Source organism: Vibrio alfacsensis, assembly GCF_019670485.1.
GTDB lineage: Bacteria > Pseudomonadota > Gammaproteobacteria > Enterobacterales > Vibrionaceae > Vibrio > Vibrio alfacsensis.
In genome coordinates this window covers 57,672-115,342 of record NZ_AP024165.1, presented here as the reverse complement: position 1 = coordinate 115,342, position 57,671 = coordinate 57,672, and the positions used below count along the sequence as shown (strand labels likewise).

General features: G+C 45.3%; 52 protein-coding genes (1 of these 52 only partly in view). 19 read left to right on the top strand and 33 right to left on the bottom strand.

Features of this window, described 5'->3' with window-relative positions:
* The 5 genes from hemN to VA249_RS00525 all read right to left on the bottom strand — a co-directional run.
* A protein-coding gene (gene hemN / locus VA249_RS00545) for an oxygen-independent coproporphyrinogen III oxidase (RefSeq protein ID WP_221068466.1) crosses the window boundary here: on the bottom strand, positions 1 to 569 show its beginning. It extends 823 nt beyond the left edge of the window; 569 of the gene's 1,392 nt are visible here — the first part of the coding sequence; its start codon is at positions 567 to 569; the stop codon falls past the left edge of the window.
* Between the two features lie 184 nt (positions 570 to 753).
* Positions 754 to 1,242: a DUF2489 domain-containing protein gene (locus VA249_RS00540; protein WP_211915615.1), complete on the bottom strand. Its 489-nt coding sequence runs from the start codon at positions 1,240 to 1,242 to the stop codon at positions 754 to 756.
* 7 nt (positions 1,243 to 1,249) lie between these two features.
* Positions 1,250 to 1,789, bottom strand: coding sequence for a Der GTPase-activating protein YihI (gene yihI / locus VA249_RS00535; protein WP_221068465.1), 540 nt, complete (start codon positions 1,787 to 1,789; stop codon positions 1,250 to 1,252).
* Positions 1,789 to 2,427 (bottom strand): class I SAM-dependent methyltransferase, encoded by a 639-nt coding sequence (locus VA249_RS00530; protein WP_221068464.1) that lies wholly within the window; start codon positions 2,425 to 2,427, stop codon positions 1,789 to 1,791. Before VA249_RS00530 ends, yihI begins: the two co-directional genes overlap by 1 nt.
* 840 nt (positions 2,428 to 3,267) lie before the next feature.
* The gene (locus tag VA249_RS00525; RefSeq protein ID WP_128812067.1) at positions 3,268 to 3,885 is read right to left on the bottom strand and encodes a c-type cytochrome; all 618 of its coding nucleotides are present in this window, start codon (positions 3,883 to 3,885) and stop codon (positions 3,268 to 3,270) included.
* 159 nt (positions 3,886 to 4,044) lie between these two features.
* On the opposite strand from VA249_RS00525, the gene yihA reads away from it, so the two are divergent.
* Complete coding sequence (yihA, locus tag VA249_RS00520) at positions 4,045 to 4,704, top strand: ribosome biogenesis GTP-binding protein YihA/YsxC (protein ID WP_128812069.1); 660 nt, start codon at positions 4,045 to 4,047, stop codon at positions 4,702 to 4,704.
* 514 nt (positions 4,705 to 5,218) lie between these two features.
* On the opposite strand, the gene spfP is transcribed toward yihA, so the two are convergent.
* From spfP to hemB, 4 genes are all read right to left on the bottom strand, one after another.
* Positions 5,219 to 5,266, bottom strand: coding sequence for a small protein SpfP (spfP, locus tag VA249_RS24370; protein ID WP_438356636.1), 48 nt, complete (start codon positions 5,264 to 5,266; stop codon positions 5,219 to 5,221).
* Between the two features lie 193 nt (positions 5,267 to 5,459).
* Positions 5,460 to 8,249: a DNA polymerase I gene (polA, locus tag VA249_RS00515; RefSeq protein ID WP_221068463.1), complete on the bottom strand. Its 2,790-nt coding sequence runs from the start codon at positions 8,247 to 8,249 to the stop codon at positions 5,460 to 5,462.
* 603 nt (positions 8,250 to 8,852) lie between these two features.
* Complete coding sequence (locus VA249_RS00510) at positions 8,853 to 9,287, bottom strand: GNAT family N-acetyltransferase (protein WP_221068462.1); 435 nt, start codon at positions 9,285 to 9,287, stop codon at positions 8,853 to 8,855.
* A gap of 124 nt (positions 9,288 to 9,411) precedes the next feature.
* Positions 9,412 to 10,473, bottom strand: a complete 1,062-nt coding sequence (hemB, locus tag VA249_RS00505; RefSeq protein ID WP_221069759.1) for a porphobilinogen synthase — start codon at positions 10,471 to 10,473, stop codon at positions 9,412 to 9,414.
* Between the two features lie 186 nt (positions 10,474 to 10,659).
* On the opposite strand from hemB, the gene VA249_RS00500 reads away from it, so the two are divergent.
* Positions 10,660 to 11,421, top strand: coding sequence for a TatD family hydrolase (locus VA249_RS00500; protein WP_221068461.1), 762 nt, complete (start codon positions 10,660 to 10,662; stop codon positions 11,419 to 11,421).
* A gap of 68 nt (positions 11,422 to 11,489) precedes the next feature.
* On the opposite strand, the gene tatC is transcribed toward VA249_RS00500, so the two are convergent.
* From tatC to rmuC, 7 genes are all read right to left on the bottom strand, one after another.
* Positions 11,490 to 12,236: a Sec-independent protein translocase subunit TatC gene (gene tatC, locus VA249_RS00495; protein WP_128812075.1), complete on the bottom strand. Its 747-nt coding sequence runs from the start codon at positions 12,234 to 12,236 to the stop codon at positions 11,490 to 11,492.
* A gap of 66 nt (positions 12,237 to 12,302) precedes the next feature.
* Positions 12,303 to 12,704, bottom strand: a complete 402-nt coding sequence (tatB, locus tag VA249_RS00490; protein ID WP_221068460.1) for a Sec-independent protein translocase protein TatB — start codon at positions 12,702 to 12,704, stop codon at positions 12,303 to 12,305.
* A gap of 3 nt (positions 12,705 to 12,707) precedes the next feature.
* On the bottom strand, positions 12,708 to 12,956 hold the full coding sequence (gene tatA, locus VA249_RS00485; RefSeq protein WP_099079135.1) for a Sec-independent protein translocase subunit TatA: 249 nt from the start codon (positions 12,954 to 12,956) through the stop codon (positions 12,708 to 12,710).
* A 48-nt stretch (positions 12,957 to 13,004) separates the two neighbouring features.
* Positions 13,005 to 14,639, bottom strand: coding sequence for a ubiquinone biosynthesis regulatory protein kinase UbiB (gene ubiB / locus VA249_RS00480; RefSeq protein ID WP_221068459.1), 1,635 nt, complete (start codon positions 14,637 to 14,639; stop codon positions 13,005 to 13,007).
* A complete protein-coding gene (locus tag VA249_RS00475; protein ID WP_221068458.1) occupies positions 14,636 to 15,271 on the bottom strand; it encodes a ubiquinone biosynthesis accessory factor UbiJ in 636 nt (211 codons plus the stop codon). Before VA249_RS00475 ends, ubiB begins: the two co-directional genes overlap by 4 nt.
* Before the next feature lie 11 nt (positions 15,272 to 15,282).
* Complete coding sequence (gene ubiE / locus VA249_RS00470) at positions 15,283 to 16,062, bottom strand: bifunctional demethylmenaquinone methyltransferase/2-methoxy-6-polyprenyl-1,4-benzoquinol methylase UbiE (protein ID WP_221068457.1); 780 nt, start codon at positions 16,060 to 16,062, stop codon at positions 15,283 to 15,285.
* A gap of 78 nt (positions 16,063 to 16,140) precedes the next feature.
* A complete protein-coding gene (gene rmuC / locus VA249_RS00465; RefSeq protein ID WP_221068456.1) occupies positions 16,141 to 17,673 on the bottom strand; it encodes a DNA recombination protein RmuC in 1,533 nt (510 codons plus the stop codon).
* Between the two features lie 226 nt (positions 17,674 to 17,899).
* On the opposite strand from rmuC, the gene VA249_RS00460 reads away from it, so the two are divergent.
* On the top strand, positions 17,900 to 18,808 hold the full coding sequence (locus VA249_RS00460; protein ID WP_221068455.1) for a DMT family transporter: 909 nt from the start codon (positions 17,900 to 17,902) through the stop codon (positions 18,806 to 18,808).
* A 188-nt stretch (positions 18,809 to 18,996) separates the two neighbouring features.
* On the top strand, positions 18,997 to 21,444 hold the full coding sequence (locus VA249_RS00455) for a sensor domain-containing protein (RefSeq protein ID WP_221068454.1): 2,448 nt from the start codon (positions 18,997 to 18,999) through the stop codon (positions 21,442 to 21,444).
* 83 nt (positions 21,445 to 21,527) lie between these two features.
* Here VA249_RS00455 and VA249_RS00450 read toward each other — a convergent pair whose 3' ends face one another.
* From VA249_RS00450 to ftnA, 3 genes are all read right to left on the bottom strand, one after another.
* Positions 21,528 to 22,721 carry a BaiN/RdsA family NAD(P)/FAD-dependent oxidoreductase gene (locus VA249_RS00450; protein WP_221068453.1) on the bottom strand — a complete coding sequence of 398 codons (1,194 nt, stop codon included), beginning with the start codon at positions 22,719 to 22,721 and terminating at the stop codon, positions 21,528 to 21,530.
* A 175-nt stretch (positions 22,722 to 22,896) separates the two neighbouring features.
* Positions 22,897 to 23,220 carry a universal stress protein UspB gene (uspB, locus tag VA249_RS00445; RefSeq protein ID WP_128812092.1) on the bottom strand — a complete coding sequence of 108 codons (324 nt, stop codon included), beginning with the start codon at positions 23,218 to 23,220 and terminating at the stop codon, positions 22,897 to 22,899.
* Positions 23,221 to 23,308: 88 nt separating this feature from the next.
* On the bottom strand, positions 23,309 to 23,836 hold the full coding sequence (gene ftnA, locus VA249_RS00440; protein ID WP_128812094.1) for a non-heme ferritin: 528 nt from the start codon (positions 23,834 to 23,836) through the stop codon (positions 23,309 to 23,311).
* A gap of 209 nt (positions 23,837 to 24,045) precedes the next feature.
* Here ftnA and uspA point away from each other — a divergent pair, with 209 nt between their 5' ends.
* A complete protein-coding gene (gene uspA, locus VA249_RS00435; protein WP_211915629.1) occupies positions 24,046 to 24,471 on the top strand; it encodes a universal stress protein UspA in 426 nt (141 codons plus the stop codon).
* A gap of 70 nt (positions 24,472 to 24,541) precedes the next feature.
* Positions 24,542 to 25,420 (top strand): carboxylate/amino acid/amine transporter, encoded by an 879-nt coding sequence (locus tag VA249_RS00430; protein WP_221068452.1) that lies wholly within the window; start codon positions 24,542 to 24,544, stop codon positions 25,418 to 25,420.
* Positions 25,421 to 25,491: 71 nt separating this feature from the next.
* On the opposite strand, the gene VA249_RS00425 is transcribed toward VA249_RS00430, so the two are convergent.
* Positions 25,492 to 26,091, bottom strand: a complete 600-nt coding sequence (locus VA249_RS00425; RefSeq protein WP_221068451.1) for a hypothetical protein — start codon at positions 26,089 to 26,091, stop codon at positions 25,492 to 25,494.
* 241 nt (positions 26,092 to 26,332) lie between these two features.
* On the bottom strand, positions 26,333 to 27,112 hold the full coding sequence (locus VA249_RS00420; protein WP_221068450.1) for a class I SAM-dependent methyltransferase: 780 nt from the start codon (positions 27,110 to 27,112) through the stop codon (positions 26,333 to 26,335).
* 182 nt (positions 27,113 to 27,294) lie between these two features.
* Here VA249_RS00420 and asnC point away from each other — a divergent pair, with 182 nt between their 5' ends.
* Positions 27,295 to 27,759 (top strand): transcriptional regulator AsnC, encoded by a 465-nt coding sequence (asnC, locus tag VA249_RS00415; RefSeq protein ID WP_128812348.1) that lies wholly within the window; start codon positions 27,295 to 27,297, stop codon positions 27,757 to 27,759.
* 93 nt (positions 27,760 to 27,852) lie between these two features.
* Here the strand turns inward: asnC and prlC are convergent, their stop codons facing one another.
* Positions 27,853 to 29,895 (bottom strand): oligopeptidase A, encoded by a 2,043-nt coding sequence (prlC, locus tag VA249_RS00410; protein WP_221068449.1) that lies wholly within the window; start codon positions 29,893 to 29,895, stop codon positions 27,853 to 27,855.
* A gap of 406 nt (positions 29,896 to 30,301) precedes the next feature.
* Here prlC and VA249_RS00405 point away from each other — a divergent pair, with 406 nt between their 5' ends.
* Both VA249_RS00405 and gorA read left to right on the top strand, forming a co-directional pair.
* Positions 30,302 to 31,141 (top strand): 23S rRNA (adenine(2030)-N(6))-methyltransferase RlmJ, encoded by an 840-nt coding sequence (locus tag VA249_RS00405; protein ID WP_221068448.1) that lies wholly within the window; start codon positions 30,302 to 30,304, stop codon positions 31,139 to 31,141.
* A gap of 320 nt (positions 31,142 to 31,461) precedes the next feature.
* Entirely contained in the window at positions 31,462 to 32,817 is a 1,356-nt protein-coding gene (gene gorA, locus VA249_RS00400; protein ID WP_005429991.1) for a glutathione-disulfide reductase, read from the top strand.
* Positions 32,818 to 32,941: 124 nt separating this feature from the next.
* On the opposite strand, the gene VA249_RS00395 is transcribed toward gorA, so the two are convergent.
* Positions 32,942 to 33,571 (bottom strand): helix-turn-helix transcriptional regulator, encoded by a 630-nt coding sequence (locus VA249_RS00395; protein WP_080535477.1) that lies wholly within the window; start codon positions 33,569 to 33,571, stop codon positions 32,942 to 32,944.
* A 202-nt stretch (positions 33,572 to 33,773) separates the two neighbouring features.
* On the opposite strand from VA249_RS00395, the gene VA249_RS00390 reads away from it, so the two are divergent.
* The 3 genes from VA249_RS00390 to VA249_RS00380 are packed head-to-tail and all read left to right on the top strand — an operon-like array spanning position 33,774 to position 36,633.
* On the top strand, positions 33,774 to 35,009 hold the full coding sequence (locus tag VA249_RS00390; RefSeq protein ID WP_211915633.1) for a dicarboxylate/amino acid:cation symporter: 1,236 nt from the start codon (positions 33,774 to 33,776) through the stop codon (positions 35,007 to 35,009).
* Positions 35,010 to 35,020: 11 nt separating this feature from the next.
* Positions 35,021 to 36,211 carry a cystathionine beta-lyase gene (gene metC, locus VA249_RS00385; RefSeq protein WP_221068447.1) on the top strand — a complete coding sequence of 397 codons (1,191 nt, stop codon included), beginning with the start codon at positions 35,021 to 35,023 and terminating at the stop codon, positions 36,209 to 36,211.
* Between the two features lie 47 nt (positions 36,212 to 36,258).
* Complete coding sequence (locus VA249_RS00380; RefSeq protein WP_072610207.1) at positions 36,259 to 36,633, top strand: RidA family protein; 375 nt, start codon at positions 36,259 to 36,261, stop codon at positions 36,631 to 36,633.
* 489 nt (positions 36,634 to 37,122) lie between these two features.
* Here the strand turns inward: VA249_RS00380 and VA249_RS00375 are convergent, their stop codons facing one another.
* Positions 37,123 to 37,734, bottom strand: coding sequence for a bifunctional 4-hydroxy-2-oxoglutarate aldolase/2-dehydro-3-deoxy-phosphogluconate aldolase (locus VA249_RS00375; RefSeq protein WP_128812108.1), 612 nt, complete (start codon positions 37,732 to 37,734; stop codon positions 37,123 to 37,125).
* A 9-nt stretch (positions 37,735 to 37,743) separates the two neighbouring features.
* Complete coding sequence (locus VA249_RS00370; RefSeq protein WP_221068446.1) at positions 37,744 to 39,120, bottom strand: GntP family permease; 1,377 nt, start codon at positions 39,118 to 39,120, stop codon at positions 37,744 to 37,746.
* 152 nt (positions 39,121 to 39,272) lie between these two features.
* On the opposite strand from VA249_RS00370, the gene VA249_RS00365 reads away from it, so the two are divergent.
* Complete coding sequence (locus tag VA249_RS00365; RefSeq protein ID WP_221068445.1) at positions 39,273 to 39,794, top strand: gluconokinase; 522 nt, start codon at positions 39,273 to 39,275, stop codon at positions 39,792 to 39,794.
* Positions 39,791 to 41,587, top strand: coding sequence for a phosphogluconate dehydratase (gene edd / locus VA249_RS00360; RefSeq protein WP_221068444.1), 1,797 nt, complete (start codon positions 39,791 to 39,793; stop codon positions 41,585 to 41,587). The genes VA249_RS00365 and edd overlap by 4 nt, the downstream gene beginning before the upstream one ends.
* A gap of 177 nt (positions 41,588 to 41,764) precedes the next feature.
* Here the strand turns inward: edd and VA249_RS00355 are convergent, their stop codons facing one another.
* From VA249_RS00355 to VA249_RS00340, 4 genes are all read right to left on the bottom strand, one after another.
* Positions 41,765 to 42,094, bottom strand: coding sequence for an SMR family transporter (locus tag VA249_RS00355; RefSeq protein WP_221068443.1), 330 nt, complete (start codon positions 42,092 to 42,094; stop codon positions 41,765 to 41,767).
* 2 nt (positions 42,095 to 42,096) lie between these two features.
* Positions 42,097 to 42,474 (bottom strand): SMR family transporter, encoded by a 378-nt coding sequence (locus tag VA249_RS00350; RefSeq protein WP_221068442.1) that lies wholly within the window; start codon positions 42,472 to 42,474, stop codon positions 42,097 to 42,099.
* Between the two features lie 202 nt (positions 42,475 to 42,676).
* Entirely contained in the window at positions 42,677 to 43,603 is a 927-nt protein-coding gene (locus VA249_RS00345; protein WP_221068441.1) for a LysR family transcriptional regulator, read from the bottom strand.
* 58 nt (positions 43,604 to 43,661) lie between these two features.
* Positions 43,662 to 44,669, bottom strand: a complete 1,008-nt coding sequence (locus tag VA249_RS00340) for a substrate-binding domain-containing protein (protein WP_221068440.1) — start codon at positions 44,667 to 44,669, stop codon at positions 43,662 to 43,664.
* Positions 44,670 to 44,875: 206 nt separating this feature from the next.
* Here VA249_RS00340 and VA249_RS00335 point away from each other — a divergent pair, with 206 nt between their 5' ends.
* From VA249_RS00335 to VA249_RS00315, 5 genes are all read left to right on the top strand, one after another.
* A complete protein-coding gene (locus tag VA249_RS00335; protein ID WP_221068439.1) occupies positions 44,876 to 46,228 on the top strand; it encodes a serine/threonine-protein kinase in 1,353 nt (450 codons plus the stop codon).
* 14 nt (positions 46,229 to 46,242) lie between these two features.
* The gene (locus VA249_RS00330; RefSeq protein WP_221068438.1) at positions 46,243 to 47,709 is read left to right on the top strand and encodes a chromosome partitioning protein ParA; all 1,467 of its coding nucleotides are present in this window, start codon (positions 46,243 to 46,245) and stop codon (positions 47,707 to 47,709) included.
* A gap of 2 nt (positions 47,710 to 47,711) precedes the next feature.
* On the top strand, positions 47,712 to 48,284 hold the full coding sequence (locus tag VA249_RS00325; RefSeq protein ID WP_128812128.1) for a sigma-70 family RNA polymerase sigma factor: 573 nt from the start codon (positions 47,712 to 47,714) through the stop codon (positions 48,282 to 48,284).
* Positions 48,285 to 48,287: 3 nt separating this feature from the next.
* Positions 48,288 to 49,835, top strand: coding sequence for a hypothetical protein (locus VA249_RS00320; RefSeq protein WP_221068437.1), 1,548 nt, complete (start codon positions 48,288 to 48,290; stop codon positions 49,833 to 49,835).
* 256 nt (positions 49,836 to 50,091) lie between these two features.
* Positions 50,092 to 52,791, top strand: a complete 2,700-nt coding sequence (locus VA249_RS00315) for a hypothetical protein (protein WP_225927092.1) — start codon at positions 50,092 to 50,094, stop codon at positions 52,789 to 52,791.
* An 88-nt stretch (positions 52,792 to 52,879) separates the two neighbouring features.
* Here the strand turns inward: VA249_RS00315 and VA249_RS00310 are convergent, their stop codons facing one another.
* The 4 genes from VA249_RS00310 to VA249_RS00295 all read right to left on the bottom strand — a co-directional run bounded on the left by VA249_RS00310 (position 52,880) and on the right by VA249_RS00295 (position 57,621).
* Positions 52,880 to 53,827: an SPOR domain-containing protein gene (locus tag VA249_RS00310; RefSeq protein ID WP_221068436.1), complete on the bottom strand. Its 948-nt coding sequence runs from the start codon at positions 53,825 to 53,827 to the stop codon at positions 52,880 to 52,882.
* A 157-nt stretch (positions 53,828 to 53,984) separates the two neighbouring features.
* Entirely contained in the window at positions 53,985 to 54,941 is a 957-nt protein-coding gene (locus VA249_RS00305) for an ABC transporter permease (RefSeq protein WP_128812136.1), read from the bottom strand.
* Positions 54,942 to 54,943: 2 nt separating this feature from the next.
* Positions 54,944 to 55,921 (bottom strand): ABC transporter permease, encoded by a 978-nt coding sequence (locus VA249_RS00300; RefSeq protein WP_128812138.1) that lies wholly within the window; start codon positions 55,919 to 55,921, stop codon positions 54,944 to 54,946.
* Positions 55,922 to 56,067: 146 nt separating this feature from the next.
* Positions 56,068 to 57,621, bottom strand: a complete 1,554-nt coding sequence (locus VA249_RS00295) for an ABC transporter substrate-binding protein (RefSeq protein ID WP_221068435.1) — start codon at positions 57,619 to 57,621, stop codon at positions 56,068 to 56,070.
* Positions 57,622 to 57,671 lie beyond the last annotated feature (50 nt).

Genomic DNA, 57,671 nt, shown 5'->3' with positions numbered 1-57,671 from the left:
CGGTTTACAAGCTGCTGAACTTCTTTATTGAAATCCTGAACCCCGATACTCAAACGGTTAAAGCCCTCACTGCGCAAGTGATCAAGCATCGTCAGCTCGATTTCACGTGGGTCGACTTCAATACTGATTTCTGCATCCGCGCTGAATGTGAATTCTTGGCGCAGCAAATCCATTACGCGAGTGATTTGCTTTTCAGATAGGAATGTTGGTGTACCACCACCAAAATGCAATTGCGTTACTGTACGTCCAACAAGCAATGATGCGCGCTGACGAATCTCATGTTCCAATACATCAAGATATTCATCCGCTTTGTGTGAGTGGCGAGTAATGACTTTATTACAGCCGCAGTAGTAGCAAAGCTTATGACAGAACGGAATATGAACGTACAGCGACAGCGGACGATTTGAGTATTGAGTGCATGCCATATCGTAATCCGAGATGGTAAACGCTTCATGAAACTCCAGTGCTGTTGGGTACGACGTGTAGCGAGGACCGGAATAGTTGTACTTATCCAATACCGCTTGATCCCAGACAATTTGCTGTTTCGATTCAGTATGTTGATTCGACATGGTGGTACTTTCCGTAAATGCTAGGGTGAAATATCTCATCACCCGATACTCAGAGGCCGTTATTCTGCCATACCAAGACGACAACGACGGTAACCGCTCACCGCTTTTTAAGTATAAAACTAAAGAAGTGCTAGCGTGATCACGATCCCCCTATGGCTGTTAGATAAGCCACGGGAGAAAGTAATTAAATCATCTGAATATTGATTTGGTTATTCAGTGGCTGGACGTTTTTCTGCAACACTTTGAGTTCTTCAACAATCGCATCAGTCAGACGGTTTTCGGCTTTATGACGCGCTAAGTTTTGTTGCATACGCTCTTTCTTGGTCAGCTTTTGGCGATCTTCGCCACGCGCCATATCTTTTACAACATGGTAAAGCTCTGAAATCGCAGGGTAGGTGGTATCGAAATCAACACGGTCTTCACCCTGGACGTAATCCATAATGTTATAGACACGAATGCTGATTTCAGACAAATCACACTGACCTTGAATACCCGCTAGACACAAGGTATGCACATTCTCAAAAATATTGGCATTCCGTTTATCAATCGCCAATTTTTTGTGCTTCAGCTGCAATTCCTTTTGCTTTTTTAATTGAAGCAGAAGGTAACCTGCATAAGAAGCCAGCGCGATAATAATCACTGCACCTGCAATCGCTAATAAGGTTACGTTCATGGATTACTTATCCTTTGTAGTCATCGAAGTTAATACCGTCGAAATCAGCAAGTAGATCATCGTCATTACGCGTGCCTTTTGCTGCTGGAGCGGTGAAGTCTTCTTCTTCTGGCTCTAGTAGACCCAATTGGTCCATTAATCTTTCGATACGATCAAGCTTCTCATCAACATATTGTTGCAAGCCTTTACCTAGGTTTTCACCGGCTTCAATGCGATCCAACAACACGTTCAATTGCGCATCATTTTCTAGCATCTCTAGCTCTTGCGCAGCAGATAGACGACGCTCTTGTTTCGTCATCTTCTTCGCTGGCTCAACAATTAGAGGAATCTTCTTCTTGCTGCCTAGGCGTGGATCACGATTTTGCGCAGCCGATTGCTTCTTCTGCTCGTTCACTTCAGAGTTGCGACTACCTTTCTTCAAGCCCTTACGTTTTTTCGCACGCTTGCGTAGACGACCTTCAACGTCAGATTCTGTACGGTTACGAGTGACAACAAACTCAGGTGCGCCTGCTGCACCTGGCTTTCTAGATTTTTTACTACGGCTCATTACTGGGTTTTCCTCAGTAAAATTACATCATTACCAATAAATTCGAGTTCGAGCTTATCCCGCTCAGCTAGGAACTGGAACGTCTCATGGCTAAAGAACACCACATGGGTAGGATCGTTCTTATAATGCCATGATTGAAAGGCTTCTACATCAATGACCATTTTCGTCATCAGGCCTATCCAGCCACCTGGCTTAACTAAATTCAACCATTGTTTCCACACCAGATCGGGGTGGTAGAGGTGTTCGATCACCTCTGTTGCTGTCATGAAGTCATACTGCTTTTCTAGCACCGAGGTATCTGGGTGGTAATAAAGATCATATAACACCATGTTGTGCCCTGCTTCTTCTAACATCAAGGAAAGCGTTGGGCCAGGACCACAACCAAAGTCGATTCCATTCGATTGTGGCAAAATTCGCTCTGCAATTGGATCAGCAATCCGCGCTAAAAAACGTCGGTATCCCATATCTTCTGGGTTGTTCTCATGCAAATCATAGTGAGCTTTTTCGGTTTCTGCATCCAAACGTTGGTCTGGCTTAACGAACACCAAATTGCACTGTTCACATTGAAGATACTCGCGTCGCTTGTCTTCAAAATAGTGATGAGTGCGCTGATTCTGGCATAAAGGACAAGTATGCATGCTGGCTTCCTCAAACAGGGATGCGAAACATACCAGAAAGTAGACCTAGATTGGAGTGTTGCTGGATATTTTTTCAGCAATTTTTGTTAAAAAAGTTTGATTGTGCTTATTCGTCGCCAAACAGATATAAAAAAAGCGACAGTTAAACTGTCGCTTTCTAAATACCGCCTTAAATGGCGAAACTGTGTTGCACACATCTGGTGCACCAAGAATCCTTTTGTTTTTCGTGCTTTCCTTGCCAAAAAGTGTTGTTTTCCATCTTCCTGATGAATTTTGGCTATCCTTTCACTTCCTGTTTGCTGAGCTACTTCCTGAGCTTGATCCTTTTCACTGTCTTAACCGTCAGACGAGATGACCATCCATATCCGGTAGACTCCTTGCCTACCTACGTCCCTTTTCCGACTACCAAGCATCCCTCGCTTGCGTCCTTGGAGACCTAAAATCCATGGTCTGAAATCCTGAGTGCCACTCCTTGTGAACAGTTGCTACTTTACGGATTCTCCAAAAACCAACAACCCACTAAACGAAATAATTCGAGACAATTTTTCACTCACAACAAATGGCATTTATTATCATACACTTAAAGCTGCGCATGAGAAATCGTACAGCATACGCATGGCAAATGTCTCACAAAGACCCGAGCGATCTATCTCTTTACTACGCAAAACAGAACGTGATCTACATCACTCAAATAATGCCTACCCTCATCCAATTTATTTGCAACGGCGAGTAAGGTATTGAGGCTCCGAAACAAAAATGCCCTGACAATCCTGTCAGGGCATTTTTGTTTAACTTTGCTCGAACTATGTAGGGGACATATACTCAAGTAACTTCAATATATTAGTGTAGACCGCCAACGTATTTTGACAGCGTTTCAATATCTTCATCTGTCATCTTCTTCGCGATATCACGCATCATCGCGTTCATATCATTATTACGGTTACCATCACGGAATTTCTCTAACTGAGCTTTAATGTAGTCCGCTTGCTGTCCAGATATTTTAGGAAAACCTGACAGTTCAGTACCGTTACCGCGAGGACCATGACATGCGATACATGCGGTAAGACCACGCTCTGCATCACCAGCGGTGTAAAGTACTTTGCCTTGTTCGACCACATTCTCTGGGGTTGAGCTTTCTGCAATAGGTAAAGAGGCATAGTAAGCGGACAGGTCGGCGATGTCTTCATCGCTCAGTGGCATAGCCATACCACTCATAACAGGGTCGTAACGACCTTGTTTACCACCACTCGTCATACCGAGTTTTAGATCTTTTAACTGCTTTTCAAGATACTTAGCGTGTTGGCCTGCAAGATTCGGGTACATTGCAAGTGCACTGTTACCATCTGCTCCATGACAGGCGACACAAGTTTGTGATTTTGCTTTACCAGCTTCAATATTACCTTGGGCCCATACTGAGCAACTGGCTAAAAGACTCAAAATTAGCGCTAATTTCTTCATGACATTCCATTATAATTATCAAGCTTCCAGTACCACGGAATGTGAACATACCGCGTACACTCATGGTACAATAGGCGACCTTATGCCGAGCACGGTTATTTTACACAATTTCACAAAAAAGTAATCAATCGACTACACAAAGTCGAGATGGAGTTAACAGTGAGCGTAAAAATTCATTACCAAAACACGCATTTCATCACCAGCGCACCCGATATTCGCCACCTACCGGAGGACGAAGGTGTCGAGATTGCGTTTGCAGGACGCTCAAACGCTGGTAAATCGAGTGCACTTAACCGTCTAACTAACCAAAAAAGTTTAGCTAAGACATCAAAGACCCCAGGCCGTACTCAATTGATCAACCTTTTCAAGGTAGAAGAAGGTTGTCATATCGTCGATTTGCCAGGATACGGCTTCGCTCAAGTACCGATTGAGATGAAGAACAAATGGCAAAAATCATTGGGTGAATACCTACAGAAACGCGAGTGTCTAAAAGGCTTGGTGGTTCTGATGGACATTCGTCATCCAATGAAAGATCTCGACCAACAAATGATTTTCTGGGCAATTGACAGTCGCATCCCTGTTCAAGTTCTTCTAACTAAAGCAGATAAACTGAAAAGCGGTGCTCGCAAACAAACGCTACTAAAAATTCGCAAACAAGTAGAAACTTTTGGTGGTGACGTATCGGTTGATGTGTTCTCTTCACTGAAAGGTCTCGGTGTCGATCAGTTACGTGCCAAACTGGATACATGGTTTGCACCAGCGTTCGCACATCTGATTGAAGAAGAAGAGCAAGATTCTCAAGAGAGCGGCGAAGAATAATTAACAAATTTTGTTAAAATTTTTCGATATAGCCCTGCCTTTTGGTGGGGCTTTTGTTTATCTGCTGTCCATAAACGTGAATTTTAGACAATAAAAATCCCCACCTTCCTGGCAGGGATAATGGGAGAGAAAACTGGTAATAATTATTATGCCGCAAGCATTACTGAACTGAATTTGTTTTTCAATAGGTCAAAAAGCAATCAAAACCGAATAACATTACATTTCACACTTTTCATAACTCATTATTACTCAACAAATCAATAACTTAATTGGATTTTTAGGCAAAGATTGTGTCTACTTACTTTCTTTCAAGAAAAAATGATAGTGTGATTGGAATAAATTTACAGGACAAATATCGGATCGAGTTGATATAAAAAATCTATGTATTGCAGTGACTTAGCCGCTTGAACAAGCGAGAATTGAACGGATTATTATTAAACTATTGAGTCAAAAAGAAAATTTTCTTTCGCCCAATAAAAAACGCCCCAGTCAAAAACTGACTGGGGCGGCTGAATCAGCCTAATCCAATAACGTGAAACAAAAGGTCTGAAAGATAGAACATCTTACCTCTGTACCCTACGAGAGATAATGTACAACAATTGGTCAGATTTGCAAAGAACTTTTGTAGTTAATTTTCATTAAAGTTTCATTAAGCAACAACAATTCAAAATTTCGAATTGCTTTTTTTATTGACAAAAAAAGCCAGCGTTTGTGCGCTACCTCATATAAATTAGCGTAAATTGCGTTAAAAATGACTAGTGTGCCTGATCCCAGTTATCACCATGACCCGCATCCGCAACAAGAGGCACTTCCAAATCTGCTGCAGATTCCATCAATTCTTGTACTTTACTTTCAATTTCGACTAAAGAAGACTCTTCGACTTCAAACACCAATTCATCGTGTACTTGCATCAGAAGTTTCACTCGGCCATTACCCTCTTCTTGAATCCACTGATCAACAAGCAACATTGCTTTTTTAATGATATCCGCTGCTGTACCCTGCATCGGTGCGTTGATCGCTGCGCGCTCTGCCGCTTTACGGCGCATACCGTTACGCGATTGAATTTCTGGCAAATGCAAACGACGTCCAAAGATGGTCTCGACATAGCCCTGTGCAGAAGCAGCACTACGAGTATCTTCCATGTACTGCATGACACCTGGGTAACGTTCGAAATATTTATCCATATAAGCTTGCGCTTCACCTCGAGGGATACCAAGCTGCTTCGCAAGGCCAAATGCACTCATACCGTAGATAAGGCCGAAGTTAACCGCTTTAGCACGACGTCGCTGCTCACTTGATACTTGATCAATAGACACGCCCATGATTTCTGCAGCAGTTGCTGCATGGATATCTTTGCCATGACGGAATGCATCAAGCAGGGCTTGATCTCCTGATAGATGCGCCATGATGCGTAATTCAATCTGAGAGTAATCGACCGCCAAGATCTTGTAGCCAGCTGCCGCAATAAATGCCTGACGGATTCGACGTCCCTCTTCATTACGGATTGGAATATTTTGCAAGTTTGGATCCGTCGACGATAGACGACCCGTTGCGGTTACGGCTTGGTGGTAAGAAGTGTGTACACGACCTGTTGATGGGTTAATCATCTTTGGTAGCTTGTCTGTGTACGTCGATTTTAACTTCGCTAAACCACGATATTCCAAGATCAGTTTTGGTAGTGGATAATCCAAAGCCAGCTCTTGCAACACTTCTTCATTCGTCGACGGTGTGCCCGATGGGGTCTTTTTGATCACCGGCAAGCCCATTTTTTCAAATAGAATCGCTTGAAGCTGTTTCGGCGAGTTCATGTTGAACTCTTGTTCAGCAATTTCATAAGCTTTCTGCTCTAACTCGTCTAAGCGAGCAGCAATTTCTACTGACTGTGTACTGAGCTTCATGTCATCGATCAATACGCCAGTGCGCTCAATGCGAGAAAGCACAGGGACCAACGGCATTTCGATTTCTTCATAAACCGCTTTTAGCTTGTCATCTTGCTCAAGATTAGCAACTAAACGGTTGTGCAGACGAAGTGTTACATCAGCGTCTTCTGCTGCGTATGGCGATGCTTCATCCAATTCGATTTGATTGAAAGTCAGTTGGTTCTTGCCTTTGCCTGCAATCTGTTCAAACGAAATACAACTGTGTTGTAGGAAACGCAGCGCAAGGCTATCCATATCGTGCTTGCCACCAACGCTGTTATAAACGTAGGACGCTAACATGGTATCGTGCTTGATACCTTTCATCTCGATACCATAGCGAGCCAATACTGAGGCGTCGTATTTCAGGTTCTGACCCACTTTCGCTTGAGTTTCATCCTCAAGAATCGGTTTAAGTTGTGCAAGCACCCACTCACGATCGAGTTGCTGCGGTGCATCTAGGTAATCGTGCGCGACAGGAACGTAAGCCGCAATGCCCTCATCAATAGCGAATGACAGACCAACAAGGTTTGCCACCATGTAATCTAGGCTGTCGGTTTCTGTATCAAACGCAAACAGGTCAGACGCTTTTAGCTTGTCTAGCCAAGCCATGAATGAGGCTTCATCCAAAATAGTTTCGTATTGGCTACGATCAATCTTCACCGCTGAGGTGTCCATATCCGCTTTAGATGCTGAACTACCGCGCACTGCACCAGTTGACTCATCCGCTTCAACAACACCCGAACCGCCATCTAAAAGCTCATTCAGCCAAGATTTGAACGTCAATTGACCGTACAATTTGATCAGCTCATCTTTGCTTGGTTCTGCTTTTAGTAATGATTCTGGCGTTTCTTCCAGTTCTACATCTAGCTTGATGGTGGCTAGCTCATAAGACAGCATGGCATTGTCTTTATTATCAACGAGCTTCTTCGCCATGGTCTTTGAGCCACGAAAACCAAGCGCTGCAATATCATCAAGGTTTTCGTACAGCTTAGTTAAACCGCCAATACCTTGCAGCAGTGCAGTCGCCGTTTTATCACCTACACCTGGAACGCCAGGGATGTTATCCACTTTATCGCCCATCAAAGCAAGGTAGTCGATAATCAACTCTGGTGGAATCCCAAACTTTTCAATCACACCCTCACGATCCATCACAACATTCGTCATGGTATTGATCAGAATAATGTTGTCATCCACAAGTTGCGCCATATCTTTGTCGCCAGTACTGATCAATACAGGCATGCCTTGTTGAGATGCTTGATACGCCAGTGTGCCAATAACGTCATCAGCTTCAACACCGGGTATGCAAATAAGTGGGAGACCCATTGCCCGTATAACATTATGTAACGGTTCAATTTGGCAGCGGAGATCATCCGGCATGGGCGGACGATTCGCTTTGTATTCTGGGTACATATCGTCACGGAAAGTTTTACCTTTCGCATCGAAAACCACGGCGATGCGATCAGAAGCAAACTGGCGCATCATGCTACGTAGCATATTCACTACGCCATACACCGCGTTAGTTGGGATTTCACCGTTACTCATCGTGCCAGGGTAAGCGTGAAAAGCGCGATATAGATAAGAAGAACCATCGATAAGAATCAACGGGTTTTCAGGAATACTTGCCATAATTGTCTGTATCCAAATCAGTACTTAAGAGATCTGCTTAGAATGCCATGACTACTGATCTGAATCTATCTTGTTCGCGCGATCAAGTTCGCGGAAATTTTCCGAGTTTGTTCACGGAAAACACGCCACGCTGTGGATAACTCTGTTTATATAAATTATCCACCGGTTATCAACTTAAAAGAAAACATAAAAAACCAAAGCATAAGCCACTGTTTATAAAGAGCTTACTGAAAACAGATCTACAAGATCAAGGATCTAGAAATGATCGTTACATGTGGAAAAGTTTTGGTGAATGCCGTCAATAAAAAATTTTCGGAAAGAAAAAAGCGACCCCGATGGGTCGCCTAGCAGAAGTGGTAAAGTTAGTTCTATTAATGAGGTAACTTTGCCAAGAAGCTATAAATTACACTGGAAGCAATGTGAGCAATGTCGTGTCAAAAAGAATTCGTTTACGTTCAATTGTCGATGTCATTACTTTCTCAACCACTGGTGAATCAGTAACGCTCTCTCCTTATGAACTTCTCTCGTTCCCTAAGACGTCTTTAATAATAATGATTCTCATTTAATAATCAATAATTAAATGAGAAAAAATCTCATTTATTTTCACACAGCTTTAATAAAGTGAACACGAGACTCGCGAAGATTTGGTTTTTCTTCAAACTTTTCAATGATGTAGTCATTTCTTAGTAGTAAACGTAGCATTGCTGGAAATTGATTACGTGATTTCACTTTTAGCATCTTATAACCCTGTTCCGAGACCCAATCTTCTTGAGCCTCTAACAGCATTTGCGCTACGCCTTCATTGCGCACCTCTGGAGCTACTCCACCAAACCAGCTATAAAACGTGTAATCATCAAGTTCATAGCCGATTTTAAAACCAAGGATCGTACCCGCTTTCTCAGCGACTAAGATTAAACTCTTTTTATCTCCAAGGCGTGCTGCCATGGATTCAACCGTTTCACCACGTGCAAACTCCGTTACGCGTGCTACTACTTGGATCGCCTCTTCCAGCGTGCCTTCACGAATCAGCATTGTCATTGTTCTACTCTCCAGAGATAAAAATACCCAAGTAACATTAGGTCATATGCATTATGACTGAGGTTACTTGGGTACAAGAAGACCGACAACAATTGTCGGTCTGGTTTTTCTCATTGAGCGATAATTACTCTTCTGCTGCTTGCTGAGCTTTCACTAGATGCTGAGCCGCCTGCGCATTTTCTTCTGCCAACCACTCTGCAACATCTTTCGCGAAGTAGGTCAGAATACCGTCTGCACCAGCACGTTTGAAGCAAAGCAGTGATTCCAACACGGTTTCACGCTCTTTTAACCAACCATTCATGATGGCAGCTTTGTGCATCGCATATTCGCCTGAAACTTGATAAGCAAACGTCGGTACTTGTAATTCTGTCTTCACTCGACGAACCACATCAAGGTAAGGCATACCTGGTTTTACCATGACCATGTCAGCACCTTCATTGATATCAAGTGCCACTTCGTGCAGCGCTTCATCACTGTTTGCCGGATCCATTTGGTAGTTTTTCTTGTTACCGCCTTTTAGGTTCGATGCTGAACCGACGGCATCACGAAATGGGCCGTAATAGTTTGATGCATACTTAGCGGAGTAAGCCATAATTTGTGTATGAATATGGCCCGCTTCTTCTAATGCTTCACGGATCTTACCAATGCGACCATCCATCATATCTGATGGTGCCACGACATCCGCGCCCGCTTCCGCATGAGACAAGGCTTGTTTGATAAGCACTTCTGTCGTCTCATCATTCATCACATAGCCATTTTCATCGATAATGCCGTCTTGGCCATGGGTCGTAAATGGATCCAGTGCTACATCCGTAATGACACCCATTTGCGGCACATGCTCTTTTAATTCACGAACAGCACGTTGAACTAAGCCCTCTGGGTTGTATGCTTCTGCAGCACATAGGCTCTTTGCGTCTTGGTTTACGACAGGAAACAATGCAATCGCTGGCACACCTAAACTTGCTAAGTAATGCGCTTCTTCTAGCATTAAATCAATCGACAAACGCTCTACACCCGGCATCGATTCAACACTTTCACGGCGGTCTTTACCCATTAGAACAAACATTGGGTAAATCAGATCATTAACAGAAAGTTGGTTTTCAGCCATCAGACGACGACTAAAATCGTGCTTACGCATGCGACGCATACGGCGTGCAGGGAATGGACCTTGAATTGATACAGACACCATTTTCTCCTTGTCTGGACGGTTATGATGATCAAAATCATCTGGTGGCAAAATCATATCACTCTTGCAGCACCTTGCGAGTGACAATATGAAAAAAGGTCACTAAAAACGCGAAAATGACCCCGCACTCACACTCGAGTATACTGTTGAATCAATCAATTTAAAGACGAACCATAGAGACAAACGATGATCGATACGCATGCTCATATTTACGCCAGCGAATTTGATAATGACCGCGATGAGGTGGTTACGCGCGCTTTAGCTCAAGGGATTAGTAAGATACTGCTGCCCAACATCGATCTTGACTCTATTGAGCCAATGCTAAAAACCGAAGCCACGTATCCAGAAATATGCCGCTCAATGATGGGCTTACACCCTTGCTACGTCGATGGTAATGTTGAGCAAACATTAGCAATCATTCGATCTTGGTTCGAAAAGCACAAATTTATCGCGGTCGGTGAAATTGGTATCGACTTATACTGGGATAAAACGTTCCGCGCGGAGCAAGAAATGGCATTTATCACTCAGTTAAACTGGGCAAAAGAGATGGATTTACCTGTCGTTATCCACACTCGTGATTCGATTGAAGAAACACTGGCCTTACTTCGTCAGGAGCAAGATGGCCGCTTGCGTGGTGTATTTCACTGTTTTGGTGGCAGCGTAGAAGAAGCACAAGCCATCAATGAACTTGGCTTTCATTTAGGTATCGGCGGCGTCTCAACGTTTAAAAATGGTGGGATGGATAAAGTCATTCCGCATCTTGATATGGACTGGGTGATCCTAGAAACCGACTGCCCATACCTAGCGCCAGTCCCACATCGTGGAAAACGCAATGAGCCCGCATACACATCATTAGTGGCCGCTCGAGTGGCTGAGTTGACCAACTCAAACATAGAAGAGCTCGATCGTATCACGACTCAAAATGCGACCGCGCTCTTTCGCTTATAACGGTATAAGAACACCTAGCGATCAAAAAAGCGACTTAGATAAGCCGCTTTTTTACAGTCTGGAATGGATTACTCTTCCACTTCTGCCTCTTCGTCTTTGCGTGTATAAAAACGGGCAAAGAACAAACCCACTTCAAACAGCAAACACATCGGAATAGCTAACAGAGTTTGAGAAATAATATCTGGTGGCGTCAGCAACATGCCAACAACAAAAGCACCAACAATAATATATGGGCGCTTTTCTCTTAGATCTTGTGGCGTCGTTGCACCAGTCCAACACAGCAAGATAATCGCGACAGGCACTTCAAACGCAATACCAAATGCCATGAACAGCGCAAGTACAAAATCAAGATAGCTCGAGATGTCGGTTGCGAACTCTACCCCGCCTAGCGAGATAGCCGTAAAGAAGCCAAATACCAGTGGGAACACCACGAAGTAAGCAAATGCCACACCACAGTAGAACAACAATGAGCTAGAAAATAACAGTGGCATGATCAATCGACGCTCATGCTTGTACAAACCTGGCGCAACAAAGGCCCAGACTTGGTACAAGATAAACGGCACCGCAATAAACACCGAAGCAATTAACGTCAGCTTCAATGGTGTAAAAAATGGCGAAGCCACATCTGTTGCAATCATAGTTGCCCCCTCTGGCAGTCGTTCTACCAATGGGGCTGAGACAAACTCATAGATGTGGTTAGAAAAATAAATTAGCCCGACAAACACCACCAACACTGCCAAGATGGCACGCAATAGTCGGTTACGGAGTTCTAGCAAATGGCTAATTAAAGGTTGTGTCTGCTCGACGGTAGACATGGCAAACCTCTTTTATAAAGCTGATCAAAAAGGAGCTACCATCTTGTGTAGCTCCTCCTACTGAGACTATTCGGCTTTTTTATCTGCCGCTGTAACCTTGATCTCTTCCGCTTTCTCAACACCTTCAGTCGCACTAGCCTCGTGTTTCGTTGGCTCTGCGTCTGATTTGGTTGGCTCCGCGTAAGGGCGGTTTACAGATTGCGCCGCTTTCTTCAGTTCATCGACCGAAGATTTAAGCTCCGGAGACAGATCTTCCATCCCCATTTGCTCTGCTTTGCGCAAGTTTTCTTGCAGCTCTTGGACTTTCAGCTCATGTGACAATTCGTCTTTCACGCTGTTTGCCATGCTCTTTGCAGCACCGACAAAACGAGAAACACTACGAATAGCATGAGGCAAACGTTCCGGTCCAAGAACGACCAGACCAACAACAGATATTAATACCAGTTCCCAAAAACCGATATCGAACACTTATTACGCCTGCTCTTTGTCTTTTTTCGTTTCAGGAGCCGCTTCTTTTTGCTGCTGTTTTTCTAAACTTTTTGGCTCAAAGTCTGCGTCTTTTTCTTCTTTCTTCGCAGAATCATCTTCGCTCATTGCTTTCTTGAAGCCCTTAACGGCACCACCTAGATCGCCACCGATACCACGTAGTTTCTTAGTTCCGAATAGCAATACAACAATTACAGCAATGATTAGAAGTTGCCAAACACTGATACCACCCATTCTTTTTACCTCGGGTCTTTAAACAAATTTATTTCAAGAGTTTAACGTCTAACGACGATAAGCTCGCCAACTAAGCAGCCAAAATGTGACACCAGCGATGCCGCTAGCGACCGATAACTGCTCATAAGCGTGATCCACTAATATTGCCGAGCATACGACTAAAGTGGCTCCAACACCAAATAAAAACTTTCCTGTCGCCTGCTGACGCTTACTCTGACGGTAACCTTGGTAAAGCTGATCCATGCGTTGATTCATGGCTTTACCTTGTTTAAGGCTATCGTAAAGCAGCTCCGGCAGTTCCGGTAACTTTTCTGCCCAAAACGGTGCGCGGTCTTTAATGGCATTCACTAAAGCTTGCGGGCCGACTTGGTTCATCATCCATTCTTCAAGGAAAGGCTTCGCCGTTTCCCACAAATCAAGTTGCGGGTACAACTGGCGACCCAGTCCTTCGACGTACAACAGCGTTTTTTGTAGCAATACAAGCTGCGGTTGGACTTCCATATTGAATCGACGCGCAGTGTTGAACAGGTTCAACAGTACGTGACCGAAAGAGATTTCACACAGTGGTTTAGCGAAAATTGGCTCACACACAATGCGAATCGCAAATTCAAATTCGTCGACATTGGTATCAGCAGGAACCCACCCCGAATCAACGTGCAATTCCGCTACACGGCGGTAGTCACGATTGAAGAAAGCGAGGAAGTTTTCCGCCAGATAGCGTTTGTCTTCACTATTAAGTGTACCAACGATCCCACAATCCAGCCCAATCCACATCGGATTCTCTGGATGCTCCGGTTTAACGAACACGTTGCCCGGGTGCATGTCGGCATGGAAAAAGCTGTCTCGGAACACCTGAGTGAAGAACACACTCACGCCGCGCTCTGCAAGCAACTTCATATTAGTGCCATTTGCTTCCAAGCCCTCAATATCAGAGACTTGAATGCCATATATTCGCTCAGAAACCATGACAGTTTCATTACTAAAGTCAGGAAAAACTTCAGGAACGTACAGCTCTTCACTGCCCTCAAAGTTGCGACGCAGTTGAATCGCATTGGCGGCTTCACGACGTAAGTCGAGTTCATCCAAAAGTGTTTTTTCGTATTCACGAACCACTTCAACAGGCTTTAAGCGACGAGCCTCAGGCATTGCACGGGCGACTATACGCGCCATGCGGTGCATCAGTTTTAGATCTGAATCAATGACCGGACGAATATCTGGACGGATGACTTTTAATACCACTTCTTGGCCAGTGCCTTTTAGACGCGCAGTGTGTACTTGCGCAATCGATGCTGACGCTAGCGGCTTGATATCAAATTCCGTGAACCAGTTCTCTAATGGGCCGCCCAGAGCCAACTCCATCTGCTCTTTTGCCAATTGCCCATCAAATGAAGCAACTCGGTCTTGTAAAAGCGCAAGAGGGTCAGCAATGTGTGGCGGAAAGAGGTCACGGCGAGTCGACATCATCTGGCCAAATTTAATCCAAACAGGACCAAGCTCTTGTAAGGCAAGACGAAGACGTTCGCCCAATGGTTTTTCTGGGTGTTGGTTCTTAATCCAGAATAAGCTTTTGCGCATTAATAGCGGTGCTTTGGTTAGCTGATGCTCTGGCAACAACTCATCCAAGCCATATTCCAGCTGAACTTTAATGATGTGGTATAAGCGCTTTATTTCTGTTGGCGTCATGGTTGCTCCAACGCCGGCTTATCTGTATCAAGTTTGTTTAGTAGTGCATTGAGTCGAGCTTCCACACGGGAGGCTTGGCTACGTACATCATCCACTTGGTCACAGAAGTAGGCGACTTCCAATGGTGCTGGTGCCAATTTCCACTCTTCCGTCACCACTTGAGCAAGATGTCGTTGGTGCTTATCTGCTTGAGAAGCAAAAAAACGCCCGACATTCTTAGTGCCTTGGACAACAGTATGTGCGACAACATCGCCTGTCACGCGAGATAACCACTCTTCGATGTCTGGCTTGCAATCCACCATCAATTGAGAGAATTTTTGTGCTAACTGAATATCACCCTCAAGCTCCAGCTTATCTTGTTTGATAAGACGAGTGATGTTGGCTTGATCGCGCAGTTCAGGCAGCACGCTTAGATTCAGTGACAGATAACAATCTGGCTGACCTTCATAATGGCCCAATACATCAATTTGCTGGCTGAAAATGAACGTCAGCGTCTTATTGATTTCTTTTAGGTGAATTTGAATCACCTGACCTTTTAGGCGTGACAAACGACGCCCCAATTCAGGGTCGTCTTTGATCAAGGTATTCAGCGTTGTTTCAATAACCGCTGTGATAAGAGGTTCAAATGGCATGCCGCTTATCCTTAGAATTTGTAGCCACGGTGCAACGCCACAATACCACCAGTAAGGTTGTAGTATTTGGTGTTTTCAAAGCCGGCTTCAATCATCATGCTTTCCAGCGTATCTTGATCTGGGTGCATGCGGATCGATTCTGCTAAGTAACGGTAACTGTCAGCATCGTTCGCCACCAACTCACCCATTTTTGGTAATAGGTGGAAAGAGTACGCATCGTACACTTTTGACAGTGGGTCTAAGATTGGCTTCGAGAACTCAAGAACCAATAGACGACCGCCCGGCTTTAATACGCGGAACATTGAGCGAAGTGCTTTGTCTTTGTCTGTTACGTTACGCAGACAGAAACTGATAGTAATCACATCAAAGTAATCGTCTGGGAACGGCAATTCTTCCGCGTTTGCTTGTACGTAATGCACATTGCCAACGATGCCATTGTCGCGCAGCTTGTCACGGCCGACGTTAAGCATCGAGTTGTTGATGTCCGCTAGGATCACATGGCCTTGGTCGCCAACAATACGCGAGAATTTCGCCGTCAGGTCACCAGTACCACCACCTAGGTCAAGAACACGTTGACCCGGACGAGCGCCACTGCAATCAATAGTAAAACGCTTCCAAAGGCGGTGAATACCACCCGACATCAAATCATTCATGATGTCGTATTTTGCTGCCACTGAGTGGAAAACTTCGGCAACTTTGGTCACTTTTTCATCTTTTGCCACAGTGGTAAAACCAAAGTGGGTCGTTTCATTCTCTAACGCTGTATTTGATTGCACGCTTGTGTCCGTCATTCTGATTCCTCTTCGGCAGCACTTTTTCACATCAGGGCGATGGCTGACAAATATGCTCGCCCACTGTACTGCGGTCGATTAGTTTACTTTATCCTCAGCCGGATGTCTTTCTACTAAAGAAGCATTTTCAGAAAATGACTCGCTCTGTGCTAACTGAGACAGTTCAGGAGAAATAGGGCGTTTTACTTCAACCCCAAGCTGCTTAAAGCTCTCAGCCTGACGAATCACATTGCCCCGCCCTGTTGCAAGCTTATTCATTGCCCCTTGATACGTTTGATTGGCTTTGTCTAAAGCGCCTCCTAGCCCTTCCATATCATCAATAAACAATCGCAGCTTGTCGTACAACTTTGCGGCACGCTCCGCAATTAATTGGGCATTTTCATTCTGACGTTCATTGCGCCATAGGTTGTCAATCGTGCGCAGTGCCACCAGCAAGGTGGTTGGGCTCACTAAGATAATGTTTTGTTCCATCGCGTCTTTCACCAAGCTCGGATCCGCTTGAATCGCGACTTGGAATGCAGGCTCCACCGGAATAAACATCAACACGTAGTCGAGGCTCTGAATGCCTTTCAACTGATGGTAATCCTTAAGGCTCAACCCTCTAATGTGTGCACGCAGGGCGGAAAGGTGATCGCTCAGCGCCTGATCACGTTGAGTGTCGGTTTCAGCGTTAAAGTAGCGCTCGTATGCCACCAAAGCCATCTTCGAATCGACCACCACTTGTTTGTTTTGCGGTAAGTGAACAATCACATCAGGTTGATAGCGCTTGCCCGCTTCGTTTTGCAAGCTCACCTGAGTTTGGTATTCGTGCCCTTCACGCAAGCCAGATTCTGCCAATACGCGAGCCAGAACCACTTCCCCCCAGTTACCTTGTTGTTTGTTATCGCCTTTTAGTGCCTGGGTTAGGTTAACCGCCTCTCGAGTCATGTGTTCATTAAGGCGTTGCAGGTTTTTCAACTCGTGCACCAACGTATGACGCTCTTTGGCTTCTTGGCTAAAGCTGTCGTTAACCTGCTTTTTGAACCCTTCCAACTGCTCTTTGAGCGGAGAAAGCAAGCCCTCCAAACTCTGACGGTTTTGAATGTCGACTTTAGCGGTTTTCTCTTCGAACAACTGATTCGCTAAGTGCTCGAATTGCTGCTTTAAACGCGCTTCTGCTTGTTCAAGGATTTGCAGCTTTTCAGCATTGGCTTGATTGATCTGTTCGTGACGCGCTTGCTGCTCACCAAGCTGGGTTTCAAGGCGTGATTTATGTTCTCGCATCTGCCCTAGCTCATCAAAATACTGCTGACGCTCTTGTTTCACTGCTTCAAAATAGCGCAGCTTTTCCATCGCAGCCATCAGCTTACCGTGTGTTTGACGCACCTCAAATGCGGCTTTATCACGCTCATCATCAAGCTCATCCAACTCTTGCTGCGCATCTGCAAGGCTCTGCTTTGCCTGTTCAAGCTGTTGTTGATGAAACTGTTTTTCGGAATGTAATTGCTGCTCAAGCAACTGAGTTTGCATCGCAAAACGTTGTTTGACCCACCAACCTACTGCGATGCCGCTCGTGGTCGCGGCAAAAAGTGAAGACAGAATGAGAGATTGATGCTCAAGAATCCATTGCATAATAGCGAGTTAGCCTGTGTTTTTTATCTTTAATAATGGTATTTATATACTGGATAAATGTCCAGTTTGTTGGATGAAAAGTCCTCGCATACACTAGAGGATATTAACCTCTAAACGGTTATATTTCGCCCGAGAGGTCATCATGCCCTCGAGTTTCCGTACAACATACTCACTCCTGTTCATATTTTCGACAAAGAGCAGTACGTCATCATTACATAGAGGCATCATGAACGAGCGTCGCGCCCTAGGATTTGGGCTTTCAGCGGTATTACTTTGGTCAACAGTGGCAACCGCATTTAAATTGACTTTGGCGGAGTTCTCTCCTATTCAGATGCTCACCATGGCAAGCATTGTGTCTGCGATCGCACTGACCATTGTGTGTGGCGTGCAAGGTAAGTTAAACCAACTTAGTGCGACTTTTCTGTCTAACCCTTGGTACTACTTGCTACTGGGCTTAATTAACCCTCTCGCTTACTACCTGATTTTATTCAAAGCATACGATTTGTTACCGGCCTCTCAAGCGCAAGCCATTAACTACAGCTGGGCCATCACTCTAACCTTGATGGCGGCGATGTTCTTAGGTCAGAAAATTCGTGGCAAAGATTGGATCGCGTGTTGCTTTAGTTATGCCGGAGTCATTGTGATTGCCACTAAAGGTAACGTATTGGGAATGGATTTTGAAAGTCCACTTGGCGTCTGTTTGGCGCTGCTTTCCACACTACTTTGGGCGAGTTACTGGATCCTGAATACAAAAAACAAAGCAGACCCTGTCATTGGCGTATTACTGGGTTTCTTAGTGGCGATCCCTTTTGCTGTTGGTCTGAGTCTCTATGAGGGGGCAAGCTGGGGCCAGATTTCTACCAAAGGTTGGGCTGCGGTGACTTATGTCGGCCTATTTGAGATGGGAGTGACATTTGTACTGTGGCTTACGGCGCTCAAACTGACTGAGAATACGGCGCGTATCAGCAACCTGATTTTTGCATCACCGTTTATCTCTCTTGCACTCCTTGCGACAATCATAGGAGAAGAGATTCATCCATCAACATTGATGGGATTGGTCATGATCATCAGCGGTTTGGTTATCCAACAAGTTCGCTTCGGAAAATCACGTCAAGTCACGGAAACGGCCCAGTAAGTTATTTAAAAACCGACAAGATTACCTCAAAAGGAGAGGTGGTTAACAAATCAATCATTAACCACCTCTCTCCTGATATAGAAAACACCTTGCTTCAGATACGATAGCGCATTCGCTACACATCCAGAATTATCATTTAAGCGCTTTGCAGACCTCCTGCAACAAACCGCTAAGGTCATCTAGTAATTATGTTTCGCTTTGCAGTATCTTCCGATCTTCTCTCTACATGGAAACATGCGCTGCACCACTTTTGTGGTCGTTTCCAAGCTCAAGGGCTACTCTTTGCCCACGACTACACGCATCAATGGCAGTTCAGTGAAATCAGCACAACGGATATCCATCAAGAAGATATTGTGGCCTTACTTCAATCGATGACCAAACAGTTCAAGGCACCAAGCCTCGCGGTGGAGCGCATCAACTTTTCAGGCCAGACCTTAAGCTTTTGTCCGATATGGCAACCTAACGGTACACTTTTTGCGGCGATTGCCTTAGTCCACAACAATGAACATTCAACAGAAGTCACCATCGATTTGAGCGCTCTATGTGGACGCATTGGTTTTGACATTGGCGTGATTTTTCATCAAGAGCAATTGCGAAACCAACAGCCTGTTAATACCACATTACCGAGCTTACAAGAATTTGTTGATGGGCTAGATGACCACACATGGATAAAAAGTATTAATGGTGAATATGTCCTAACCAGCCGAACTGTTGAAGAGGCTTGGAATATGAAAAGTACGGACATTATTGGCAAAAAAGATCGCGAATTGTTTACTCCTGCACGCGCTCAACAATTTATGGATGCAGACCAAGAAGTCATCGCGACGGGTAGGCAACACACCGTCGAAGAGTGCTCGCAAGTTGATGGTAGCAACAAGCCTATTTGGTTAGAGACCATAAAATCGCCCATTCGCAACCAAGCTGGTGAGCTCATTGGAATTTTGGGTATGACACGCAATGTGACCCGTCGTAAAACCGTTGAAAACCAGCTCTCATTGGCATCGACCATTTTTAATCATTCTCATGAGGGCATGATGATCACCGATCGTACGGCCAATATTCTTGAGATTAACAGTGCCTTTACTCGCATCACTGGCTTCACCGCAGAAGAGGCCATTGGACAAAAGCCGAATATCATCCGCTCTGGCCACCATGATCCGGACTTCTACACAGAGCTATGGCGTCAGCTTAAAACAACAGGCCAATGGAAAGGTGAGTTTGTAAACCGAAGAAAGGACGGCAGCGTTTATCCCCAACTGGCGACCATCAGCACCGTCGTGGATGAAAGCAGTCATTTGGTGAATTACATCTGTGTATTTGAAGATATATCTGTACGTAAGGCGCACGAAGAAAAGCTGCAGAGAATGGCGTTTTATGATCCGCTTACCAGCTTGCCCAATCGCACTCAGCTTTTGTCATTGCTGGAACAACACATTGAAAGCGGCCGTAAACATCATCACTCTTTTGCGACCCTATTCCTCGACATTGATCACTTCAAACACATCAATGATAGCTTAGGGCACTTCTATGGTGATCAACTCCTCACTAAATTAGCGGAACGATTACAAGACGTCTTGCACCGACAAGCGCATGTGGCTCGGATCGGTGGGGATGAGTTTGTGATCATTTTGCCAAACATCCAATCAAAATCGCGACTTATCGATGCCGTTGAGGAAGTACTAAACCTATTCAACCGACCATTTAAAGTAGGTCAAAATGAATCGCTTCGCGTCTCGACGAGTATTGGCATTGCTTGCTATCCACAAGATGGTCAAGACAGTGAAACACTATTGAAAAATGCCGATACGGCAATGTACTTAGCCAAGAAAAATGGGCGCAATGGCTATGCATTTTATTCTCCAGATTTAACCGACAAGTCAATTTCTCACGTTCGTCTACAATCTGCGCTGCATGAAGCGATTGAAAAAAATGAGCTTTATCTGGTTTATCAGCCTCAATACCAAATCCAAAACCACAAGGTCGTCGGTGTTGAAGCATTGTTGCGCTGGGATCACCCAGAACTCGGTAGCGTTTCTCCGGCAGAGTTCATTCCTATTGCAGAAAAAACCGGACTGATCCAAGTAATTGGTCCATGGGTAATGAAAGAGGCGTGCCGACAAGGAAAAGATTGGTTAGACCAAGGCATTGATTTTGGCAAAATGGCCATCAATGTTTCAGCGCTTCAACTGCAAAAGCCGGGGTTTATTCAACGCTTAAAAGACATTTTGCAGCAAACTCAATTTCCAGCAGATCGCATCGATTTAGAAATTACTGAAAGCTATCTACTGAATGACCCATTGCATGCGATTGAGTCTCTCAACCAGTTAAGGCAATTGGGAGTAGAAATATCATTGGATGATTTTGGAACGGGCTATTCTTCGCTATCGTATCTAAAAGGTCTACCAATCAATAAACTCAAAGTCGACCGCTCATTTGTCAGCGATGTCCCAAGCAACAACGACAGTAACGCGATCGTAAATGCGATCATTGCGATGGGTAAAACATTATCCTTAACCGTCATTGCAGAGGGGATAGAGACCGCGCAGCAAGCGCAGTACTTGCATGAGCGAGGCTGTCTATATGGTCAAGGTTATCGCTTTAGCGCGCCCGTCAGTCCTGAAGCGTTATTCAAATAATCAAAGCAAAAAGACCAAGCTTGCGCTTGGTCTTTTTCAATGTCATTGAGTTCGGCGAACTGCGCTCATATTTAGCTAAGGCACTACGCCCACTGTCCCGCAACAAAGCCACTCGACCAACACCATTGGAAGTTATAGCCGCCCAACCAACCCGTTACATCTATAACCTCACCAATGAAGTACAAGCCTTTGATGTTCTTACATTCCATGGTTTTTGAAGATAGGTGATCGGTATCTACCCCGCCTAAAGTCACTTCCGCTGTGCGGTAACCTTCTGTGCCGTTAGGTGCCACAGCCCAGTTCTCTAAACGTTCAACGATAGCTGCCATCTCTTTCGGGTTGAACTGCTTAAGCGGTTTGTCTGCCAGCTCTTTACGCTCAATCAGCACTTCAACTAAGCGCTTTGGTAGCACTTTTGCCAACGTATTCTTTAGAGATTGGTTCGGATGTTTCTCGCGACTGCACTCTAGCAATTCGGCGATATCGTCATTTGGCACGAGATTAATCGTCACCTTCTGACCCGCTTTCCAGAATGACGAGATTTGCAGTACCGATGGACCAGACAAGCCCCGGTGAGTAAACAACAGCGCTTCTTTGAACATGGTGCCATCTTGCGCCGTGATTTCTGCTGGGATAGCAATACCCGAAAGCTCAGCAAAATCTTCTTTGTCTTCCTTGTGCAAAGTAAATGGCACCAGACCTGCCGTTGTGGTGATCACTGGGATCTCGAACTGCTCAGCAATCTTATAGCCAAATGGCGTCGCACCCAGTTTTGGCATCGACAAACCACCCGTTGCGACCACCAAGGATTCACATTCAATGCTTTCCGTTCCTGCATGCAGACGAAAACCATCGTCAGTTTTTTCAATCGAATGCACATCACACTGGTAACGCTGCTGAATGTTTGGCATGTCACATTCTGCTAGCAGCATCTTAACGATGTCTTTGGCGGTAAACGCATCAACACAGAATAACTGTCCATGATCGCGCTCTTCAAACTCGATGCCGTGCTTGCTGACCATCGAGATAAAGTCCCAGTTGGTGTACTGCGACAGCGCTGATTTCACGAAGTGTGGGTTTTGGCATAAATAATTGTTTGAAGAGACATCGTAGTTAGTAAAGTTACAACGACCACCGCCTGAGATAAGGATTTTACGCCCTGGTTTTTTGGCATTATCTAGCACAAGCACATGGCGTCCACGCTTACCTGCCTCTGCCGCGCACATCAAACCCGCTGCACCCGCGCCAATTACAACAACATCAAATTTCTTACTCATCGATAACGCTCAATTACTTACTCAGGTTGGTACCGTCTAAAAAATAAAAAAGGATGTGCGTAATGCACATCCTTGCTTTGTATACAGCTATTCTACCGACAAATATCGAGCGGGAAAAGCGCTTAAATTCCAAGCACCGTATAACGATGTTCTTACTAAAGAATAAAAACCGCGACTAAAGAATAAAAGCGGCGAGCAGAGTAACGCCAAGCAGTGCCGTAGAGAGAATAAATAACTCACGTACTCGTTCACACTTATCGGTAAACAGTCCATCGTGATGATGGTGATACTCTTTACTCTTAATGTAGTGAAACAGCCTCACTTGTTTGGTGACATTACCATGCGTAGTAAAAAAGCCATTGCCATCCACTTGCTGGTAAAGCAAAGGATGCGCTTCACGCATGATATATATCAGAGAACGAAGAGCGGTAAAGTACCTGACCATGTTCACGGCGGTTACTACCATTAGCGCAAATAAGATTGTGTCTCCACTGATCATCTTTCCTCCCTACATCTTCACTGATGCTCAAGAGAAAAAGGCAAACAATGCTTCGCCCTTTACCCGCTGCTATTGCGATCTAAGCGCGTTATACAGCTGGAGCACCCATAATTGAAGATGAACCTTCTTTTGCCATTTGAGCTAGATCTTTGTCGATGAAGAACAAGGCTTTACCATCTTCACCAACCAATTCGATCTTATCTAAAATCCCTTTAAACAACTTCTCTTCTTCGTGCTGTTCTGCCACGTACCACTGTAGGAAGTTAAACGTTGAGTAGTCTTGGCTTGTAAAAGCAACATGCGCCAATTTGTTGATCTTTTCCGTGATCATTTGCTCATGTTCATAAGTTTCACGGAAAACATCGCCTAGGCTCGCAAAATCATGCTTCGGTGCTTCAATTGCACCTAGAATTGGCATTGAGCCCGTTTCGCTCACATAAGTGAAAAGACGTTGCATGTGCTCCATTTCTTCTACGGCGTGAGCGCGTAAAAATTCAGCCGCACCTTCAAAACCTTTGTCTTCACACCAAGCACTCATTTGTAAGTATAGATTGGATGAGAAAAATTCTAGATTAATTTGCTCATTCAATTGTTCAACCATAGTTTGAGACAGCATGTTAACTCCTATTTATGTCCATGCAATATACCCAAGTAACCTCAATACTGGCGGATTGGCGACAATAAAGTCACTTGGGTATAACGCCACTATAACATGATTACTATGGCAAAAGTTTGTACCATTAATATTGATATGAGATCACTTCAGCAAAAATATCTGGGACTTAGTGCTAATCTGAATCTATACCCTCTTAAGGAGATAGCAATATGAGTTACAAACATATTCTTGTGGCCGTCGACCTATCAGATGACAGTAAAGTGTTGATCAAAAAAGCGGTGTCATTGGCTAAGCCTCTAGAAGCCAAAGTCTCTTTCATTCATATCGATGTGAATTATGCCGAGCTCTACACTGGTCTTATCGATATCAATATGGCTGAGGCCCAGCACCAAGCAATGGAAGCGTCACGCACCCAATTGGCAAACTTTGAAGAGTACGCTGAGTACCCAATTACCCATACACTAGTGGGTAGCGGTGATTTGAGTAATGAACTGTGCGACACCATCCAGGAATATAACTTTGACATGGTGGTCTGCGGCCACCACCAAGATTTCTGGAGCAAGATATTGTCTTCGACGCGTCAGCTTATTAACTGCTCACCTGTCGATATGCTGGTCGTACCGCTAAAAGACTGATTTGCATTGGCGTGACCTTAAAACTTGGTTAGACTGCGGGCACATTTGTTGTTGATAAAGATTCTCATCCATGGCTTATCTATCCGCAGTTACCCTACTTTGGGCATTCTCATTTAGCCTGATCGGCGTTTATCTTGCTGGTCAGGTTGATTCTTGGTTCTCCGTTTTCATGCGCATTGCGCTGGCGAGCGTGGTGTTCATCCCTTTCTTAAAATTCCGTGGCGTTAGCAAGTCTCTGATCGTAAAACTGATGATCGTGGGCGGCTTCCAGCTCGGCTTAATGTATTGCTTCTACTACCAGTCTTTCCTGCTCCTTTCAGTACCAGAAGTATTGCTGTTCACCGTATTTACCCCGATTTACGTCACCTTGATTTATGACTTCTTGAAAGGTCGATTCTCGCCTTGGTATTTGGTCACGGCGGCTATTGCGGTACTAGGCGCGGCATGGATTAAGTTTGCGGGCATCAATGAAAACTTCTTGATGGGATTCTTAGTCGTACAGGGTGCTAACTTGTGCTTTGCCATCGGTCAGGTCGGCTATAAGTACATTATGGAAACCGAATCGGTTGAGTTGCCACAGCACACGGTATTTGGTTACTTCTATTTAGGCGCATTGTGCGTGGCGACCATCGCTTTTGCTCTGATGGGGAACTTAGACAAGATGCCAACCACAGCAACACAATGGGGCATTCTGACTTACCTTGGTTTAATTGCATCCGGCTTTGGTTACTTTGCGTGGAACAAAGGTGCGACTATGGTCAATGCTGGCGCACTCGCGGTAATGAACAATGCACTCGTCCCTGCAGGCTTAATTGTAAATATCGTAATTTGGAACCGTGACGTCGACGTAATGCGCCTGGCTGTTGGCGGCGCAATCATCATGCTATCGCTGTGGATTAACGAAACTTGGGTGAAAAAACGCGTAGAGATGAGTTACGCCAGCAAGTAACACAGCTAATCCTACAAACATTTCGACAATAAAAAACGCTCTCCAACTGGAGAGCGTTTTTTTTGATTCGATTAATGCACTTTGGCTTGCGAGCTTGTGCTCATCAAGGTGTTTGGTGGCGTTGGCAGCAACACCTCTAGTTTGGCATTTCGCGCTTCAAGCTTGCGCTGGCGTTTGAGCAATTTTTGCTGCTTTTTGGCTAACTTAAGCAACTTCTTCTGCTGCTTGTAGTGTTTCTTAACCGCTTTTTTCGCCTTCTTCAGCGCTTTCTTATCTGATAAGTCAAACATAGCTGGCGCCTCTAGCTTAGTGGTCGAGGTTACGGCTGCGACTTTCGCTGCCAGTTTTTTCTCTTTTACTCGTTCCACTACACGCTTCACAATCGCCGCTTTCTCTGCACTTTGATCAGAAGTCATAATGATTGATGTGTCTTGAGTGAGTGATGAGGTTGGCAGTGCTTCCGCCAACAAACCACAAGCCTGTTGCTCGGACAGCAACTTGTCTTGGCATTTCTGAGGTGGAATTGCAGCCGGTTTACACAAAGTATCTTTCGAAGCAGAAGATCGCGCACAAGAACGACAAACGAATTTAGGTGCAACCACCAAACGATGAATATCACCCAAGTTATCGGCGATCTGTTTGCGATTCATCTTACATAAACGTTTAGCCATGCTACTACTCCAGCGATTCCGCTATTGACAGTTTTACTCTCATACTGCCTTACAGTCTGCGACTGCATTACATTAAGTGAAATAATAATAATTCTTAATTAGATATACAATCAGAGTGCTGAATAAGCAAGCGAAAAGTGTCAGTAGACATGACGGAAAGTAGAAACGATCACAGCGCCAAATTGAGCGCTGTGAGGAGAAGTGTCGCAGAGTCAGGCAGTTAAAAAATCTTACGCTATGTTTACGCCATTGACGCTTTTACATACACATCGAAACGGTTCTTTTTCGTTTCGATTGCCATGCTTGGTTTTTGCTCATCAAGCCAATTGGCGTAATCAGGGCGCTTTACCACCACACGCTTAGTAGCTAATGACATTGCTGGCGCCAACAAGCCATCCGCATCAAGATCTGCACCGACCAAAGATTGGAAGACGCGCATCTCTTTTTTCACTAATGCCGATTTCTTTTTGTTTTCAGGATGTGGGTACATTGGATCAAGGTAAACAACATCTGGCTGCACGAAATCTTTGTCTTGCGCCAATTGTTCTAACGCATCGTGACTAGAAGCATGAATGAGCGACATGCGCTCTGATACCCAAGTACCAATTTCTGGATCGTGCTTTGCGCGAGCCAAGCCGTCATCCAACAATGCAGCGACCACTGGATGACGCTCAACCATCTGCACTTTACAACCTAACGACGCCAATACGAACGCATCGCGCCCTAAGCCTGCGGTGCCATCAAGTACGGTTGGCGTCGCGCCTTTGTTCAAGCCTGCGGCTTTGGCGATGGCCTGTCCTTTACCGCCACCGAACTTACGGCGATGCCCCACTGCGCCACCAATCAAATCAACAAAGATCGCCCCTAGCTTTGGCTCGTCCACTTTACGCAACTCTAAACGCTCAGTTGTTAAGACTAAGGCAAAATCACTATCATCAGTGTGAGAAAGCTGCCAACGCGCAGCGAGTTCATCAAGGTGAGACTGTTGAGATGGGTCTTCACAAATCAATTGCAGTTGCAAAAGGAGGCTCCAGTAAAATCGGTTTAACTGCCGCTGAGTGTATACCCAAATAACCTATAGATGCTAGGTTCCGCCAAATTGATTTCACTCGGTCATGCTCTTAACAAACAAGCGTGACTGTACGAAGTTCCGTCGATGCGTATAGAATGACCTTTGTCTCTCATCCTTATGGAACGATTTGTATGAATGTCAGCTTGCCTAAACTGGACGATCTCGACCGCGCAATTCTTAAGACTTTAATGGCCGACGCTCGAACGCCATATGCAGAAATGGCAAAACAATTTGATGTTAGCCCAGCAACCATCCACGTTCGCATCGAGAAAATGAAAGCGGCGGATATCATCGAAGGGACGGAGGTCATTGTAAACACCAAGAAGCTTGGTTACGACGTGTGCTGTTTTATCGGCATTAACCTCAATGCGGCGCGTGATTATCATTCTGCACTCGAAAAGCTCAATGCGCTCGATGAAGTGGTCGAAGCCTACTACACCACTGGCGCATACAATATTTTTGTTAAGCTGATGTGCAAATCGATTGAAGAACTTCAATTTGTATTGATTGATAAGCTTCAAGCGATCGACGAAGTGCAATCCACCGAGACCCTGATTTCGTTGCAAAACCCAATCAACCGCAACGTAAATCCTTAGTTTTTAAATCTGGCTTTCTAAATCTAGTTTTCTAAATCAAAGAACAAAAAAATGGGCAGCCACTTGGCTGCCCATTTTCATTCTCAATCGAAATTACGCTGCGATACCTGAATGGCGCAGTAGCGCATCGATTTCTGGTTCACGGCCACGGAAGCGCTTAAATAGCTCCATTGGTTCTTCACTGCCACCCATTTCTAGGATGTTGTTTAAGAAACTTAGACCGGTTTCTTTGTTGAAGATGCCCTCTTCTTCAAAGCGAGAGAACGCATCTGAAGACAACACTTCTGCCCATAGGTAGCTGTAGTAACCTGCGCTGTAACCACCCGCGAAGATGTGACCAAAGCTGTGTGAGAAACGCGCCCACTCAACCGCTGGTACAACCGCCACTTTCTCTTTCACTTCAGCCAAGGTTTCAAGCACACGAGCACCCACTTCTGGATCGTATTCAGTGTGCAGAGTGAAGTCGAACAAACCGAACTCTAGTTGACGTAGGATACCCATCGCTGACTGGAAGTTCTTCGCTGCTAGCATTTTATCTAGCATCGCTTTTGGTAGTGGCTCGCCAGTCTCGTAGTGACCAGAGATAAACGCCAGCGCATCTTCTTCCCAACACCAGTTTTCTAGGAACTGACTTGGTAGCTCAACCGCATCCCAAGGTACACCGTTAATGCCAGAGACTGCGCCCGTTTCTACTCGCGTCAGCATGTGGTGGATACCGTGACCAAACTCGTGGAACAGAGTCACCACTTCATCGTGAGTAAACAATGCAGGCTTGTCGCCCACTGGACGGTTGAAGTTACACGTTAGGTAAGCAACCGGTGTTTGTAGCTCGCCAGATTGCGTGACACGACGACCACGGCAATCATCCATCCACGCACCGCCACGTTTGTGTTCGCGTGCGTATAGATCTAGGTAGAAGCTGCCGCGCAGTGTGCCTTTGTCATCGAAGATATCGAAGAAACGCACTGATTCGTGCCAAGTGTCTACGCCTTCACGCTCTGTCACTGTCATACCAAACACGCGGTTTAACACTTCAAACAGACCACTTACTGCTTTTGATTCAGGGAAGTAAGGACGCAGTTCTTCATCCGAGATTTGGAACAAGTGCTGCTTTTGCTTCTCGCTGTAGTACGCGATGTCCCATACGTTTAGCTCGCTAACACCAAATTCCGCATTCGCAAACTGGCGTAGCTCTTCGATTTCGCGCTCACCTTGTGGTTTCGCTTTGGTTGCCAAATCGTTCAAGAAGCCAAGCACTTGCGCTGGATTCTCTGCCATTTTGGTTGCCAGAGATTTCTCGCTGTAAGTGTTAAAACCCAACATGCGAGAGATTTCATGACGCAGTTTTAGCTGCTCAGTGATGATTTCTGAGTTGTCCCATTTACCTGCGTTTGGACCACGGTCAGAGGCGCGTGTTACGTACGCTTCGTACACTTCTTTACGTAGGTCTTGGTTATCACAGTACGTCATCACCGGTAGGTAAGATGGGATATCTAGCGTGATTAGGTAGCCATCCAGCTCTTTTGCTTCTGCTGCCGCTTTTGCTGCTGCAAGTGCGGATTCTGGCATTCCCGCTAAGTCTTTTTCATCAGTAATATGCTTGGTCCAACCCATGGTTGCATCCAACACATTGTTGGAGAATTTTGAGCTCAGCTCAGACATGCGCTTGCTGATTTCGCCATAGCGGTGTTGCTCGTCCGCAGGCAAACCGATACCTGAAAGCTCAAAATCACGCAGCGAATCCGTGATGGTCTTTTGTTGTGCGCGTGTCAGGTTTGCGAACTCTTCGCTTGCTTTGATCGATTTGTACGCTTCGTACAGACCTTTGTGTTGGCCAACCCAAGTACCGTACTCAGACAAAATTGGTAAGCAGCTTTCGTAAGCTTCACGTAGCGCTTCGCTATTCACCACTGAGTTCATGTGACCCACTGGTGACCAAATGCGGCTCAAACGATCATCGATCTCTTCAATCGGCGCGATCACACTTGCCCAGCTTGGGTTTGCATTGTCTTTTAGTACCTCATCAACTTTGGCACGACAATCTGCAATCGCCTGCTCCACTGCAGGTTTAATGTATTCTGGTTTGATTTGTGAAAACGGAGGAAGATCCGTAAACGTAAGAAGTGGATTAGACATGAATAATTCCTTTTGTGTTTTGGCTCTGTAATTGCCTATCTATATTTATTGAAATAGGCCAACTCAATGCACAGGCAAGTCAACAACATGGATGGGGGATCTCCGTTCCCTTTATCTATGCCGCGATGACCAAATGGTCAAAGAGCGCTTGCTCTGTCCTTGAGTCTTATAGGTTTCGTCATGTCATAAGAGAGTATGTCACTCAAACACGACGCGTTTTAGTATTGTTACAAATAACTAAATATGGGTAGCGCAATGAAATTTCAATGCTACTTCCGCACCAACGGTGTTTCATTTACGTTGAATTGAACGGAAGTTCTACATATTCGAGTTACTTGAGTATAATACCTCCATAAATCGAAAATCACAGACCACACTCATTCAAAGAGTGTTTCGAGAGTTTAATTTGTTAAGTTACCGCCACAGCTTCCACGCTGGCAACCATGCTGACGTGGTAAAACACATCGTTCAAAGCCTCATTCTTGATGCACTAAAGCAGAAAGATAAGCCGTTTGTTTATCACGATACCCACTCGGGTGTGGGACGCTACGATCTGACTCACGAATGGTCTGAGAAAACGGGTGAATACAAACAAGGCATCGCGCGCATTTGGGATAACCCAAACATCCCTGAAGACATCGCCAGCTACATCGACTCAATCAAAACATTGAACAACGGTGAAAATCTGCGTTACTACCCAGGCTCACCACGCGTTGCACGTGCGCAGATCCGCCCTCAAGACCGTATGATTCTGACAGAATTACACCCAGCCGATCACCCGCTGCTTGAGCAAGAGTTCCACCGCGATCGTCAAGTGAGTATCTACAAAGAAGACGGCTTTAAGCGTCTGAAAGGCAGTTTGCCACCGCAAGAACGCCGTGGTTTGGTGCTGATTGATCCTCCATACGAGTTGGCGAAAGAGTACCGTGATGTCGTCCAAGCGATTCATCAAAGTTACAAACGCTGGGCAACAGGCATTTACGCGATTTGGTACCCAGTGGTAAACCGCTGTGATATCGAAGATATGATTGAAGGCTTGGAAGGACTTGGCATTCGCAAAATCCTACAAATCGAGCTTGGCGTATCTCCAGATACCAACGAGCGCGGCATGACGGCATCTGGCATGATCGTGATTAACCCTCCGTGGAAACTGGAAAGCCAGATGAAAGAGATTCTGCCATTCCTACAAGAAGCGATCGCACCAGCAACGGGCCACTGGAAAGTTGACTGGATCGTTCCAGAGTAAATACCTCTTCTGCTCTTTAAGCTTTTAAACGCAACGATGAAATCGTTGCGTTTTTTTTTTGATTTTTCGTTCATTTTGAATTCCAAATACTCGCCTTATTCCGCTTTGCTATCCTTTCATCGCTATTTGTCATAAGCAATGTCACTTTTTCCCATTTAGGAAATTGCTAGACTCGATTTATGATAGGGACAATGGATCATGCCTAAGTCAGTTCAACAGGCCTAGGCAGGTAACAATTCATTTCGGGATGTTGAGTTCATCACCCACCACCCCAATGTAATTGTTATAAGACAAAAATTAATAAGCTCTTGGAGAAAGTAATGGCGACTCATTTTGATTATATCTGTATCGGCGGCGGCAGCGGCGGTATCGCATCAGCAAACCGTGCAGCAATGTACGGTGCTAAAGTAGCGCTTATCGAAGCTCAAGACCTTGGCGGTACCTGTGTAAACGTTGGTTGTGTGCCTAAGAAAGTGATGTGGCACGGCGCGCAAGTTGCAGAAGCAATGAACCTGTACGCAGAAGACTACGGCTTCGATGTAGATGTAAAAGGTTTCGACTGGAGCAAACTGGTTGAGAGTCGTCAGGCTTACATTGGTCGTATCCACCAATCTTACGACCGCGTTCTTGGCAACAACAAAGTAAACGTTATCAAAGGTTTTGCTAAGTTCGTTGACGAGAAAACGGTTGAAGTAAATGGTGAACACTACACAGCAGATCACATTCTGATCGCAGTGGGTGGTCGTCCAACGATTCCAAACATCCCTGGCGCAGAATACGGCATCGATTCAAACGGCTTCTTCGAGCTTGCTGAGCAACCAAAACGCGTTGCAGTGATCGGTGCAGGTTACATCGCGGTAGAAATCGCCGGCGTACTGCATGCACTTGGTACAGAAACGCACCTATTCGTTCGTAAAGAATCACCGCTACGTAGCTTCGATCCAATGATCATTGAAACGCTAGTAGAAGTGATGGACGCAGAAGGTCCAACGCTGCACACCCACTCTGTGCCAAAAGAAGTGGTAAAAGAAGCAGACGGCAGCCTAACTCTGCACCTAGAAAACGGTGAGAGCCAAAACGTTGATACCCTAATCTGGGCAATCGGTCGTCACCCAGCAACTGACGCTATCAACCTAGCATCAACTGGCGTTGCAACGAACGATCGTGGCTACATCAAGGTAGACGAATACCAAGAAACGAACGTGAAAGGCATCTACTGTGTAGGTGACATCATGGAAGGCGGTATCGAGCTAACACCAGTGGCGGTGAAAGCGGGTCGTCAACTTTCTGAGCGTCTGTTCAACAACAAACCAAACGCGAAGATGGACTACGATTTGGTACCAACTGTGGTATTCAGCCACCCACCAATCGGCACTATCGGTCTAACGACTCAAGAAGCTGAAGAGAAGTACGGTAAAGACAACATCAAAGTCTACACGTCTGGCTTTACTGCGATGTACACAGCGGTTACTAAGCACCGTCAACCATGTAAGATGAAGCTAGTATGTGCTGGCGAAGAAGAAACGGTTGTTGGTCTTCACGGCATCGGCTTTACGGTTGATGAAATGATTCAAGGCTTCGGCGTAGCAATGAAGATGGGCGCAACCAAAGCAGACTTCGACTCTGTTGTGGCTATCCACCCGACGGGCTCAGAAGAGTTCGTGACGATGCGCTGATAGCGCCAATTGCGTTAATCGTTGACATATGAATTAACGACTTAACACAAAGAGAAAGGGCCATCATTAATGGCCCTTTTTACATCCACAAAGCGACATGGCTTGAGCATTTTAGCTCCTCCTATCACTTAAGTTGCTGCAAGTACTTATAAACCGTCGGTTCTGAGATATTCAGGCTATGCGCAACTTTACCGACAGTACCTTTTAATAAAAAGATACCCTCATTATTCAACTCAGTTACGATGGTGATTTTGTCTTCTTTCGATAAGTCTTCAATTGGCACAGGGTAAGCCTCTAGCACCTTATCAATGCGAATATCGACCATTTCAGGGATACTGACCCCCAAGTGCTCATCAATCTGATTCTCTTCAGAAAATGTAGGGTAACCGGACAGCAGAGAATCAATAAAGCGCTTCGCATTAACAAACTGCTCCACCATCATATTAATACACATGGCGCCAACAATTTGCTTTTCTGCATTTCGAATATAGAACGTCGCACACTTCAGCTTTTTGTTGTCTTTCGATAAGCCAACGTAGTTACATTCATAATCCACCGACTTATCTGTCGCCAGAGACTTTGCTACCAAGTTAGTGATCGGATCGCCAACTTTTCTTCCACTAATATGGCCATTACGAATCTTATAAATTGATTGCTCTAAATCGGATAGATCATGCAATACGACTTCAACATCTTCACCTAAAAAATCCGCCAACATATCGACTATCGGTTCATACAGCGACAGGTAATCCATGCCACATTCCCTCCTTTATATTTTGATAATAATTTATCACAAACAACCTTACCAAACGCACTAATTATAATAAATTTTATTATTTATTCATTTTGGAGATCAAAATCACGTTCAACGTATAATTTTTTAGCGATAATGTTCCACAGAAAAGCAAACGGATAAATTTTTATCTGTTAATACTTAATTATACGAGTGAAACATTATGTGGAAAAAGCTAGAGCCATACCGCTCATCAATCGTCTTGCTACTCGCGCTCATAATTGGCGCCATCTTTGGCATTGCGGCACCTGAACTTGCACTAAAAGTAAAACCAATCGGTCAAATCTTTCTAAACCTTCTTTTCATGGTGATCGTTCCTTTGGTTTCACTCAGTGTTATGTCTTCGATTGCCAGCATGACTGACCTGAAAAAGCTGGGCAAAATCCTTGGCCTAGTATTGGTTATCTCAATTGCAATGGCATTCTTCCCTGCACTTGGTATCGTGGGCATCGCACAGATGTTTGACATCTCTCAAGGTGTAACCATCGATCTAAGCCAAGAATTCACTGGTGGCAGCGGCGGTATGGATTTCGTAAGCATGTTCACGACGAATGATTTTGTGGGTCTGCTATCTAAATCAAACATCCTTGCATTGATCATCATGTCTGTTCTTGCAGGTATCGCGACAAGTCAAGCTGGTGAGAAAGGCAAGAAAATCGCTGAGCTTATCGATGCAGCTAACGCAATCGTAATGAACATTGTTGGCCTAATCATGAAGCTTGCTCCTGTTGGTCTAGGCGCGTTCTTCGCCGCAACAATGGCTTCACAAGACAGCTCGATCCTTGCACCTCTAGCAACCGTTATTGGCCTACTTTGTGGCTACATGGTGGCTTACTACATCGTTGGTGCGTGTGTTTACTCGTACATCGGTGGTGGCGTGAATGGTGTAAAACAATTCTGGAAATACGCTGCGGCACCTTCAATCACTGCTCTAGGTACTTGCTCATCTCTGGGTACACTACCAGTCACGATCAAAACAGCAGATAACATGGGCATTCGTAAAGACATTTACGATATTTGTATCCCTCTGTTTGTAAACCTAAACAAATCCGGCGTAGCGATCACTGCAGCGATTAAAGTTGTCTTCATCTACGCAGTATTAGGCCTACCGTTCACATTTGATGTATTCGCTATGACGATGGTTATCGCAGTGCTATCTGCAATCATCATTGGTGGCGTACCTGGTGGTGCATTCTTGGGTGAAATCTTCATCGTAACCACTCTCGGTCTTCCACTTGAAGCAATTCCAGTTCTGGTTGTAATCGGCACGGTATGTGACGCACCAGCAACCGTACTAAACGTAGTACACGACTTAAACGCGACACAAATCGTTGAGCGCTTTATGGGCAAAGAAACACAACAACAAGAACAAATTCAACCTGTTGAACAACTGGCATAGGACACAGACAAATGACAAGTAAACATATCGAAACCAAATTGGTAACTGCTGGCCGTAAACCTCGTTTCTTACAAGGCTCTGTAAACCCAGTAATTCAACGTGCGTCTTCTCTCGTATTTGACAGCGTTCAACAAAAAAAACACGCAACGGCAAACCGCGCAAAAGGTGAACTGTTCTACGGTCGTCGCGGCACTTTAACTCACTTCGCTCTGCAGGATGCGATGTGTGAACTAGAAGGTGGTGCAGGTTGTTACCTATACCCATGTGGTGCAGCAGCAGTTTCTAACTCGATTCTAGCGTTCGTTGAATCTGGCGACCACGTTCTAATGACAGGTGCAGCATACGAGCCGACACAAGACTTCTGTAACATCGTACTAAAAGACATGGGCGTTTCGACCACTTACTATGACCCAAGTGTTGGTGAAAAAATCGCAGAACTAGTACAAGACAATACAAAAGTGGTTTTCCTTGAATCACCAAGCTCAATCACGATGGAAGTACAAGATATTCCTGGGATTGTGAAAGCGATTCGTGCCATCAATGAAGAAATCATCATTATGATCGACAACACTTGGGCTGCGGGCATTCTATTCCCTGCACTTGAGTTCGGCATCGATATCTCTATTCAAGCGGGTACGAAGTACATCATTGGTCACTCAGATGCGATGCTTGGCACGGCGGTAAGTAACGAGCGTTGCTGGGATCGCCTACGTGAGCGTTCTTACTTGATGGGTCAAATGGTTGATGCGGACACCGCTTATGTAGCGGCACGCGGCCTACGCACGATGGGCATTCGTCTTGCACAACATGAACAAGCAAGTATCGAAGTCGCGAAATGGTTGGAAGCTCGTCCAGAGGTTGCGGTAGTAAACCACCCTGCACTACCAAGCTGTAAAGGTCATGAGTTCTATGTTCGTGACTTCAAAGGCTGTAACGGTCTATTCAGCTTTGTGCTGAACAAGAAACTGTCTCAAGAAGAGCTAGAACTTTACCTAGATAACTTTGAGCATTTCTCTATGGCTTACTCATGGGGTGGTTACGAATCATTGATTCTTGCAAACCAACCTGAAGAGCTAAACGCGATTCGCCCTGCAAACCCTGTAGACTTTGAAGGCACACTTATCCGCGTTCATATCGGCCTAGAAAACGTTGCTGACCTTATTGAAGACCTAGAGAAAGGCTTCGACCGTATTTACAAATAATATCGACAGCACCACAGTTGGATGTGGTGCTTTTTTTTGGAGTTTCTATGCAAATTGTATTTTCTGATCAAGCGCCTGCAGCAGTAGGCCCATTCTCACAAGCGATCAAATCTAACGGCATGTTGTACCTATCTGGCCAACTTCCACTAAACCCTGAAACAATGAAGTTCGCATCAGACAACGTGACAGGTCAAGCTGAACAAATCTTTAAGAACATCAGCGCAGTACTTGCGGAAGCCGGCTGTGAAAAAACTCAAGTAGTGAAAACGACGGTATTCCTTTCTGATATGAACAACTTTGCCGAGTTCAATACTGCTTATGCTGCGTTCTTCGAAGAGCACAAACCTGCTCGATCTTGCGTAGAAGTCGCTCGTCTTCCGCTTGATGCACTTGTTGAGATTGAGCTGATCGCTGAGCTGTAACTTACCTCACTCCTGATCCCCCTAAAGCCAACAGACATGACACCATGCTGTTGGCTTTTTTCTATCGTAATATACTGCTTTAACACATATCAGCTCTGCCCCATAAACTTAATTAAGCCCCCTCTGATCACACTCCATCACTCGAGCTACCCGTCTATCTATCTTTTTTGCCTGCCTGTCTGTCTAGCAAGTTACTTTGTTATCCTTTATTCATTCTTAGCAGAAGCCTGCTTTGAGCTTTTGCTTGGTAAGCAGCATATCGGTACCTTGGTCCATTCCATTTCAAATATCACAAGGTGCGAACCAGCATTGATACTCGGAGCCTCACTGCCACTTCTCTTTCGAACTTAACCTCAACTTAATACGCCAGACCGACGAGTAAAACACCCCAAATAGCACGCAAACAAAAAGGGTCATCAATGACTTGATGACCCTTTTTCTATTCACGTTTTACAACGTTCGGGGGTATTTCGGAGCCGTTTGCGCGTTTTACTTAACTGCGCGAACCAATTCTGCAATGCCATCCCAATCGCCACTGTCCATCATTGCTGTTGGTACCATCCAAGTACCGCCACAAGCTACAACGGATTTAAGCGCTAGGTAATCTTCCACGTTAGATGGGCTTACACCACCTGTTGGCATGAATTCCACTGGGTAAACTGCCGTTAGTGCTTTAAGCATGTTTACGCCGCCTGATGGCTCAGCAGGGAAGAACTTCAGGGTACGTAGACCCATTTCCATTGCTTGCTCAACCAAGCTTGGGTTGTTCACACCCGGTACGATTGTCACGTTGCGTTGCTGACAGTATTTCACTGTGGTTGGGTTGAAACCAGGGCTCACGATAAAGTCCACACCCGCTTCAATCGCGATGTCCACTTGCTCTGTTGTCAGTACTGTACCAGCACCGATCAGCAGTTCTGGGTACGCTTCACGCATGATGCGGATCGACTCAGCCGCCGCTTCAGTGCGGAATGTTACTTCCGCACATGGTAAACCGTTTTCTACCAACACTTTTGCCAGTGGCAGAGCGTGTGCTACATCGTTGATTGCGATAACTGGGACGATTTTGATTTCTCTTAATCGTTGTTCAAGTGTTGTCATGGGTAACCTCTAAAGAATAAAGCTTAATGTTGCTACGATAATAAATGCGATACCACCAAGTAAAGTTTCCATTACCGTCCAAGTTTTTAGCGTTGTTTTCTCATCCATCTCTAGTAGACGAGATACTAGCCAGAAACCAGAGTCGTTGAAGTGAGAAAGCACTGTTGCACCACCTGCAATCGCGATAACGATAAAGCATAGGTCTAGCTCGCTCAAACCGGTTGATGCTGCCACTACTGGTGCGATAAGTGCTGCCGTTGTCGTTAGTGCTACGGTTGCAGAGCCTTGAGCAACACGTAGACAGGTAGAGATAACAAACGCCGCTACGATCACTGGCATACCTGTGTCAGTTAGTACGTCTGCTAGTGCATCACCGATACCACTTGCACGTAGTACGCCGCCGAACATGCCGCCCGCACCTGTTACAAGGATAACACCACAGATTGGAGCAAGAGAGTCGCCACACAGCTTCTCAAGCTTTGCCATGCCGTAGTCTTTCGCAAATACCGCTAAACACACAAGTAGAGTAATCAATAGTGCAACTGGTGTTTTACCTAGCATGCGTAGGAATTCTACTAATGCTGTTTTGCCATCAATCACACCCGCAACCGCTAGCGTGTTCAATACTGTATCTAGACAGATAAGCAGTACAGGCAACACTAAGATAGTCATTACTGTGCTAAATTTTGGCAGTTTTGCTTCATCAACCAGCGTATCACCGTTAAAGAACGCTTTTGACAGTGGAATGTCGAATTTTTTACCTGCGTACAGACCAAATAGGTAAGCGCCTAGGTACCAAGTAGGAATCGCCACTAGGATACCAACAACCAATAGTAGACCAATGTTTGCGCCTAGGAACTCTGCTGCAGCAACTGGACCTGGGTGTGGTGGAACGAAACCGTGCATAACCGCGAATGCACCCGCTGCTGGTAACGCGTATTTGATTGGCGAACCACCAAAGCGTGCTGCCACGCTTAGAATGATTGGCATCATAACCACTAGGCCAGCATCAAAGAAGATTGGGAAACCAAATAGCAGTGAAGCCACACCCAATGCAAAGGGTGCACGCTCTTTACCGAAGCGTCCAATCAAAGTATCAGCCAGTACTTTTGCACCGCCCGTTACTTCTAAAATTTTGCCAATCATGGCACCAAGACCAACCAGCAGAGCAACAGAAGCCAGTGTGCCACCAAAACCATTCATCATGGTTGGGACAACTTGATCAGAAGATACACCTGTCGCAATCGCAGTGCCTAAACTCACCATAGTAAGAGAGGCAAATGCGTGCACTTTGAGCTTAATAATTAACACTAGCAACGCTGCAATCGCGAGGACAGCAATCGTTAGTAGGAACGTAGGGTCTGGAGCTTGGGTTAGCTGTTCCATGAGTTCACCTTAAAGAATTATTGTTTGTGTTGTGGTTCACATTTATTTGAGTTACCGGTAACATGTTACCGATAACATGAATAAGATAAACCCATATTTTAAAGTGAATTCAAAAATTGAGATCACGCGCAAATTTGTTATGAGGATAAGTTATGGCTGGTAGTAGTGTCGTCGTTATGGGCGTTTGTGCGAGTGGAAAAACCACAATAGGTGAACACTTAGCAGAAAAGCTAGGACGTAAATTCATTGATGGTGATAACCTTCACCCACGAGCAAACATTCAGAAAATGGCATCTGGTCAACCTCTGAACGACGACGATCGCAAACCATGGCTAGAACGAATTCGCGATGCCGCTTATAGCTTAGAAAGCAAAAATGAGCACGGCATTATTGTCTGCTCGGCACTAAAAAAGATTTATCGTGACCAAATTCGCGAGGGGAATGAGAACGTAAGTTTCCTATTCCTAGACGGCAGCAAAGAGCTGATCCTTGAGCGTATGCGTGCTCGCCAAGGTCACTTCATGAAAGAGAACATGGTCAACAGCCAGTTTGAAACGCTTGAGCGCCCAGAGAACGAACCTCGCACCATTTTTGTTGATATTGATGCCACGATCGAAGAAGTGGTAGCTAACGCAGCTGAACTCATTCTAGAGCAAGACGAGGCAATGGCATGACTCATCAAGTAATTTTAGACGTTACCCAACGCTTAGTTGAGCGCAGTCAAGAAGCACGCGCTGCATTTTTTGCTCGCACTGAAGAACAGGCAAAAGCGGGCAAAGGTCGCGTCGGCCTCTCTTGTGGTAACTTGGCACACGCCGTTGCAGCATCATGCTCTTCGGAGAAGAAAAACATCCTCGACTTTACTCATTCGAATGTGGCTCTGATCAGTGCTTACAACGATATGTTGAGTGCCCACCAGCCGTACCAACACTACCCTGATCAAATCAAACAAGTGCTGTCTGGCTACGGCCACACTGCGCAAGTTGCTGGCTGTGTTCCGGCAATGTGTGATGGCGTGACTCAAGGTCAAGCTGGCATGGACATGTCATTGTTTTCTCGTGACTTAATTGCTCAATCAACCGCGCTTTCACTGAGCCACAACGTGTTCGACGCGACTTTGCTTCTGGGTATCTGTGACAAAATCGCTCCAGGACAACTAATGGGAGCTCTGTCTTACGCCCATCTACCTACGGCATTTGTGCCAGCAGGTTTGATGGCAACAGGCATCAGCAACGAAGAGAAAGTCGACGTTCGCCAAAAATACGCGGCGGGCGAAGTAGGCAAAGACGCACTGCTTGATATGGAGTGTCGCGCTTACCACTCAGCTGGCACGTGTACTTTCTATGGCACGGCAAACACCAACCAACTTGTGTTTGAAGCCATGGGTTTGATGCTGCCAGGTTCGGCATTCATCCACCCACATACTGAACTACGTAAGGCGCTGACCGATCATGCAGCTCTGAAAATCGCGTCAATGAATGCAGGTTCAGCAAACTTCCGTCCACTGTCTGAAGTCGTCACAGAAAAGAGCCTAATCAACGGCATTATTGCGCTGTTAGCATCAGGCGGCAGTACCAACCACACTATCCACATGTTGGCAGTGGCACGTGCAGCAGGCTTGATTCTGACATGGCAAGACATCAGTGACCTATCTGAAGTGGTGCCACTGTTGGCGCGCGTTTACCCGAACGGTCCAGCAGACATGAACGCGTTCCAAGAAGCGGGCGGCGTACCTGCACTATTGCATCGTTTGGACGAGTCAGGCTTGCTTCACCGTGACGTGAAACCAGTCTTCGGCGAATTCGAAGACCAAATGACGCTACCAACACTAGTCGACGGCAAGCTGACTTGGACACCATGTGATGGCAGCCAAGACGGCGAAGTGATTGCTGCGCCAACGCAAGCGTTCCAAAACACCGGTGGTACTCGCGTACTTCACGGTAACTTGGGTAAAGCCGTGGTAAAAGTGTCTGCGGTGAAAGAAGATCAGCGCATCATCGAAGCACCTGCGATTGTGTTCCAATGCCAACACGAAGTGGAAGCGGCGTACAAACGCGGTGAGCTAAACCAAGACTGCATTGTAGTAGTAACTCACAATGGTCCTGCCGCGAACGGCATGCCAGAGCTGCATAAACTGATGCCAATCCTAGGCAACGTGCAAAAAGCGGGCTTTAAAGTCGCGCTAGTGACGGACGGTCGACTGTCTGGTGCATCCGGTAAGATTCCATCAGCAATCCACGTCTCTCCAGAAGCTATTCGTGGCGGCGCGATTGGCTTGGTGCGCAATGGCGACATCATCCGCGTTGATTGCCAAACCGGTGAATTGAACAACCTAAATGATACTGCAGGGCGTGAGTTACAAGTTGTCGATACAGAGGCAACTCAACAAACTTGGGGTCGTAGCTTGTTCAGCGTACTTCGCCAAAGCGTTTCAAGCGCAGAAGATGGTGCCAGCTTTATTGTTTAAGGCGGAAAGAAAGACCCCGTCATTCAAACGAGTCTAGACGAGAACAGGAATCGACTATCAGAGTGCTGTGAAGCGAGAGGAAACACCTCTACCACAGCACTTTTTGTTGGCAGATTCTGAATCACGCTCGTCCCTCGCTGTTCAGAATGACGATATCTAGGATTCAGGCAAAAGACATCAAGCCGTCTTCATCACCACAACGGCAGCAATCACCACAAAGATACCGAACCAACCAATCGGCTTAAGCTTTTGTTTGAAAAGCAATGCACCACCAATCGCAGTCCCCAAAATACCAATCGCCCCCCAAGAGGCATAAGCAATCGCTAGGTCGATCTCTTTTACAGCTTGAGCAAGCAAGGTGAATGCGACCATCACTAACACAATCGACGTAATGCCCCACCCTTTGTGCTTAAAGCCTTTTGAGCGAGTCAGTGCCATGTTGGCCATAATATCGACCAGCGCCGCCATAACGACAAATCCAAATGAAACGGTAAAAAATTGGCTCATGATTAACACCTCGCATTCGATGAGTGTGATCGCTCATCTTTTTGTTGAGGTTCTCCATGTGATTCACCTAGCGTGACACATACGATACCGACGATAGCTAACCCTAGACCGAATAACTGTTGGGTATTTAAATCCGCATCAAACAGAACCATAGAAACCACGGTAATCAAGGCGATACCAAGCCCTTCCCATGTCGCGTACGCCACGCCAATGGAAATCTTCTTGGCAGCAATGGACAAGAAGTAGTATGAAATGGCGATAAGAACATACATCACCAGATAACCTTCCCAGGCATTACTTTCACCGATAAATGACATCGTACTGGTACCGGCAACTTCGGCAACGATCGCGAGCAATAAAAATAGACGTGCAATGAGCATGATTCATCCTCCCAGAATTTAAAAAACTGCATAACGGAGAATGGTGAATGTCCTTTCGAAATCAGACATTCAAAGAATTGATAAGATAAAAAGAGCCGCTTCTCCTGACTACTTGTGGTCAGGTTAACCTTTCATCAGTGAAACAGATAGGTAATTGAGATATTCATTTTTGAATATCTTAGGGTGTAGTTTGTCGATACGATCACGTTAATGGTGTATTGAGGGTTTGCTGCACCACTCGATGCAAATGGCGATGCAGTGGATGATTGCGGTAAGTCTGTAAATAGCCTCCCGAAACGACAAATTGGCTGAATTCGCGATTGACCATCGGCATCGGGTAAGAGGCGAGTTCGTGCATCAAATGCGCGGTACTTTGGCTAGCGTACATAATGGCATCGGTCTCAAGTAGCATTTGGCAAGCCACGCGCAAGTTGTAGGATTTGAGTAGCACAACAGGTTCGTAACCCATACGACGATATTCAGATTCTACCGTACACAGAGGGTTGTAAGACGCAGGCGCTGGCAGAGAGACTAAAGGTAATTTCGATACCGTATCCCAATCATTGCTGACTTGCGACAGTGTAGGATGGTCTTTACGCGCCAGAATCACTCGTTTTTCAACAAACAACGGACGCATGTAGATGTCTTTCGACAATTCGGTTTCTTGGTCGAGAATGCAGTAGTCGTGCTCGCCCTCTAACATCTCGTCTTGGGAATAGATATTCCAACTTGAGAAAACAAACGAAGCTTGAGGGAAAGCTTGATGGCAACCACGCAATAAACGCTGACCTTGCTCATCCATTAGATAAGGGTCCGTCACAATCGCAATCTGACCTTGATATTCTAGCGGGTCAAACTCAGCAAACTCCTGCACCACTTTTTCTAGTGGAGATAGCATGTTATCGAACTCTGCCGCTAAGCGAATGGCCATTGGAGACGGCTCGACCCCATGCGCTTTACGTACAAAAAGCGGATCATCAAACACATCTTTCAGCTTCATCACCCCTCGACTGGCACTGGGTTGCGAAATGCCAAGTTGCATCGCCGCCAACTTGATGCTGCGGTTTTCCACCACGGCTTTGAGTAAGCGCATTAAATTAAGATCCAATGCATCAAGTTGGTGTGGCATGCCCGAGTCCTTATCAGAAACGAATAGTTAGATAGAAATGAACGTGAATCAGAACGAGTTAAACACTCTCGCCCGCAGTAATTCGGTAACCCATATCGACTTTGGTCTCTGCGTGCTCCTCACCTTTTAGACGTGCAATCAATAGCTCGGCACTCTTTTCACCGATCTCGAAACGAGGCGTATCCACGCTGGTGAGCTTAGGGCTGATGGTTTGGCCAATATCAAGCGCGTTATAACCGACCACTGCGAGCTGATCCGGCACTTTGATGCCTCGATGCTGAGCACTCAATAACGTACCTATCGCGATGTCGTCGTTGGTACAAAACACGCCATCAAGGTCTGGATAGGTTTCCAATGCGCGTTCTAACAAGCCATCTGCCAAAGAAAAGCTTGAGTGTTCTCCCGTCAGCACATGCTTGGGTTCTAGCCCGGCTTCGATCATGGCACGGTCATACCCTTGCATACGCAGTTTGGTACGTGTATCCAAGCGAGCACCAAAGTACACAACCGTACGTTTACCCGATGCCAGTATACGTTTTACTGCATTGTAGGATGCATCAACATGATCTAAGCCGACCGCCATATCAATCGGGTTTTCTGGCAATTCCATGGTTTCAACCACTGGCACGCCTGCATTTTTAATCATCTGTAGCGTACGCGGAGTATGGAGACTCTCCGTTAGAATAAGACCGTCCACATGATAGGAAAGCAGAGAAGCAATTTTGTGCTCTTCTTCTTGCTCATCATAACTAAAGTGAGCAAGTAAGGTTTCATAGCCATTGGCCTTAGTGACCGTTTCTATTCCTTGTACAAAAGAAGCAAAAATTTGGTTTGAAAGAGACGGCAGTAAAATGCCAATGGCTTTACTTGATGACTTAGAAAGCATCGCCGGGGCACGGTTTTCGATATAGCCCAATTCTTCGATCACCTCAGCGATCTTTATTCGAGTCTTTTGGGCTACCGATTCTGGATTACGCATATAGCGGGAAACCGTCATCTTCGTTACGCCAACCTTATCGGCTACATCCTGTAGTGTCGTTCTGTTTTTTTTGTTTTGTTGAGCCATTGTTTAATTTGTCATCCTTAATGTTACTTGTAACATTATGAAGACTAATCTGCCCTCCGACAAGCCATCACTCATCGCAATTACCATCAAAATGCAACAGATAACTCATTAAAAAGTGATACAACTATCAATAATAAGAAAGTTCTGACATTTGATAGATATTTGAAATAAAATACCGCATCTAAATAGATTAGAAATGAAACGAAGTGCAGTCAGCATCCAGTGAAACCCAAATTTATTATCATTTATTAGATTTGGATGAGAGCCAGAAACAAGAGTATCTCGATGAGTTGAGTCAGACTCAACCAGAGATCTACAGACAAGTGCAATCACTATTGGCTTGCTCTGTTTCTGAGGAAAACCTGACTCAACTGCTGGTTTTTGGTGCGCACCAAGCGACACATAAAGAAGTGAACCTTTGTGGTGAGGTGATTGGGAAATACCGCCTCACACATGAGTTAGGTCGTGGTGGCATGGGAGTGGTTTATGCCGCGCTGCGAGCCGATGAAACGTTCGAACAAGATTTGGCGATCAAATTCATCCAAAGCAACTTAAGCAATGTGCTAGGCCGACGAGCACTTTTCGATGAGGCTCAGCTTTTAGCACGCTTAAACCATCCGTATATCGCTAAAGTCTTTGATGGTGGCGTTCACAATGACTCGGTTTACATTGTGATGGAACGCGTATTTGGCCAAACGTTAAATACCTACCTCAATACCACGCCAATGCAAGACATCGACAAATTGCGACTGTTTAAGCAAATTTGTCAGGCGATGGAGCATGCCCACCAGCATCAGGTGTTACACGCAGATCTCAAACCGGAAAATATTCTGATTGATCGCAATACGCGGCCAAAACTGCTCGATTTTAACCTGACACAAAAAGTGCAATCCGATGGTCAAAAGTCTCCATCGGCGCTCATTGCATTCAGTGATAAATACGCCAGTCCAGAGCAGCAATCAGGTCAATACTTAACCGAACAAAGTGATGTGTTTTCGCTAGGCAAAATATTGGCATTGTTGTTTCCAACGCCGGCCTTTTGGTCTGATGTTTACTGGGTGATAAGGCGAGCAACACGAATCAAAGCCAAACAGCGTTACCTCAATGTACGAACATTACGACAAGACATTGAAAGAATTATTGAAAGCCGCCCGATAGAACAAAAAAAACACTGGCCGCTTTATAGTACGCTTCGTTTAGTGCAACGCCGACCACTACCAACCGTATTATCGGCAATCATTGTGCTTTCTGGCGTGCTTTTTGCTAACACTTTGATTCAAAAAAACATACAACTGCAGCAAGAGAAGAAAGTTGCAGAAGACATGATGTATGAAGTAACGCGCCTTATCTTTCACACTAAGGGGCGAAACGTCGAACAAATGTCGGTCAGTGCCATGATGGAACTGACACGCCGGCGGATTCTGACAAATCCAGATATTCCAAAACACATAAAACAAAAAATGTTGTTGGCGATGATGACACCCGTGCCCGATAAGCACATGACAAAAACCATAAGTTGTCAGCCAAATTGTCCTCCACAAAAGGACACCAACGAATAAGGCTTAAAATTTACATGTACTCACGTTCAGTGGCTCTATGGCTGTCAGCACTTGCGATAGCCCCAGTTTGGGCAACGTCAAATTCGACAGAGGCCAAACCTCAATCGACAATCAAACAAGGTTTCTTCATCGATTCTCCGGTGACTGGCCTGTATTACAAAACCAGTTCTCATCTTTCTGGTTACACGCAAAAAGGGGCGTTTCAATATCGTCCGGGTGATGTTGTGAGCTTTTTCCTCGGCAATGATGATAAAGGCTACTTACTCACGACCCTATCTAGCCAAGAAGTGCTTACGCCAACGATGGCAACGACCAAGCCCAGTCGTAGTATCAACATGACCCGTTTGTTATTGTCCTTAGATAGCACACCAGAAAACCGCCAAGAGATTGTATTAGCAAACAAGGTTTTGTCTGATCCGCAGTTTCAAGCGCAGTTAAAAAGACTCGATCTCAACCTGCTTGATAATGCCAAAGAGTCTCTCAATCTCGATTTGGTGTCCGTTAAAGAAGCCGTCGAGCACCTCAATGAAAGCCAACAATACATAGAGGAAAACTTCTCTTCTAACGAGGTTATTTTTAGACCTAAAGATGTCACATTTCGAAACATCATTATCAGAAAAAAAGACTGGCAAGGTCGAGCTTGTGCGTTTGATGTTCGCCATCAAAATCACCCGCGCTACCGCCCGCCAATTGGCGAAGTCAGTTTTACGATTACCGACAAGACCTTAATCCAGCACCCAAGTATTGGCGATTACTTCAAAGGCTGTTTTTTATCAATGGATAACCAAATCCTTGAGGACATCGTCGAACCCATCGAAAAATTTTACGAGTGGGAAGGATTGGCGGGTTGTGCTCAAAGAGGTTGTACTCGAAATGACCTCAACGGTTTCTCACTCGATGATTACAATGATGAAGGCGACTGGAAATATCGTTCCGTAGCACTGAACTTCGACCCTACGACACAACTGCTTATGGAGAAAGTTCAAGGCCTTGGCCCAAACAAGCACATTCGCCATAGCAACCGCTCTGAGATGCTTTGGTTTACGTACCCTGACACCAATAAAAATGACATCGACTACCAAGGTATTTGGCAACAAACCCAATACCACCAGCAATCCATGACACAAACATGCTTGCTGATGGAACAGAAGAAAGTCTTCACGCTGCCTCATGCATCGGAGCGTTGCCCAACAGATACGAGCTTGTACACGCTAGACGTCACAACAGATTACTTGGACATGTGGTGGGTCAACAACACAGAGCCAAAAGCTGACCTAGCACAAATGAATGTGATGGTACGGTGGTCGCCAAATCCAGCGAAAATCAACTACACCACGTGGGAGTATCTCCCAGCAGGAAAAAACTGGGAGCAAGGTATTTTGTATCGCTACCAGCAAAATGTCAGTCGCAACCGAGATGGGTCAGATAGCATCGAGACCCACACAATTTCTGAGTTTGTCAAAGTTAATGAGGATGTATAACGATGGCTTCGCAATCAACACTCACACAAATTATTCAGCAATGGCAAGATGGCAATAAACAAGCAGAGAGTGAACTGTATCAATTTGCTTACCTGCAACTGCGTAAGATTGCGCACCAAGAACGTGAACGCAATGCAGAGAAATACGGGTTAAACAATAAGGTGTTTTCTGACAGTGTGAACAGCACCACCGCGTTGATCCACGATGCTTACCTTAAAATGTCTCATTGCGACATGAGTGAAATCGAGAGTAAACGTGACTTTTTCCTGATGGCGGCAAAAGTGATGCGCCAAATCCTGATTGATAATGCACGTTCACATCAAGCACAAAAGCGCCAGCACATCACTTTCATGAAAGAAGAAGATGACCGTTTTGAACAGCTGATTATCATGGATAAAGCTCTCGATAACTTCAGCGCTCGTTATCCTCGTCAATCCAATGCGTTAAAACTCAAGTACCTAATGGGAATGAAAAATCGCGAAATTTGCGAGCTGTTAGAGTGCAGTTCTAGCTTGATTGAAAAAGATCTGCAGTTTTCACGTAGCTGGCTGCAATCAAGAATGGCACACGCGTAATCCATGACAAAAAGATACTGGATACTGACTGTTTTAGGCACCGGATTACTCGGTGCTTATTTGCTTTCTGGTGAAAGCCAGATCACCGCTGTCGCACACGCCAGTTTGACACAAGGTCAAGTCAGCACAAATGCCGATCAGCGATCATTAAACCCTCCGTTAATCGAGGTCAAACAAGCGCTGACCACATCATCATGGAGCAATCAAACATCCCATCGTCCAACATCAGATCACCTTTACGACACCAATGAGACCTCTAGAGATTTGAGTGACTCAGCGGTTATGCCAGATCAAGGCATGAACCTCACACAAACCTATGGTGATAAACACTCAAAAGACGATGTAGCAAGTAACGGAAAGCCCATCATCAACTTGTCCGTTGAGCAGCAACTTCAGACCATTATTTATGCTTGGGACTTAGCGCAAAACACCCCGATTAACTACTCTCTGAGCCTTGAGCAACTGTTTGAGGACCCTGAGGGCGACCTTCTAACCACACGTATTTGGTTAGAAAATGCCAATGGCCTCAATGTCCTCAATCAGGGACAAGTCATGGTCCAAGGCGCACCAGAACGCGCTGATATTACAACGTATCTTGCGGTGGCAGCTCGTGACGATCACCATGGCGAAGAAGATCACGCTTGGGTCACCACCCGATTTGAACTGCCTATCATCACAGAAGAGGAAGATGATTCCGAACACCCTCTTGTCGGTGACATCGTGTACCGCCTTGAAACAACTCAGCAGCTAAATGGCATCGCTTATACATACGAAGTCGTCTATTGCGAAGCATTTCAATTTCTTGAAGATGATGTTTTTTATGCGGCATCAAACAACATGAGGACGTGTCCAGAAACCACAGCCCTTAAAAAAGTGGGACACTACCAAATTAGCGACGATTCACTGATTGTCTCGGCCAATGGGGCTCGTCAAATCTGGACCACAAAAAAAGTCTATCCATCCAAAGTTCACATCGGTACCGATAACTATTTTACTTCGGTCTATGATGGAAAACAGTTTGAAAGCTACACCATGCAAAAAAATAAACGCTCAATGGAGGCGCGTTTAAACGTCAACACTGGTGAACATGAGTTCCAAATGATCATGTTTGATTACCTGTTCCCGATTGCAGGAAAAGGCTATGTGCATGGTTTTGCGGGTAATTACATCTATGATTATTCTGTTTTCAATCCAGACATGTTTGAGGACGTTGACTCTGATCTTAATATGAAAATTCATACTCAAGATCTCTATTGCAGTGACATTCACCGATACTGGTATAGCTCTATTCTTGCTGGCCCTGGAGAGTTCACCGATATCGTGTCTTCCTCAGTCGATCCAAACAATCCAGAGCAACCACTGCACTGTGGCGAATGGTATGATCCTCAAAAACAAATCATCTACTCTTTCTTCGGTTTAGAGTACCAAGATTACGATATTTTTCAGGTCGGTGAAGTCTATAGCTATGTACTCAAACCTCATCCTCAATTCGCAGATCGTGTGGAAGAGTTCAAAATCAATTTGATTTATCACCAACCAAAAGCGCAATAAAATTATGGGGCACAATGGATGTGCCCGACGCCTACTGCGCTCAATGCTTCCGCTTATCTTCTCCCCCTACTTCTTTCATTCTTATTGATAAAAATATTCAAAAAAATTTACGGTTTTTTTTTGGTTTTTCGTGTCTTGAAACCATATCGAATTGACTCAAAAATACGCCAAATTTTTTCCTCCTCACGAAGTGAGAGTGGAAGCATAACAATAAAAATGACTTTCTCATTCGGCAACGAAACAAGGATAAAGAACAATGAATAAGGTGAGTTTACTAGCAGCGTCAGTGGCTATTGCTCTAGCGGGCTGTGGTGGTTCAGATGGTGGTTCAAACGCTGGAAACAGTGGTGTTGTTATTACAGGCTTTGATGGCTACTTCAAAGATGCTGTTGTTTTCGAAGACTTAAACAACAATGGTAAATTAGACAGCAGTGACCCAATCATCGACCTAACCAATGAAAAAGGTCAGGTGCAACTAACAAACAAGCAGTACTCAGCTGAAAAGAACCTTGCAATTCAAACTATTGTCCCTGGTGGTGAAGTACAAGCTGCATTGATCGCTCGTGACCCTAACCGCTTTGCTGGTACATATACAGTTGATATGGACAACCCAACCCAAGCGATGGCACATGAAGTTGTGTTCCGCACGCTTCCGGGTGAGAAAGTTATCTCTCCACTAACTGATCTTGTTGTAATTCAAGCGGGTGCAAACCCTACAGAAACGGCGATCCAAGAAGCAAAAGAAAAAGTCAATGAAACGCTAGGTATCGAGGGAAATACGGCATTCACCGACGTAATTGCAGCTAACAACAAAGCACTTCACAAAACAGCACAGATCCTTACTGAATCTAAAGCACAAGCAAAAGACAACTATTCTGCAGAAACATCTCTTGCAATTGCTGATAAAGCAGCTGAAGTTGTTCAAAAGGCAAAACCTGAAGATCTTGAAGATGAAAACTTCAAACCAGTGGTTGAAGTAAATGATAGCGGCACTGTTGATGTTGTAACCAACAGCAAACTGTTTGCCAATGAAGCAGTTGTAAACGCAATCAAAGCAGAACTAAAGCCTCTTGAGAGCCACACGCTCAACATCAATCTATCACTAGCGGCAGAAGAGCTTTCTCTATTCAAAGACCAAGATAACTCTGATATCGAAATTGCAGTAAAAGTTGTCACGTTAGATGGCGTAGAAGTGACAGGCCTAACAGCGACAGCTGTTAACGGTGGTGAACTGACTATTTCAGGTGAGCTAACTCCTGTTCGCCCGGCTTACCAAATCAAGCTAACAGCAACGGACTATAACTCAGAAATTAAAGATAAATCTTTTGGTTCAGTGACGACTGCTTTCGACCTACAAGTAAAAGTTGAAAACCCAGCCCCAACAATTGACCAAGAAGTTGCAGAAACCATTGAAGAATGGATTGAAAGTATTGAGCTATTCCAAGGCGTTGAAGTTCAAAACGAGCAATACCGTATTGATAACCTATTCTCAGATAACGATGAGCTTACATTTGATGCTTACACATCTGTAGATGGTTTGGTTCTAACGCTTGTTAAATCAGCAGGTCAAACGGAACTAAAAATCACGGGTAAGCCAGCTTATGTTTACGCTGATGGCCAAACAATCACTATCTCTGCGTTCGATGGTGTAAACACGGTTTACCAAACGTTCGAGTTAGACGACATCGAGAAGCAACCAGAAGCGTCTATCGAAATTGATCGTGAAGACCTAGCTGAACTTCAAAGTGCAATCAAATCACAACTGGCTGACCTTAAAGTTGGTGAAGCCGTTGATGTAGATTTCAACATTACCGAAGTATTTGAAGCACAGCACACTTCCGGTGTAATCGAATACTACGCAGGTACAGAAGACGATGAATATGTGACAACTGTTCCTGGACTAAAAGTAAATGTCGATACCAACGGTACGCTAACGATTTCTGGCACACCAACTAGCGCAACTAAAGGTGGCTCATTTGTTATTGCAGCAGGCGTAAACCCTGACGCTGAAGATGCTGTAATTTCTGAGTACGTGACAATTACATTACCAAATGTTCAACCAGCAGACGAAGTCACACCGCCACCATCAGAGACAACCTCTCTTGAGGGTAAAACATGGTTCTTCACTGAGTACGGTCTAGTTGATGGTTCTGACTCGGAAAAAGGCAACGATCAAATTTGGTGTGACTCTATCAAATTTGACGGTAAGAAAGTATTTACAAGCGCACGCGAAGCAAAAAATCTAACCTCTTGTTCTGAAGAAGTAAAAGAATGGGAAGGTGCGACTTATACAGTATCAGAAGATGGCACTACTGTTGATGCATCTCTTCCAATGACAGAAAATGGCGAAACATTTGTTGCCAAAATGCGTTATGAATTGACTCGCTCTGAAAGTGATATTGCGAAGAGTGCAGCTACTGTATATATGCAAGAAATGGATGATGCCGGCCTTAACGTAACACACTCTCAACGTTACACATTCTTTAGCGATAAAGTGGATCTTGAAAAACGTTTGAATATTCAATCTGACGCGGGCTGGGACGGTCGAGTATTCTCAATGTACTTACCAACAAACTCTGGCCTAAAACTTGGCACTGTAAGTCTTTCTATGGAAGAAAACGATCCATATCACTCCGATGGTGCATTTGATGCGGATATTACATTCGATGTCCCTGGCGAAGACTTCACGTGTGAAATGGCAAAAGAGGTGTTCCGCAGTTTCACTTTAACTAATGGTGAAAATGTATATGTGTCTTCAGACTTTGGTTCAAGCGATTTTGAATGTCATACGTCAGAAGAGAACGAAGTATATTACTCAACGATCGATTTTGATCTACCATCTCTAGTTAAAAATGATGTGTACAGCTTCTTAGGTAAAACGACTGACAGCGGTCGCACTCAAGTTGAGCAAATTAAGTTCAATATGGAGTGGACTGGTGTTGGCAACGACGACTAATTAGTCTGAGCTACTTGATACATCAAGCCCCGCAATCGCGGGGCTTTCTTTTGTCTTATTTTCTATAATCACCCTAATTGTAAGGCGATCACTTCACACACATCACATTCAACATTGACGTACCGGTTAGTTGATTCGGCTCTCGATCCGCAAACAACCCTTTTCTGTCCTTGCCCCAGTATGGCAGTTGCATCGGCCAACGGTTTTTCTCCATCAAACCAGATTGACGCAGCGCTTTAAACTCACCAACCGTCGCAAGCTTCATCCCCATCACTTGGCAAACTTTCTCTGAGGTCGTGTAATCTAAACGATTCCACGGCTTACCGTGCTCCATGTAAAACTGGTTTTGGTTGTCTGAAAAGTATGGCACGGCGTAGGTCATCCCTTGCCATTTTGTTTCTAAGCGCAGTTCAACATTGCTGCTGCTTATCACTGACTCAGATTTAGACTCAATCGCTGGTTTATCTTTAAAGGCATCAGTATCTGGGCGAGTCACAGGCGCTACTGTTTTAGGGGCAACTTTAGGCTTGTTTGCAGTTGGTTTAGGAACGGGTTTAGGTGCGGGCTTTGTCTGCTTTTGGGCTTTCGCGCCCGATTTGTTGACGACACGAATAAAGGCTTCTTTGTAATCCACTAACGTTTTTACGCGGTTTAAATCCGCCCTTGCATCAGCAAAATCAAGATACGGCCCAATCAAACAGCGATAGTTACTTTGCTCTTTCTTCATCCATACATCGGTTGTGATCTTGCTATAAATCGGCTTGGCTTTAGCGAGTGGCATCGGCTTAGGCAGCAGACCACATTGAATCCAGAAAAAATCATTGCCTCCCTGCGGCACTTTTTTTCCCCATACTCCTTTGCCAATCGGGCACGATTGCTCCAACACTGGCAACTCACTGTGGCTCGCTTGCGATGCATCACATAGAACACTGTCTGCCATTGCTAGAGGGGAATAATGGGCGCATACCAGCAACAAACCTAGGCTTAGACTTGATTTGGCAATACGAGTTGAAAGGTGTGCCTTCTTCATTTCCATACGCTTCACTTTAAACTGGTAGAGGATGAATTATCACGACTGAGCGTCAATAAAACATGAATAACAAAATGATAAGCAAAAAAAGAGCCGGATTTTTATCCAGCTCTCAGTTTAGAAATAAATCAGCTTAATACGCAATGCTTTGAATATGTAATTCTTAACCTTTGTACAGTTTCGGATTAAACACATCACGTAGCCAGTCACCTAATAGGTTGATAACCAGTACCAACGTGACTAACACGATACCTGGGAAAGCAGTAATCCACCATGCGCCAGAGAAGATGTAGTTGAAGCCGATGCTGATCAGCGCACCTAATGACGGCTGATCGACAGGAAGACCCAAACCTAGGAATGATAGTGCCGCTTCCGACATGATTGCGTTCGCTACCTGTACCGTAGAAATAACCAAGATAGGCGATAGACAATTCGGCAGAATGTGACGGAACATGATGCGAGGCGCTTTAAAGCCCATCACACGTGCCGCTTCAACGTATTCTTTCTTCTTCTCTGCCAGCACTGAGGCGCGAATAGTACGTGCGTATTGCGGCCATTCAGCTACGCCGATGATCACCACCAGCATGACTACTGCATATTGACTGTAGAAGTCACTGCCAAAACTGGCTTTGAAAATGGCCGATACGATGATCGCCACCATCATGGTCGAGAACGACAACTGTACGTCAGCAAAGCGCATCAAGAAGCTATCAATACGGCCACCGAAGTAACCCGCAGACAGGCCGATAATGATGCCCAAAATCAATTGAAGCCCAACCGCAAGGAAACCGATGGTCAAAGACAGGCGAGAGCCGTACAAAATGGTCGATAAAATATCGCGGCCCTGCTCATCAGTACCCAGTAAGAAGCGCTCTTCTCCTCCGTCCATCCATGATGGTGGAAGTTCAGAATCCATGATATCGATAGAGGTGAGATCATACGGGTCTGTAGGAGCCAAGATCGGCGCTGCGAGTGCCAGCACCAAGAACATCATAAACACCGTAAAACTTGCCATCGCCACTTTGTCGCGCTTGAAGTAATACAAGAAGTCTGAGTTTTTAAAACGCTCCCACGCCGATGGTGTCGATTCAGGAGCGGCCGTTACGTTTGATTGGCTCATGATTAAGCTCCTTTTCCAGTTAGGTTTACAGTTGGGTTGATGATGCCGTACAGCAAGTCAACGATGGTATTAGTTACCACGAAGATCAAACCAACAAAGATAACGTAGGCAGTAATCAACGGTGTATCGACACGGTTGATTGCCTCAAGGAAAAGAAAGCCTGTACCCGGCCATTGGAACACGGTTTCAGTAAGGATGGTGTAAGCCACCATGGTACCAATCTGCACGCCGCCGACTGTTAGTACAGGCAGCATGGTGTTTTTAAGTGCATGTTGGTAATAAATTTTGTTTAAGTTCAGACCTTTTGCTTTGGCAAACTTGATGTATTCCGAGCTCAGCACTTCTAGCATTTCTGAACGAACCAAACGGATGAACAGCGGCAACATGATCGAAGCCAGTGCCACACACGGCAGAATCAAGTGCTTGATGCCATCAATGGTGAAGAAGCCAGATTCCCAGCCGAAGACATTCGCTGTTTCTCCCCGCCCGTAGGACGGTAGCCAGCCCAACTCAATGGAAAAGACGTACATCAGCATGATCGCGGTTAAGAAAACCGGAATCGAGATACCGACACTACTCATCGCCATAACGAATTTCGTAAAAATACTCTTCGGATGAATCGCGGAGTACACCCCAAGAGGAATCGAGAGAAGAATGATAATGAGCGTCGCACCAAACACGAGCTCTAGCGTCGCCACCAGCTTATCGAGAATCACCTCAACCGCAGGTCGCTTGAAGAAGTAAGATGTACCTAAATCACCTTGTAGCGCATTGCCCACAAAGCGAGTGTACTTTGTGATAAAGGGATCGTTCAGGCCCAGTTCGTCACGCAGCGCTTGACGCTCCGCTTCTGAAACCGACTGACCTACAAGCTCACGCAGCGGGTCACCCAGGTTATCCTGAATGGCAAACGCCACCAAACTGATCACAAACATCACTATCAGTGCCTGAAACAGGCGCTTGACCAGAAACGAAAACATTCCTTGCCCCTTAACTATCCATAGATCTCTATTCAGAGAGAGAATTCAGTCTGTAAAACCAACTCAGTCCGACTGAAACAAAACTGAGCCGAGTGCTTTAAGTTGAGGAGGGACATCCATCCCTCCTCAAAATCGACTAACCGGGATTATTCAACCACTAGGTCACCGAAGTAAGGCATTACCATTGGGTTAACAATGTCTGCCGCTTTCACATTGGACTTCGCGCCCCACGCTTCACTTTGCCAGTGTAGTGGTACGAATGCAGCGTCGTTGTATAGTGTTGCTTCTACGCCTTTCAGCATTTCTGCACGTTTCGCTGGATCCGTTTCTACGTTCGCCGCTTCAACCACTTTGTCCATTTCTGGGTTTGAGTAGTAACCACAGTTGTACTGACCACGACCGGTCTCTTCGTTACGAGTCATGGTTAGGAACTCGTTGAAGTTCGCCGAATCTTCTGTATCTGAGTGCCAACCGATCATCAGCATGTCTGCCGCACACTTGTCGAACTCAGGCCAGTATTGCGCTTTAGGCATCGTCTTCAAATCAACCTTGATGCCGATCTTAGACAGCATTGCCGCTGCGGCTTGTGCGACTTTCGCATCGTTCACGTAACGGTTGTTTGGCGCCATCATAGTCAGCGTAAAGCCGTTCTCGTAGCCTGCCTCTTTCATTAGCTGTTTAGCTTTTTTCAGATCGTAGCGAGGAACCAATTTGTCATCGTGACCTACGTAACCTACTGGGCTTTGTTGACCAGCCGCCGTTGCAAAGCCTTTCATGATTTTCTTCACGATACCTTCGTTATTGATAGCGTGAACAATCGCCTGACGAACACGCACATCCTTCAGCGCTTCGTTACTGTTTTGGTTCATTTGGAATGTGATGATACGCGTACCTGGTAGCGTCACGAGATCGATACCGTCTGCATCTTTCACGCGTTTGTGATCGTTTGGCGCTACTGGGTGAATCATGTCAACGCCGCCAGAAAGCAGTGCCGCTACACGAGTCGCATCTTCTTTGATTGGAACTAACGTTAGCTTATCAACGTTACCTTTCGACGCTTTATCCCAGTAATCTTTAAAGCGTTCGAATTCCACTTTTACGCCCTGCTCACGAGACGTCACAATGAATGGTCCCGTACCAGAAACGTTCGTCGATGCAAATGAGTTACCGTGCTTTACGAGCTCAGACTTGTCTTTGCCGTCAGCGGTTTGACCTGAGTAAAACTTGCTGTCCATTGGGAAGATGTACGTTGCCGTTTGTAGTACAAGTGGGTACGGTCCTTTGGTCACAAGATCAAACGTGTAATCGTCCACTTTTACGATTTTTTCGTATGGGTCAAAGATAGCTTTAAAGTCTGGAGAGCTTTGTAGACGCTCGAAAGTCCACACAACATCGTCAGCCGTTAAGTCATTACCAGAATGAAACTTTACGCCCTCACGTAGCTTAAAGCGGACCGTTGTATCGTTAACGCGCTCCCAGCTTTCCGCTAGGCGAGGCTCAAAGTCCATCTCTTGAGTAAAACGAACCAGTGGGTCAAATACCATGTGAGAAAACTGTAGCGTACCGCCAGATAACTGCTCATGCGGGTCAAGAGACACCGGATCGGAGGCGTAGCCCACTTTGATTTCTGCTGCCATCGCATTAAAGCTCAAGCCCGCAGCCATTAGCGCCACTGCTAATTTGCTTTTCATGGTTTTCATTTGCATAACTCCTTCATGCGGGAATTCGAATCCCTTGTTGTGTTTGCGTC

Coding starts and splice junctions, on each gene's coding strand:
- VA249_RS00540 (WP_211915615.1), bottom strand. CDS start 1,242: ATGAACGTAACCTTATTAGCGATTGCAGGTGCAGTGATTATTATCGCG.
- yihI (WP_221068465.1), bottom strand. CDS start 1,789: ATGAGCCGTAGTAAAAAATCTAGAAAGCCAGGTGCAGCAGGCGCACCT.
- VA249_RS00530 (WP_221068464.1), bottom strand. CDS start 2,427: ATGCATACTTGTCCTTTATGCCAGAATCAGCGCACTCATCACTATTTT.
- VA249_RS00525 (WP_128812067.1), bottom strand. CDS start 3,885: ATGAAGAAATTAGCGCTAATTTTGAGTCTTTTAGCCAGTTGCTCAGTA.
- polA (WP_221068463.1), bottom strand. CDS start 8,249: ATGGCAAGTATTCCTGAAAACCCGTTGATTCTTATCGATGGTTCTTCT.
- VA249_RS00510 (WP_221068462.1), bottom strand. CDS start 9,287: ATGACAATGCTGATTCGTGAAGGCACGCTGGAAGAGGCGATCCAAGTA.
- VA249_RS00500 (WP_221068461.1), top strand. CDS start 10,660: ATGATCGATACGCATGCTCATATTTACGCCAGCGAATTTGATAATGAC.
- tatC (WP_128812075.1), bottom strand. CDS start 12,236: ATGTCTACCGTCGAGCAGACACAACCTTTAATTAGCCATTTGCTAGAA.
- tatA (WP_099079135.1), bottom strand. CDS start 12,956: ATGGGTGGTATCAGTGTTTGGCAACTTCTAATCATTGCTGTAATTGTT.
- ubiB (WP_221068459.1), bottom strand. CDS start 14,639: ATGACGCCAACAGAAATAAAGCGCTTATACCACATCATTAAAGTTCAG.
- VA249_RS00475 (WP_221068458.1), bottom strand. CDS start 15,271: ATGCCATTTGAACCTCTTATCACAGCGGTTATTGAAACAACGCTGAAT.
- ubiE (WP_221068457.1), bottom strand. CDS start 16,062: ATGACGGACACAAGCGTGCAATCAAATACAGCGTTAGAGAATGAAACG.
- rmuC (WP_221068456.1), bottom strand. CDS start 17,673: ATGCAATGGATTCTTGAGCATCAATCTCTCATTCTGTCTTCACTTTTT.
- VA249_RS00460 (WP_221068455.1), top strand. CDS start 17,900: ATGAACGAGCGTCGCGCCCTAGGATTTGGGCTTTCAGCGGTATTACTT.
- VA249_RS00455 (WP_221068454.1), top strand. CDS start 18,997: ATGTTTCGCTTTGCAGTATCTTCCGATCTTCTCTCTACATGGAAACAT.
- VA249_RS00450 (WP_221068453.1), bottom strand. CDS start 22,721: ATGAGTAAGAAATTTGATGTTGTTGTAATTGGCGCGGGTGCAGCGGGT.
- uspB (WP_128812092.1), bottom strand. CDS start 23,220: ATGATCAGTGGAGACACAATCTTATTTGCGCTAATGGTAGTAACCGCC.
- ftnA (WP_128812094.1), bottom strand. CDS start 23,836: ATGCTGTCTCAAACTATGGTTGAACAATTGAATGAGCAAATTAATCTA.
- uspA (WP_211915629.1), top strand. CDS start 24,046: ATGAGTTACAAACATATTCTTGTGGCCGTCGACCTATCAGATGACAGT.
- VA249_RS00430 (WP_221068452.1), top strand. CDS start 24,542: ATGGCTTATCTATCCGCAGTTACCCTACTTTGGGCATTCTCATTTAGC.
- VA249_RS00425 (WP_221068451.1), bottom strand. CDS start 26,091: ATGGCTAAACGTTTATGTAAGATGAATCGCAAACAGATCGCCGATAAC.
- asnC (WP_128812348.1), top strand. CDS start 27,295: ATGAATGTCAGCTTGCCTAAACTGGACGATCTCGACCGCGCAATTCTT.
- prlC (WP_221068449.1), bottom strand. CDS start 29,895: ATGTCTAATCCACTTCTTACGTTTACGGATCTTCCTCCGTTTTCACAA.
- gorA (WP_005429991.1), top strand. CDS start 31,462: ATGGCGACTCATTTTGATTATATCTGTATCGGCGGCGGCAGCGGCGGT.
- VA249_RS00395 (WP_080535477.1), bottom strand. CDS start 33,571: ATGGATTACCTGTCGCTGTATGAACCGATAGTCGATATGTTGGCGGAT.
- VA249_RS00390 (WP_211915633.1), top strand. CDS start 33,774: ATGTGGAAAAAGCTAGAGCCATACCGCTCATCAATCGTCTTGCTACTC.
- metC (WP_221068447.1), top strand. CDS start 35,021: ATGACAAGTAAACATATCGAAACCAAATTGGTAACTGCTGGCCGTAAA.
- VA249_RS00380 (WP_072610207.1), top strand. CDS start 36,259: ATGCAAATTGTATTTTCTGATCAAGCGCCTGCAGCAGTAGGCCCATTC.
- VA249_RS00375 (WP_128812108.1), bottom strand. CDS start 37,734: ATGACAACACTTGAACAACGATTAAGAGAAATCAAAATCGTCCCAGTT.
- VA249_RS00370 (WP_221068446.1), bottom strand. CDS start 39,120: ATGGAACAGCTAACCCAAGCTCCAGACCCTACGTTCCTACTAACGATT.
- VA249_RS00365 (WP_221068445.1), top strand. CDS start 39,273: ATGGCTGGTAGTAGTGTCGTCGTTATGGGCGTTTGTGCGAGTGGAAAA.
- edd (WP_221068444.1), top strand. CDS start 39,791: ATGACTCATCAAGTAATTTTAGACGTTACCCAACGCTTAGTTGAGCGC.
- VA249_RS00355 (WP_221068443.1), bottom strand. CDS start 42,094: ATGAGCCAATTTTTTACCGTTTCATTTGGATTTGTCGTTATGGCGGCG.
- VA249_RS00350 (WP_221068442.1), bottom strand. CDS start 42,474: ATGCTCATTGCACGTCTATTTTTATTGCTCGCGATCGTTGCCGAAGTT.
- VA249_RS00345 (WP_221068441.1), bottom strand. CDS start 43,603: ATGCCACACCAACTTGATGCATTGGATCTTAATTTAATGCGCTTACTC.
- VA249_RS00340 (WP_221068440.1), bottom strand. CDS start 44,669: ATGGCTCAACAAAACAAAAAAAACAGAACGACACTACAGGATGTAGCC.
- VA249_RS00330 (WP_221068438.1), top strand. CDS start 46,243: ATGTACTCACGTTCAGTGGCTCTATGGCTGTCAGCACTTGCGATAGCC.
- VA249_RS00325 (WP_128812128.1), top strand. CDS start 47,712: ATGGCTTCGCAATCAACACTCACACAAATTATTCAGCAATGGCAAGAT.
- VA249_RS00320 (WP_221068437.1), top strand. CDS start 48,288: ATGACAAAAAGATACTGGATACTGACTGTTTTAGGCACCGGATTACTC.
- VA249_RS00315 (WP_225927092.1), top strand. CDS start 50,092: ATGAATAAGGTGAGTTTACTAGCAGCGTCAGTGGCTATTGCTCTAGCG.
- VA249_RS00310 (WP_221068436.1), bottom strand. CDS start 53,827: ATGGAAATGAAGAAGGCACACCTTTCAACTCGTATTGCCAAATCAAGT.
- VA249_RS00305 (WP_128812136.1), bottom strand. CDS start 54,941: ATGAGCCAATCAAACGTAACGGCCGCTCCTGAATCGACACCATCGGCG.
- VA249_RS00300 (WP_128812138.1), bottom strand. CDS start 55,921: ATGTTTTCGTTTCTGGTCAAGCGCCTGTTTCAGGCACTGATAGTGATG.
- VA249_RS00295 (WP_221068435.1), bottom strand. CDS start 57,621: ATGAAAACCATGAAAAGCAAATTAGCAGTGGCGCTAATGGCTGCGGGC.